This window comes from Streptomyces sp. NPDC048416, assembly GCF_043200435.1.
In the GTDB taxonomy this organism is placed as follows: domain Bacteria; phylum Actinomycetota; class Actinomycetes; order Streptomycetales; family Streptomycetaceae; genus Streptomyces.
The window spans coordinates 57,446-112,792 of the sequence record NZ_JBICXU010000002.1 but is presented as its reverse complement, the minus strand read 5'-3'; the positions used below and the strand labels follow the sequence as shown (position 1 = coordinate 112,792).

The following is a 55,347-nucleotide window of genomic DNA, read 5'->3' as shown; positions in this document are numbered from 1 at the left end:
GCGTACGACTTCATGCGCCAGGAGGACCTGGACGTGCGACTGCCGGGACCCGACCAGGATCTCCTCGATGTGCTCGCGGTGGTGCAGGGCACCCAGGACTTCAAGCCCGCCCAGCGCCTCCTCGCGGCGACGCCCAAGGAGGGCGAGCGCCGCTGGCAGCGTGTCCAGGCCTTCGCGGGCGCGGCCTCGCTCGAACTGGCCGGCCACCCCGGCGTCGGCGGGGCCTGGCTGCGCAAGTGGCGCTCGGAGGCACCCGAGGACGCGGGAGCGGCGCAGGTGCACGCCGAGTTCCTGGTCCAGCAGGCGTGGCGGTCCTCGTCGGTCGGCCAGGACGACTTCCGCATCATCCTGGAGGAGGCGCGGACGGTCTGCGCCGAGGCCGCCCTGCTCGCCCCCGGCGACCCCGTCCCGCACATCGTCGAGCTCGCCGTGGCACGTGGACTCGCCTACCCGCGCCCGGAGTTCGACCAGCTGTGGGCCAAGGTCATCGACCGCGCGCCGCACCACATGGGCGCGCACCTCGCGGCCCTGCACTACCACTGCGAGAAGTGGCACGGCTCGCGCTCCCAGGCCGACGAGTTCGCGACGACGGCGGCGGCCCGCGCCCCGCGCGGCTCCCTGCTCTCGGCGCTCCCGCTGTTCGCGGTGTACGAGCACGTGCCCGACCTCGTCATGGTGAGCGACTTCTTCCGCACGGCGGTGGTGAGCCGCGCCCTGGAGGGCGCCCTGCACGCCGTCCACCAGGCCCGCCACGACGACCCGGCCCTGCCCCAGGTCCGCCACCTCCTGGTCTTCTTCCTGGTGCGCGCCGAACGCTGGGCGGAGTCGATGGACCAGTTCGTCGCCCTCGACGGCCATGTGGGCGCCGTGCCCTGGACGGTCACCGAGGACCCGGCGGCGGAGTACGCCCTGTGCCGGGCGCTCGCGGTGGCGGGCTACGAGGCGAACGGCGGAAACCCGGCGACGCTGCGGAGGCCGTAGCGGGGTCCGGGACGGGGCGGGCCGGACGGGGTCCGGGACGGGGCGGGCCGGACGGGGTCCGGGACGGGGCGGGCCGGAATCTCCTGGCGCGGCCGTACGTTCCACTGGGCACCCGACCTCTTCGAGGAGCGCACGATGATCTTCGGCCGCCGCCCGCCCGAGCTGCCCACCCCTGAGCAGGCCCTGAAGGGCCGCCCCGAACCCGAATTCACCCTCCCCTCCCGGCACACGGTCCTCGGCAACCCGCTGGCCGGCCCCTACCCCCAGGACCTGGAGGTCGCGGACTTCGGGATGGGCTGTTTCTGGGGCGCCGAGCGCAAGTTCTGGCAGACGCCGGGCGTCTGGACGACGCTGGCCGGCTACCAGGGCGGCAGCACGGTGAACCCGGCGTACGACGAGGTCTGCTCGGGCCTGACCGGGCACACCGAGGCGGTCCGGGTGGTCTACGACCCCGCGCTCGTCTCGTACGAGCAGCTCCTGAAGGTGTTCTGGGAGAACCACGACCCGACGCAGGGCTTCCGCCAGGGCAACGACGTGGGCACCCAGTACCGCTCGGCGATCTACACCCACACCCCGGCCCAGGAGGCCACGGCCCGGTCCTCGCGCGAGGCCTACCAGAAGGTCCTCACGGCCTCGGGCCACGGCACGATCACAACGGAGCTGCTGCCGGCGCAGGGCCGCCCGTTCTACGCCGCGGAGCCGTATCACCAGCAGTACCTGGACAAGAACCCGGCGGGGTACTGCGGTATCGGCGGCACCGGGGTGTCCTGCCCGATCGGCGTGGCCCGGGCGGACGGCTGAGCGACGCGCGGGGCCGGCCCGGCCGAGCCCCGGTGGGGGTCGGGGTTCGGTGGGGGTCGGGGTTCGGGGGAATTCGGCGCCTTTCTGGACCGGCTCGACCGACCCGGCCCGGGTGGGCCCGGCCCCGGCTCCAACTTTCCGCACCTCCACAGCCGTAGCCGTAGCCGTAGCCGAATATTCGCTGGCCACCCTCACGCCGCCGGGCCACTCTTGCCCCCATGGAAGCCCCCACCACCGTGCCGCCACAGCCGCCCCGTCGGCAGATCCGCGCCCTGTACACCGAGTCGACGATCACCGTCCACCAGGCGTACGACCCGGAGCTCGGACTGCCCGCCGCGCGGGACGGGCGGTTTCCGGCGGCGTGGAAGCGGGAGCGGATGACCTGGGTCAAGCCGTCGTTCCTGTGGATAATGTACCGCTCGGGGTGGGGCACCAAGGAGGGACAGCGGACCGTGCTGGCCATCGAGATCCGGCGGGACGGCTTCGACTGGGCGCTCGCGCACGCCTGCCTCTCGCACTACGACCGCGAGCTGCACGGCGAACAGGCGGCGTGGAAACGGGAGTTGCGGCAGGCCCCGGCGCGGGTGCAGTGGGATCCGGAGCGGGATCTGCGGCTTCGGGCGCTGCCATACCGCTCCCTGCAGCTCGGGCTCGTCGGGGAGGCGGTGCGGCGGTACGCGGACGAGTGGATCGTCGGCGTCCGGGACGTGACCCCGCTTGCGCGTCGCGTCCACGCGCTCGTACGCGACGGGCACCTCGACGCGGCCCGCGCCGCGCTGCCCCTGGAGCGGCCCTACCCCGGCCCCGCCGACGCGCGCAGTTCCCCGCGGCCCCTGACTACTCGGCGCCGGTCCGCATACGCATCCTCAACCCGTCCGGCTGTTCGGTGCCGGGCCAGCTGCGCATCCTCAGCCCGTCCGGCGATTGAGGACGAGCGCCGTTCAGGCGCGGCGGGGTCTGGGGCGCAGCCCCAGGGGGCCGGCCTTCGCGTGCGGGCCGTGCGTGGCTGATCGCGCAGTTCCCCGCGCCCCTGACAGCACTGGCGCCGACCAGCACCGCATCCCCAGCCCACCCCGGCTGTTCGGTGCCGGACAGGCAGGCACATCCTCAGCCCGTCCGGCTGCTCGGTGCCGGGCGGCACGGGCCACCTCAGCCTGTCCGGCGATTGAGGACGAGCGCCGTTCAGGCGCGGCCGGGGTCTGGGGCGCAGCCCCAGAGGGCCGGCCTTCGCGTGCGGGCCGTGCGTGGCTGATCGCGCAGTTCCCCGCGCCCCCAACAGCACTGGCGCCGACCAGCACCGCATCCTCAGCCCGTCCGGCGATTGAGGACGGGCGGCGTTCAGGCGTGGGCAGGGGGCTGGGGCGGAGCGCCAGGTGGGCCGGGGTGTGTGGGCGTCCGGGTCAGATCGTGGACGTGTCGATCACGAAGCGGTAGCGCACATCACTGGCCAGCACCCGCTCGTACGCCTCATTGATCTGCTCCGCGCGGATCAGCTCGATCTCGGCGCCCAGGTTGTGCTCGGCGCAGAAGTCCAGCATCTCCTGGGTCTCGGCGATGGACCCGATCATCGAACCCGCGAGGATCTTGTTGCCGCCGATGAGGCCGAACATGTTGAGCGAGTTCGGCTCCTCGGGCGCGCCCACGTTGACGAACGCCCCGCCCGTCTTCAGGAGCGAGAGGTACGCCCCCAGGTCCAGCGGCGCGGACACGGTGGACACGATGAGGTCGAGGGAGCCGGCGAGCTCCTTGAAGGTGGCCTCGTCGCTCGTCGCGTAGTAGTGGTCCGCGCCCAGCTTGAGCCCGTCGTCCTTCTTGCGGAGCGACTGGCTGAGCACGGTCACCTCGGCGCCGAGCGCGTGCGCGATCTTCACGCCCATGTGGCCGAGGCCGCCGAGCCCGAGAATCGCGACCTTCTTGCCGGGGCCCGCCTGCCAGCGCTTGAGCGGCGAGTACAGGGTGATCCCGGCGCACAGCAGCGGGGCCGCGACGTCCAGCGGCATGCCGTCGGGGATGCGCAGGGTGTGGTCGGCGTCCACGACGATGTGCGTGGAGTAGCCGCCGTAGGCGGGCTTGCCGTCCCGGCCGGTCGCGTTGTACGTCGAGACACCGTCCGTGCAGAACTGGTTCTGCCCCGACCGGCAGGCCTCGCACTTTCCACAGGAGTCGACGAAGCAGCCGACGCCCGCGTGGTCGCCCACCTGGAACGCGGTGACGTCCGAGCCGACCTCGGTGATCACACCGGCGATCTCGTGGCCGGGCACCATCGGGAAGATGCCCTGGCCCCAGCCCTCGTTCACCTGGTGGATGTCGGAGTGGCAGATGCCGGCGTACTTGATCTCGATGAGCACGTCGTTCGCACCCACCGGACGGCGCTCGATGGTGGTGCGCTCAAGGGGGGCCTTGGGGGCGGGGGCGGCGTAGGCGGCGACGGTGGTCATGCCGTTCTCCTCAGATCTTTGGGGTACCTGACGAGCCTGCCCGAGTTCCCGCCTGGCACCCAGGCCTCTGTTCTGCCTACGTCCAGCGTGCGTACCACTGGCAGGGACAGGCTCCCGGTCGTACGTCCACACCCGCGACCACGGATACTGGGATGTCATGGACCAGCGTTCCGAACTCAGCGAATTCCTCCGCTCCCGCCGGGCCCGGCTGAAGCCCGAGGACGTGGGGCTGCCCGACTTCGGGCGCCACCGCAGGGTGCCGGGCCTGCGCCGGGAGGAGCTGGCACAGCTGGCCGGGGTCTCCGTCGCGTACTACACGCGCCTGGAGCAGGGCAACGCGCAGAACGTCTCCGTCGAGGTCCTGGACGCGATCGGGCGGGCCCTGCGCCTCAGCGACATCGAGCAGGACCACCTCACCCACCTCGCCAAGGGCAAGACGAAGAAGAAGCGCGCCTCGGCCTGCCGGCCCCAGCAGGTACGCCCGGCGCTCCAGCAGCTGATGGACTCGATGGACGTGCCCGCCCATCTGCTCGGCCGCCGCCTCGACATCCTCGGCTGGAACCGCATGGCGGCGGCGCTCCTCGGCGACCTGTCCCAAGTGCCCCCGCAGGAGCGGAACTTGGCGCGCCATGTCTTCCTCGATCCGGCGTCACGCTCGCTGTACGTGGACTGGCACGGCAAGGCGATCGACGTGGTGAGCATCCTGCGGCTGTGCGCGGGCTGCTATCCCAATGACCCGCAACTGACCGCGCTGGTAGGCGAGTTGTCGGTCAAGAGCGAGGAGTTCCGCACCATGTGGGCGGCCCACACCGTCGCCGACAAGGGCCATGGCGTCAGGCGGCTGCGCCATCCCGTGGTGGGCGAGCTGACGCTGGCGTACGAGACGCTGAAGCTGCCGGAGGAGCACGACCTGTCGCTGGTCACCTTCCACGCGGAGCCGGGCTCGGCGTCCGAGGAGTCGCTGCGGCTGCTCGGCAGCTGGAGCGCCGAGCAGCCGGTGCGGACGATCTGAGCACCACCCCAGCCCCAGCACCCCACCCCACCCCCTCAGCGCCCGCCCTGAGCGCACCCCCTGAGCACGCCGCTGCGTACGGCCCCTGAGCACAGCTCCTGCGTACGGCTCCTGAGGAGGACGGCATGACAACGGGGGCCCCGAAGGGCCCCCGGAGCGGATCGGGCGGGTCAGCCGGCGGAGCCGGCCTTCCACTGGTCCCAGCTCATGTTCCAGCCGTTGAGGCCGTTGTCGGGCTGCACCGTCTTGTCGTGCGAGTTCTTCACGATGACGACGTCGCCGGTGATCGAGTTGTCGTAGAACCAGGCGGCCTGCGTGCCGTCGTCACCCGCGCCCTTGGTGTCGGACAGGCCGACGCAGCCGTGGCTGGTGTTGGCGCTGCCGAAGACCGACTTCGCGCCCCAGTAGTTGCCGTGGATGAAGGTGCCGGACGCGGACAGGCGCATGGCGTGCGGCACGTCCTTGATGTCGTACTCGCCCTTGCCGTCGTCGTCCGTGAAGCCGACGGTCGCGCCGTTCATCCGGGTCTCCTTGTACTTCTCGGAGATCACCATCTGACCGTTGTAGGTCGGGTGCTCGGGCGAGCCCGCGGAGATCGGGATGGTCTTCACGGTCTTGCCGTCCTGGGTGACGGTCATCATGTGGGTGTTCGCGTCGACGGTGGAGACCTGGTTGCGGCCGATCTTGAAGGTGACCGTCTTCTCCTGGACGCCGGTGATCCCGTTGGAGCCCTGGACGCCGTCGAGGTCCATCTTCATGGTGACGGTCGAGTTCTCCTTCCAGTACTCCTGCGGGCGGAAGTCGAGGCGCTGCGCGCCGAACCAGTGCCCCACGACCTCCTGGCCGCTGCTGGAGGAGACCGTGATCTTGGCCTGGACGTCCTTCTTGTTGGTGATCGCCTTGTCGAAGTTGATCGACACCGGCATGCCGACACCGACGGTGGAGCCGTCCTCGGGCGTGAAGTTGCCTATGAAGCTGTTCTTCGGGGACACGGTAGTGAAGGAGGCGTTCTCGTGCGCCTGGCGCCCCTTGGCGTCCGCCGCGGTCGCGGTGATCTTGTACGTCGCCGAACGCTTCAGCGCCTTCTCGGGCGCCCAGCTCAGGCCGTCCGCGGATATCTTTCCGTCGACCTTGGCGCCGTCGCTGGAGGTCAGCGTCACGTCGGTCAGTTTGCCGTCGGCGACGGTGACCTTGGTGTCGCTGTTGATGCCGACGTTGTTCGCGCCGTTCTTCGGCGTGATGGTGATCTTGGCGTCCGAGGTGTCCTTCTCGGCGGCCTTGTCGGCCGCCGCCTGCGCCGATGACGAGCTGTCGGCCTTGGCACCCTTGTCGCCGCCGTCGTTGCAGGCAGAAAGGACCAGTACGCCGCCGAGCACCGCGCACGCCGCCGCGAGACCCTGCTTGCGCCGCTTACTCTCCGTCTTCACACGCTTCTCCATCGTTGCCAGTCACCCACGTCATCACGTCTAGAACATCAGACTGCGCGTTCCCGTTCCGCAGCGGGGGTGAATGTGGGGCACACCACGCGTCGGCGGACGGGACGGGGCGGGACGGGACGGGGCGGGACGGGGCGGTACAAGATCACCAAAAGGCGGCCGTGCCGTCCCGCCCCGCTCCCCGTCAGCCCCCGTCAGTCCTTGTCAGTCCTTGTCACTCCTTCTCGGCCCCCGCCGGTCCCGCCGGTCCCGCCGATCCCGTCAGTCCCATCAGTCCCCGTCAGTCCCCGTCAGTCCTCGTCATTGCTGTCCTCCTCGTCCACGTCCCACTCCTCGTCGTCAGGGTCGTATCCGACGCGTTCGCTGCTCCACGAGGCCTGGACCAGTTCCGCGCCGGGCAGCGCCTCCACGAGACCGACCGGGTCCACGAGGTAGGCAAGGGCCTCCGCTGCGTCTTCCCGTACCGCAGCCTCGGCATGCGCGCGTTCCTCGGGACGCATCGCCTCGTCCTCGGCGATGCGGGTGAGGGCCGCCGCCGCCAACTGGCCTGCGTCCTCGACCTCCAGGACCAAATCGACGCGGAGCCGCACATACCGTGATGTCTCTTCTTCGCTCATGCGAGGGAGCGTAGGGCTCAAGTCGGCCGCGACTTTCCCGCGACCCGCTGCTTTCACTAGCATCAGCGCATCCCGCCAATTCGACGTACTCGCAAGGGGATCGCTCACTTGTCCGTCGCTCGTCGTCCCCTGCTCACCGCCACCGCGGCGGGGACCCTGCTCTGCGCCCTGTGGTTCGTGCCGTCCGCCAACGCCACGGACGAACAGCACCCTTCGGCGGCCCCCACGCGCTCCGCGTACCGGGCCGCCCCCGCCCCCGACGAAGGCCCCCTGGCCCTCGCCGACACCGGCGGAGCGCACACCTCCCCCTACCTGGTCGGCGGCACGCTGTTCCTGGGTCTCGGGGCGGGGTTCGTGATGTATTCGGTCCGCCGCTCGCAGCCCTGCTGACCTCGTCCTACGAAGTCGCCCAGCCGTACGCGAAGGGCCGCCCGGATGTGACATCCCGGGCGGCCCTTCGCGTACGGCGGTGACGGATCAGGCGAGCGGTCCCGTGACCGGCTCCACCGCGGCCACCAGCTTGCCCTCGCGTACGAAGGCGTCGGCCGCGGCCAGGTCGGGGGCCAGGAAGCGGTCCGGGCCCGGGCCCTGGACACCGGCGGCGCGGGCCGCGGCGATGGCGGCCTGTGAGGCGGGCGCCGGGGTGAGGCCCTTGCGCAGTTCGATGCCGCGGGTCGCCGCGTACATCTCCACCGCGATGATGCGGGTCAGATTGTCGACGGCGGTACGCAGCTTGCGCGCGGCCGACCAGCCCATGGAGACGTGGTCCTCCTGCATCGCGGAGGACGGGATGGAGTCCGCGGAGGCCGGCACCGCGAGCCGCTTCATCTCGCTGACCAGGGCGGCCTGCGTGTACTGGGCGATCATCAGGCCCGAGTCGACACCGGCGTCGTCGGCGAGGAAGGGCGGCAGGCCGTGGCTGCGGTTCTTGTCGAGGAGGCGGTCGGTGCGGCGCTCGGCGATCGAGCCGAGGTCGGCGGCGGCGATCGCGAGGAAGTCCAGGACGTAGGCGACCGGGGCGCCGTGGAAGTTGCCGTTGGACTCGACGCGGCCGTCGGGCAGCACGACCGGATTGTCGACGGCGGCGGCGAGTTCACGCTCGGCGACGGTCAGGGCGTACGCGATGGTGTCACGTCCGGCGCCGTTGACCTGCGGGGCGCAGCGCACCGAGTACGCGTCCTGGACGCGCGGCGCCTCTTCCTCCTGGAAGTGGCCGGTGAGGCCCGAATCCTTCAGCACGGCCAGCATGTTGGCGGCGGAGGCGCCCTGGCCGGGGTGCGGGCGGATGGCGTGCAGCTCGGGCGCGAGCACCTTGTCGGTGCCGAGCAGCGCTTCGAGGGAGAGGGCCGCGGTGATGTCGGCGGAGGTGTAGAGCTTCTTCAGGTCGGCGATGGCCATGCACAGCATGCCGAGCATGCCGTCGGTGCCGTTGAGGAGGGCAAGGCCCTCCTTCTCGCGCAGCTCGACGGGTTCGATGCCGGCGGCGGCCAGCAGCTCGCCTGCGGGCTTCACGACGCCGTCGGGGCCCTCGGCGTCGCCCTCGCCCATCAGGGTCAGGGCGCAGTGCGAGAGCGGCGCGAGGTCGCCGGAGCAGCCGAGCGAGCCGTACTCGTGGACGACCGGGGTGATGCCCGCGTTGAGCACGTCGGCCATGGTCTGCGCGACGGAGGGGCGTACGCCGGTGTGGCCGGAGGCGACGGTCTTCAGGCGCAGGAACATCAGCGCGCGCACGACCTCGCGCTCCACGCGGGGGCCCATGCCGGCGGCGTGCGAACGCACGATGTTGCGCTGGAGCTGGGCGCGGAGCTCGGGGCTGATGTGCCGGGAGGCGAGGGCACCGAAGCCGGTGGAGACGCCGTACACCGGCTCCGGCTTCGCGGCCAGCGCGTCGACGATCTCGCGGGCGCGGGCCAGTGCGGCGAGCGCGTCGGCGGAGAGCTCGACCTTCGCGTTGGCGCGGGCCACGGCGATGACGTCCTCGGGGGTGGTCCCGGAGGTCCCCACCACGACAGTGTGCATATCCATATTCAGCACCCTACGGATTGAATCCCGTCATGTCACTAGGGGGGCGGGGCCGCCCACACGGCTTGGGCTCCGCCCCAGGTCCCGAGGGGGCCTTCCCACCCGCCCGCCCGTGACAGATGCCGATAGGTCCAGCCCCCTGGGGCTCCGCCCCAAACCCCGAGGCGACCTTCCCACCCACCCACCCGTGACAGATGCCGGAAGGTTCGGGTCCCCGGGGCTCCGCCCCAGACCCCGTTCGCGCCTGAACGGCGCTCGTCCTCAATCGCCGGACGGGCTGAAGATGCCCGTGCAGGCCCGCATCGAGTGGCCAGGGGCGCGAGGAACTGCGCGAGAAGCAGGCACGGCCCGCGGACGACCGAGGGTTTTGGGGGCGCGAGGAACTGCGCGAACAGCGACCACGGCCCGCGGTCGAAAGGGGGTTGAGGGGCGCGGGGAACTGCGCAAGCAACCACGCACGGTCCGCACCCGAAGGCGGGTTGGAGGGGCGCGGGGAACTGCGCGAAAGACGGGCGCGGTCCGCAGAGGCGCGCCGGGCTCCCTGCAAGGGCTAGGGGGTGTCTGGTGGATCAGGGTCGGTCAGGGTGCGACGCCTGGTGCGGTGCATCGCAAGGCGCCGGAACGTCGTGATAGCGGAGCTATCGGGGCGTTTCGGCAACGCCGCGAGGTGCCGTGCCAGGCGCCGCACCCCCGGCCATGATCCACCAGACACCCCCTAGCTCCGCCCCCTGAAGCGGCGGCGGTCGTGCGGCGGCGTCGGCGGGTTCTCGGCGAGGGCCAGCACCGCTCCGTCCCGCCCCGCCACCACCGGCTCCAGCGAGCGCGCCGCCTTCGCGCGGTACTGGGCCGCGTCCGCGAGACGGAACAGGCGCCGGGCCGACCGCACCTCGCCGATGGGGTCACCCGTCGAGGCCACCCCGCACGCGACCCCCTCCCCGAGCTCCAACTCCCCCGCCCGCAGGCACAGTTGCTCCCCCACCGTCACCACCTCGTCCGCCGATGGCCCCACCGACAGGAGGCAGAACTCGTCTCCGCCGAGCCGCGCCGCCAGGGCGCCCGGCAGCATCGCCCCGCACAGGGACAGCACCGAACCGAACCGTTCGAGCAGCCGGTCCCCCACGGCGTGACCCAGCGTGTCGTTGACCCGCTTGAGCCCGTTCAGGTCGCACACGACGAGGCTGACGACGGAGCCGTCGGCCCGGTGCCGCTCGATCGCCTCGTCGAGCCGCATGTCGACCGCGCGCCGGTTGGCGAGCCCGGTGAGGGGGTCGGTGAAGGCGAGCCGGCGTACCTCTTCGAGGCGTTCGGTCTGGGCGATCCCGGCGGCGACGACCGAGGCGAGGACGGTGGCGAAGTCGGCGTCGGCCGCGTCGAAGACGGGCGCCCCGACGGGCCGGGCCACGTACAGCTCGCCCCAGGCCCGCCCGTGCAGCACGATCGGCGCGATCACGCAGCAGCCCCGGCCGCGGCGGCGCAGGGCGGTCACGCGCTCGTGGCAGTAGCCCGCCTCGCCGCCGGGAGGTTCCGCGGCCGTCTCGACCCAGGCGTTGGGCTCACCACCGCCGGCCCACCGCTCGTGCAGGAACTCGGTGATCTCGGGGAACTGGTGCACCGGATACGTCTCGTCCTCGGGGAACTCCTGCTCCCCGTGGGCCCGTTCGCCCTCGTTGACCAGGACCCTGAGGAGCCCGAGATCGCGTTCCCACACCGAGAGCGCGGCGAAGTTGCCGCCGAGCGCGTCCCGCGCGCCGAGCGCCGCGGCGCGCCAGGACCCGCGCGACGTGTGTGCCGCGGCCATGCCCTGTGCCAGCGAAACCACGGCCCGCAGCCGGGCATCCTCTCCACCCATTCCTCCAGCTTAGGGAGGTTTTGGGTGTTTTGACCCGGGGGGCGCCGCGAAGGCCCGCCAGGGGCCCGCGACACGGCCGTGGCGCGTCCGCCGTCCGGGGTCACTCCCCGGGCCACACCGGCTTGCGCTTCTCGTTGAACGCGGCCACGCCCTCCGCCCTGTCCCCCGAGAACGCCACCGAGCGCCAGGCGGCGTCCTCGACCTCAAGCCCGGCCCGCAGGTCGAGGCCGTGCCCGAGCCGCATGGCCCGCTTCGCCGCGCGCAGTCCGACCGGCGAGTTGGCCGCCATACGGCCCGCGAGCGCGAGCGCTTCGGCACGGGCGTCCTCGGCCAGCACGTCGAGGAGCCCCAACTCCCTTGCCTCGGCGGCCTCGACGCGGCGCGCGGTGAAGACGAGCTCCGCGGCACGGGCGGCGCCGACGCGGCGCGGCAGGAGCTGCGTACCGCCGCCGCCGGGGATCACGCCGACCGACACCTCGGGCAGGCCGACCACGGTGCTCGCGTCGCCCACGATCACATCGCAGGCCAGCGCCAGCTCGAAGCCGCCGCCGAGCGCGAAGCCGTGCACGGCCGCGACGGTGGGCATGGGCAGGTCGAGCACGCCGGTGTACGCGGCGCGCGCGGTGGGCCGCTGACGTACGAGCTCGGCGTCGCTGAAGGAATTGCGCTCCTTGAGGTCCGCGCCGACGCAGAAGGCCCGCTCGTTGGTCGAGGTCACCACGGCGACCCGGGCATCGGGGTCGGCCCCCAGCGCGTCGCAGGCGGCGGCGATGGAGCGGGCCATCTCCGTCGACACGGCGTTCATGGCCTTGGGCCGGTCGAGCACCAGCTCGGCGACGTACCCCTCGCGCCGTACGACGACGAACTCCCCGAACCGCTGCTCAGCCATGAGCCAACCCCTCCGCGTTAACGAACGTTACGTCGGGAGGATCTTAGGCTCGCGCCGGTGCAGGAGCCAGGGCTCCACGACCCCGAGGCCGCGCACCGGGCGCTGCCACATGGGCTGGAGCGCGAAGCGGTACTTCGGGACCGGGCCCGGCTCCCCGCCCTCCTTCTCGGCGGCCAGCGCGTCCTGCGCGGCCTGCGCCTCGGAGACGGGCGCGTCGCCCGCGCGGGCCAGCTCCTCGGCGAACGCCCCGTCGACCAGGACGGCGTCCTTGGGGGCTATCGAGGTGAGCCGGCTCGCCAGGTTCACCGTGGTGCCGAACACGTCGCCCATGCGGGTCGTGACCGTGCCGAACGCGATGCCGACCCGCAGCGCGGGCATCGTCTCGTCGCCGGCCATCGTCTCGATGAGCCGCAGCGAGATCTCGGCGGCCGTGCCCGCGTCGTCGGCGGCGAACAGGACCTCGTCGCCCAGCGTCTTGATGAGCCGCCCGCCGTGCGCAGCGACCAGGTCGGCGGCGGTCGTCTCGAAGGCCTCGACGAGCTCGCCCAGCTCCTCCTCCTCAAGGCGCCGGGTGAGCCGGGTGAACCCGACGAGGTCGGCGAAGCCCACCGCGAGGCGGCGGTCCACCATCTCCTCGTCGTCGGCGGCCTGCACCACGCGCCCGGTCGCGGCGGCGAGCTGGCGCCGCCACACATAGACCAGGAACTCCTCCAGCTCGGGCAGCAGCAGCTCGACCAGGGGGTATGTGACTTCCGTACGGGTCATGCCGGGCTCGGGGGGCTCGGTCAGGCCCTCCAGGAAAGAATCGATCTGCCATTCGGCCAGCCGGGCGGTGGTCTGCCCGGTGGAGCGCGCGACCTGCACCGCCATCGGCTCGCTGAGCAGCCCCGCCTCCACGAGTCCGGCGAGCCGGCGAAGCGCCAGTACGTCCGCCTCGGTGAGCGCCTTGGCCTGCCCGATGTCGGCGAACCCCATGGCCCGCCAGAACCGGGACGCCAGCTCCATCGAGACGCCCGCGGTGCGCGCCGCCTGGAAGGGCGTATACCGCCGGTCGGCGCCGAGGATCAGCTGTTCGAGCCGGATGGCGAGCGGGTCGTCGGTGGGCTCGGCGGTGTGGTCGACGGCGTGGTGCGGGGTCGGGTACGCGGACGGTGCCGGTTCGGCCGGGGTGCGGGAGCTGCCCGGGGTGGCGCCCGAGCCGCTGCCGGTATCGCCACCGCCCTCCGCACCGGACCGTGTCTCGTCGACGGTCACCGGCCGCCTCCTGCCCGTTGCCTGCGCACTGCCCTGCCGATCTGTCGCTGGATCGGGCTCCACGATACGGCAGGTGTGCCGTAGCTCACGTCGCGGGAGCGTGTCCCGCGTCCCGCTACGGTGCGGCCGGCCGCAGGTGGACGATGTCTCCCGCCGCGACGGGACGCTGGACGCCCTCGTTCGTGGCCAGGACGAGCCGCCCGTCCCCGTCCACCGCCACGGCCTCGCCCTCGATCGCCTGCCCGCCGGGCAGCTCCGCCCGGACCGTGCGGCCCAGCGTCGCGCAGCCCGCCGCGTACGCCTCCTGGAGCCCGGACACCGAGGGGTCGCCCGCTGCGGCGCGCCAGGTCCCGTACCACTGCTCGATGGAGCGCAGCACGGCCCGCAGCAGGGTGTCGCGGTCCGTGGAGACGGCTCCGGCGAGCGCGAGGGAGCCCGCGCCGGGCACCGGGAGCTCGTCCGCGCGCAGCGTCACATTGAGGCCGATGCCGACGACGACGCCGTCCGCGCCGGCCCGCTCGGCGAGGATGCCGCCGGCCTTGCGCTCGCCCCCGTCCACCGTGACCAGCAGGTCGTTGGGCCATTTCAGGGCGGTGTCGACGCCCGCCGCCCGCGCGAGCCCGGTCGCCACCGCGACACCGGTGAGCAGCGGCAGCCACCCCCAGCGCTCCACCGGGACCCCCTCGCCCGGCTTGAGCAGGACGGAGAAGAAGAGCCCCGAGCGGGCCGGCGCCGACCAGCGGCGGTCCAGGCGCCCGCGCCCCGCGGTCTGTTCCTCGGCCACCAGGACCGCGCCCTCGGCGAGCGCGTCCGCCTTCGCCGCGAGGTCGGAGTTGGTGGAGCCGGTCGCCGTGACCACGTCGAGGGAGGTCCACAGGGCGTCCGGCCGCAGCAGGGCGCGGCGCAGCGCGGTGGCGTTCAGGGGCGGCCGGTCGAGGTCGGACCAGCGGCTGTCGGAAGCGTCCTGGGGTGTCATGCAGTCAGGTTAGGCCGCAATTGCAAGGCCATCCGGGTGTGGCCAACGCCGCACTGCCGAACCGTATCCGCGCCACTACCCTACGAGTCAGTAGCCAGCCTACGAGTCCGTAGCCACCCCGTGACCAGGCAGGGAGCCGCATCCCGATGTCCGAGCCGGAAAACGCCCAGAGCGACGCCACCGTCGACATCCACACCACCGCGGGAAAGCTCGCGGATCTTCAGCGTCGCATCGACGAGGCGACCCACGCCGGCTCCGCGCGCGCGATCGAGAAGCAGCACGCCAAGGGCAAGCTGACGGCCCGTGAACGGGTCGAACTGCTCCTGGACGAGGGCTCGTTCGTCGAACTCGACGAGTTCGCCCGGCACCGCTCGACCAACTTCGGGATCGAGAAGAACCGCCCGTACGGGGACGGCGTGGTGACCGGGTACGGAACAGTCGACGGCCGCCCGGTGTGCGTCTACTCGCAGGACTTCACGATCTTCGGCGGCTCGCTCGGCGAGGTGTACGGCGAGAAGATCGTCAAGGTCATGGACTTCGCGATGAAGACCGGCTGCCCGGTGATCGGCATCAACGACGGCGGCGGCGCGCGCATCCAGGAAGGTGTGGTCGCGCTCGGCCTGTTCGCCGAGATCTTCCGCCGCAATGTGCACGCCTCGGGCGTGGTCCCGCAGATCTCCCTGATCGTCGGCCCGTGCGCGGGCGGCGCGGTGTACTCCCCCGCGATCACCGACTTCACGGTGATGGTCGACCAGACCTCGCACATGTTCATCACCGGGCCCGACGTCATCAAGACGGTCACCGGCGAGGACGTCGGCTTCGAGGAGCTGGGCGGCGCGCGCACGCACAACACCACGTCGGGTGTGGCGCACCACATGGCGGGCGACGAGAAGGACGCGATCGAGTACGTCAAGTCCCTTCTCTCCTACCTGCCGTCGAACAACCTGAGCGAGCCGCCGGCCTTCCCCGAGGAGGCCGACCTGGAGACCTCGGACGAGGACCGCGAGCTCGACACCCTCATCCCGGACTCCGCGAACCAGCCGTACGACATGCACACGGCGATCGAGCACGTCCTGGACGACGGCGAGTTCCTGGAGACGCAGGCCCTGTTCGCGCCGAACATCATCACGGGCTTCGGCCGCGTGGAGGGCTTCCCGGTCGGCATCGTGGCCAACCAGCCGATGCAGTTCGCCGGTTGCCTCGACATCGACGCGTCCGAGAAGGCGGCACGCTTCGTGCGGACCTGCGACGCGTTCAACGTCCCGGTCCTGACCTTCGTCGACGTGCCGGGCTTCCTTCCCGGTGTCGACCAGGAGTACGGCGGCATCATCCGGCGCGGCGCGAAGCTGATCTACGCCTATGCCGAGGCGACGGTCCCGCTGATCACCGTCATCACCCGCAAGGCGTTCGGTGGCGCGTACGACGTCATGGGCTCCAAGCACCTGGGCGCCGACCTCAACCTGGCGTGGCCGACGGCGCAGATCGCGGTGATGGGCGCGCAGGGCGCGGTCAACATCCTGCACCGCCGCACGATCGCGGCGGCGGCCGTGGAGGAGCAGGAGGGGGTGCGGGCCGGACTGATCTCCGACTACGAGGACACGCTCCTCAACCCGTACATCGCGGCGGAGCGTGGCTATGTGGACGCGGTGATCATGCCGTCGGAGACGCGGGCGCACATCGTGAAGGGGTTGCGGCAGCTGCGTACGAAGCGGGAGTCGTTGCCTCCGAAGAAGCACGGCAACATCCCCCTCTAACCCCTAGGGGGTGTCTGGTGGATCAGGGTCGGTCAGGGTGCGGCGCCTGGTGCGGTGCATCGCAAGGCGCCGGAACGTCGTGATAGCGGAGCTATCGGGGCGTTTCGGCAACGCCGCGAGGTGCCGTGCCAGGCGCCGCACCCCCGGCCATGATCCACCAGACACCCCCTAGCCCCCTTCGCCCTCTAACCCTCTGCCCTCCAGTCGACGAGCTGAGCCAGGAGCCGCTGTGATCAAGGTAGTTCGGGGCAACCCGACCCCGGAGGAGCTGGCCGCCGCACTGGCGGTGGTCCAGGCACGCGCCGCGGCGACGGCTTCGGCCACGTCCGGCGCGCCGACGCCCCCCGAGGGCTGGTCCGACCCGTCCCGCATCACCGGCCGCGCCCTGCCGAGGCCGGGGGTACGCGCCTGGGCGCGGACGTACTGGCCTGCGTGAGCCGGCCTGTGGGGGCCGGGGGGCTGCGGTGCGTCGTTGCTCGCGCCGTTTCCCCGCGGCCCTGGGCGAGGCTCGCCCCGACCCGCGTCGGTGGCCTCAGCGTGCCCGGGCTGTTCGGTGCCGGGTGCCGCGAGCGTCCTCAGCGTGCCCGGGCTGTTCGGTGCCGGGTGACGCGAGCGTCGTCAGCGTGCCCGGGCTGTTCGGTGCCGGGGCGGCATGCGCATCCTCAGCCCGTCCGGCGATTGAGGACGAGCGCCGTTCAGGCGCGGCCGGGGTCTGGGGCGCAGCCCCAGAGGCCGGCTCTTGCGTGCGGGCCGTGCACGGCTGGTCGCGCAGTTCCCCGCGCCCCCAACAGCACTGGCGCCGACCAGCACGGCATCACCAGCCCGCCCGACTGCTCGGCGCCGGCCAGCGCGGCATCCCCACCCTGCCCGCCTGTTCGACTCCGGGGCGGCATGCGCATCCTCAGCCCGTCCGGCGATTGAGGACGAGCGCCGTTCAGGCGCGGCGGGGTCTGGGGCGCAGCCCCAGGGGCCGGCTCTTGCGTGCGGGCCGTGCACGGCTGGTCGCGCAGTTCCCCGCGCCCCCAACAGCACTGGCGCCGGCCAGCACGGCATCACCAGCCCGCCCGACTGCTCGGCGCCGGCCAGCGCGGCATCCCCACCCTGCCCGCCTGTTCGACGCCGGGGCGGCATGCGCATCCTCAGCCCGTCCGGCGATTGAGGACGAGCGCCGTTCAGGCGCGGCGGGGTCTGGGGCGCAGCCCCAGAGGCCCGGCCTTCACGTGCGGACCGTGCACGGCTGGTCGCGCAGTTCCCCGCGCCCCTAGGCGGGCTGGTGCCAGGCCCGCGTCGGGAACCTCCAGGCCGTCCGGCGCGCGCAAGGGGGCCGGGGCGGAGCCCCACAGCTTGAGTACCCGTACTCAGGCGCCGCGGCACGCCCTCGCCGCACTATCGGTTGCATGCTGTGGTCAGACCCGAAGAACGAGCCGCCCAAGGAACTGCGCGACGCCCAGGCGATGATGCGCCGAGCGGGCCTCTTCCTCGCCCTTGCCATGGTGGTGGCGATGCTCGTGGTCGGCCTCCGCTGAGGAACCTGCCCCGCGGGCGCACCCGACCCCGTGGGGGAGCCGCACCCGTGGCGCACCCGGCCCCCTGGGCGCATCAACCCCGTGGGGGACCCGCACCCGTGGCGCACCCGGCCCCGTGGGCGCACCAACTCCGTGGGGGACCCGCCCCGTGGGGGACCCGCACCCGTGGGGGACCCAACCCCATGGGCGCCCCGGGCCGGGGCGCCTACGATGGCGCCCATGACTGCTCAGCGCCGGCTCGTCCTCGCCTCCCAATCGCCCGCCCGGCTCGGGCTGCTCCGTCAGGCCGGGTTCGCGCCCGAGGTGATCGTCAGCGGCGTCGACGAGGACGCCCTGTCCGCGCCCAGCCCCGCCGAGCTCGCCCTCGTACTCGCCGAGGCGAAGGCCGACGCCGTGGCAGCCCGCCCCGAAGCCGCCGGCGCGCTGGTCATCGGCTGCGACTCGGTGCTCGAACTCGACGGCCGCGCGCTCGGCAAGCCCGCCGACGCCGAGGACGCGACGGCCCGCTGGAAGTCGATGCGCGGCCGCGCGGGCATCCTCCAGACCGGCCACTGCGTGATCGACACCGCGACGGGCGAGCGCGCCGCGCGCACCGCGTCGACGGTCGTACGGTTCGGCGAGCCCACCGACGCGGAGATCGCGGCGTACGTGGCCAGCGGTGAACCCCTGTACGTGGCAGGCGCGTTCACGCTCGACGGCCGCTCGGCCCCGTTCATCGACTCCATCGAGGGCGACCACGGAAACGTCATCGGGCTCTCGCTGCCGCTGCTGCGCACCCTGCTCGGGCGGCTCGGGATCTCGGTCACCGACCTCTGGGCGTAGGCCGCCGGGGCCGCCGGGCGAGGTACGGATTCCTCTCGGGGGTGCGGCGCGAAACCGACTCGCCACAGCGCGCGCCCCCCGAATCGGAGAGCCTCAGGCTGCCGCCGGCGCTCCGCCGGGCGTCTCGGGGGCCGCGTCCTGCGCCGGCTCGACCACCACCCGCTCCTTCGCATACGCAAGGAGTACGAAGACGAGCAGCGCGAGCACGACCATCAGGACGGCGAACGCGGACCACCCCACGAGCCCTACGAGGAACGCGCCGAGCACCGCGTGCACCACCGCGCAGGCGATCAGCGTGATCCGCGCGACGCGGCCGGGCGCACGGTCGCGGATGGCGATGACCAGCAGGAGGACCCCGCTCACCGCGAGGAAAAGACCGAACACGGCTCCCCCGACCCACGCCCCGGTGGAGATCGCGTGCGGATCGATCCCGGCGAGGGACATGTGCTGGTTGGCGGCGACCCTGCCCAGCACCCAGTTGACGAGGACGACGGCGCAGGCCTCGGCGAAGAGAGTGAGCGCGGCCACGATGGCGATCAGTCGTCGCAGCACGGCGCGACCCCCTGTTACCCCTAGTACGGCTGTGGCGCGCACGCTACTAACCAGTAATGCTCAGGACAAGGGTCCGAACAAAAACCGCCCTGTGCACGTGCCCCGGCACCCCGCCGCGCGGCGTTCCGGTCGCAAAGGATCACCCCCTGGTGCGCGGCCGTTCGTAGGGACCCGACAAAGAAACGCACGGACCTGCTGGGGCCCGAGACAGAGACCTTGACCACACCCCACCGCTACTGTGCGGTACGGGAGCCCGGCGTACCGTGGTGCGACAAGGGATTTCGCGACTCGAGCGTGCCTCGAATCACACTCCGTGTGGGCAAGCTCACCATTGGGGACGGGTCGTAAGCCAGTGTGCGGCTTCCCTAAACTCAGCTTGTTTCAAGGAGGGAGCCATCGTGCGCAAGGTGCTCATCGCCAACCGAGGCGAAATCGCTGTCCGTGTTGCCCGGGCCTGCCGGGATGCCGGAATCGCGAGCGTAGCCGTCTACGCCGATCCGGACCGGGACGCGTTGCACGTCCGGGCAGCGGACGAGGCATTCGCCCTGGGCGGTGACACCCCGGCGGCCAGCTATCTGGACATCGCCAAGGTGCTCGCGGCCGCGGCCGACTCGGGGGCGGACGCGGTCCACCCGGGTTACGGATTCCTTTCCGAGAACGCCGAGTTCGCCCAGGCGGTGCTCGACGCGGGTCTGACCTGGATCGGCCCGCCCCCGCAGGCCATCCGTGACCTCGGCGACAAGGTGGCGGCGCGTCACATCGCCCAGCGCGCGGGCGCCCCGCTCGTCGCGGGCACCCCGGACCCGGTCTCGGGCTCGGACGAGGTCGTCGCGTTCGCCCGGGAACACGGGCTGCCCATCGCGATCAAGGCCGCCTTCGGCGGTGGCGGTCGCGGTCTGAAGGTCGCCCGCACCCTCGAAGAGATCCCCGAGCTCTACGACTCGGCCGTACGTGAGGCCGTCGCGGCCTTCGGCCGTGGCGAGTGCTTCGTCGAGCGCTACCTCGACAAGCCGCGCCACGTCGAGACCCAGTGCCTCGCGGACTCCCACGGCAACGTGGTCGTGGTCTCCACCCGTGACTGCTCGCTCCAGCGCCGCCACCAGAAGCTGGTCGAGGAGGCCCCGGCGCCGTTCCTGTCGCAGGCCCAGAACGCGGAGCTGTACGCCGCGTCCAAGGCCATCCTCAAGGAGGCCGGCTACGTCGGCGCGGGCACCGTCGAATTCCTCGTCGGCGCCGACGGCACGATCTCCTTCCTGGAGGTCAACACCCGTCTCCAGGTCGAGCACCCGGTCACCGAAGAGGTCACCGGCATCGACCTGGTCCGCGAGATGTTCCGCATCGCCGACGGCGAGGAGCTGGGGTACGACGACCCGGTCATGCGGGGCCACTCCTTCGAGTTCCGCATCAACGGCGAGGACCCGGGCCGCGGCTTCCTGCCCGCTCCCGGCACCGTGACCGTCTTCGCGCCGCCGTCCGGTCCCGGCGTACGCCTCGACGCGGGCGTCGAGTCCGGCTCGGTCATCGGCCCCGCCTGGGACTCGCTGCTCGCCAAGCTCATCGTGACGGGCGCGACCCGCGAGCAGGCCCTCCAGCGGGCGGCGCGTGCGCTGGCGGAGTTCAACGTGGAGGGCATGGCCACGGCGATCCCCTTCCACCGCGCTGTCGTCGCCGACCCGGCGTTCACCTCCGACCCGTTCACCATCCACACCCGGTGGATCGAGACGGAGTTCGTGAACGAGATCCCGGCGTTCACGGCCACGGCCGACGCGGACACGGACGAGGAGCCGGGCCGCGAGACGGTCGTCGTCGAGGTGGGCGGCAAGCGTCTTGAGGTCTCCCTGCCGTCCTCGCTGGGCATGACGCTCGCGCGTACCGCCGCGGCCGGCGGGGCCAAGCCCAAGCGCCGCGCCGCCAAGAAGGCGGGCTCCGCCGCCTCCGGCGACACCCTCGCATCGCCCATGCAGGGCACGATCGTGAAGGTGGCGGTCGAGGAGGGCCAGGAGGTCAAGGAGGGCGACCTCGTGGTGGTCCTTGAGGCCATGAAGATGGAACAGCCGCTGAACGCGCATCGCGCGGGCACGGTGAAGGGGCTTGCGGCGGAGGTCGGCGCGTCGGTGTCGTCCGGCGCGATGATCTGCGAGATCAAGGACTGACCCGCCACCCCTGAGCCCCGGCCACGAAAGCAGGCCGGGGCTCCGCCCCAGACCCCGCTCCAGGGCCGACCCGCACCATGCCGCCAAGGGGCGCAGGGAACTGCGCGACCAGCCACCCACAGCCCGCACGCCAAAGCCCAGCCCCTGGGGCTCCGCCCCAGACCCCGGTCGCGCCTAAAGGGCGCTCGTCCTCAAACGCCGGACGGGCTGAGGACGCCCGTGCGGGCCGGCACGGCCCCTGCACCAGTGCTGTTTGTTAGGGGCGCGGGACTGTGTCATTGCGCGGCTCCGCCGCGGTGGCCGCGAGAAGCGATTCCGGGTGCCCTACAGGGGCGCGGGGAACTGCGCGACCAGCCGCCCACGGCCCGCACGCCGAAAACCGAACCCCTGGGGCTCCACCCCAAACCCCGATCGCGCCTAAAGGACGCTCGTCCTCAAACGCCGGACGGGCTGAAGATGCCCATGCCGACCCGCACCACGCCGCCAGGGGGCGCGGGGAACTGCGACCAGCCACCCACGGCCCGCACCCGCGAACATCCGCCCACCCCCCGCACCCCCCGGCAGGGCGCCGCACCCGCGAACAACCTCCCACCCCCCACACCCCCGGCAGGGCGGGGTGGCATGCTGGAGGGATGGACCGCACATCGGGGACGGGGGCGCGGCCCCTGCGGGCCGACGCGCGGCGCAACCACGACCGTCTCCTGGACACCGCCCGCACCGCCTTCGCGGAACGCGGCACGGACACCTCCCTGGAGGACGTGGCCCGCAGGGCCGGCGTGGGCATCGGCACGCTGTACCGGCACTTCCCCACCCGGCACGCCCTGCTGAGCGCGGTCTTCCAGAGCGAGGTGGACGTACTCCTCGCCCGGTCGAGGGAGTTGCTGGCCGCCGAGCAGCCCTGCACCGCGCTCATCGAGTGGCTGCGCGCGATCATCACGCACGCGGGGGTGTACCGGGGCCTGGCCCGCGCCCTCATGTCGGCGTCGGGCGACGCGAGTTCGGCCCTTGCCCGGTGCAGCGAGCCGATGCGGGAGGCGGGTGACGCCCTGCTCGTGCGGGCCCGTGAAGCCGGTTCCGTACGTGCCGACGTCACCATCGCCGACCTCATGCAGCTGACCAACGCCATCGCGCTGGCGGCCGAACAGTCCCCGGACGACCCGGAGCTGGCCGACCGGCTGCTGGCCCTGACCTACCGGGGCCTGAAGGGCTGAGCGGACCGGCAGGCTCAGCGCCTGCGCAGGTCCGCCACACGTGCCCGGTCGCCGGGCGCCTGCGGCTCGCCCATCGCGGCGGCGCTGCGCAACTGCGGCCCCGTACCGGGCGCGTGGGTGCGGCGCTGGCCGGGCAGCGGCATGTCGCGGCGGGGCGGCCGGCCTGGCGGTGCCTCGCCGGCCACCGCCCCCGAGGCCCCGGCCACCGCGATCTGCACCCCTTGGTCGGCAAGCGCCTGCAACTCCGTGGCGGCCCGGTCGTCGTGGCCCGGCGGTTCGTCGGTGACGAGACGGGTGATCACATCGGTCGGCACCGTCTGGAACATGGTGTCGGTGCCCAGCTTGGTGTGATCGGCCAGCACCACGACCTCGGCCGCCGCCTGGACCAGCGCGCGGTCCACGCTCGCGGAGAGCATGTTGGACGTGGACAGGCCGCGCTCGGCGGTCAGGCCGCTCCCGGACAGGAAGGCGCGCGAGACCCTGAGGCCCTGGAGGGACTGCTCGGCTCCGCTGCCCACCAGGGCGTAGTTGGAGCCGCGCAGGGTGCCTCCGGTCATGACGACCTCGACCCGGTTGGCGTGTGCCAACGCCTGGGCCACCAACAGGGAGTTGGTGACGACGGTCAGGCCGGGGACGCGCGCGAGCCGGCGGGCCAGCTCCTGCGTGGTGGTCCCCGCGCCGACCACGATGGCCTCGCCCTCTTCGACGAGACCGGCGGCGAGGTCGGCGATGGCCGTCTTCTCCGCGGTCGCTAGATGGGATTTCTGCGGGAAGCCGGATTCGCGGGTGAAACCGCCCGGCAGCACCGCACCGCCGTGCCGGCGGTCGAGGAGTCCTTCGGCCTCCAGCGCCCGCACGTCCCGCCGTACGGTCACTTCGGAGGTCTGGACGACGCGGGCGAGCTCACGGAGGGAAACGGCCCCGTTGGCGCGCACCATTTCGAGGATCAATTGGCGACGTTCTGCAGCGAACACGAAACTGACAGTAACCTGGGCGGCCGAATGTTCTCAGCAGTTTGCGCCGAATAACGGAAGATGCACTCAAAGGGGGCTGCCGAGTGGTATATGCCCCGCAGCGCCCCCGAGGGGGTGTCCGGTGGACCATCGGGCCGGGGGCGGCCCTGGTCCACCGGGCGCCCCATCGGGCCCCGCGCCCCGCTCGCCAACCCCCCGCCCCATCAGCGCGGTTACGCCTCTCCGGCCTTCTTCCGGCTGTGCAGCTGCCGTGCCACTTCGGCGATCGATCCCGAAAGCGAGGGGTACACGGTGAACGCCTTCGCGATCTGCTCCACCGTCAGGTTGTTGTCGACCGCGATCGAGATGGGGTGGATCAGCTCGCTGGCGCGCGGCGCGACGACACAGCCGCCGACGATGATGCCGGTGCCGGGACGGCAGAAGATCTTCACGAAGCCGTCCCTGATGCCCTGCATCTTGGCGCGCGGGTTGCGAAGCAGCGGGAGCTTGACGACCCGGGCGTCGATCTTGCCCGCGTCCACGTCGGCCTGGGTGTAGCCGACGGTGGCGATCTCGGGGTCGGTGAAGACGTTGGAGGAGACGGTCTTCAGGTTCAGCGGGGCCACCGCGTCGCCGAGGAAGTGGTACATCGCGATGCGGCCCTGCATGGCGGCGACCGAGGCCAGCGCGAAGATGCCGGTCACGTCGCCGGCCGCGTACACGCCGGGGGCCGAGGTGCGCGAGACCTTGTCGGTCCAGATGTGGCCGGACTCCTTCAGGCGTACGCCCGACTCCACCAGACCCATGTTCGCGGTGTTGGGGATGGCGCCGACCGCCATGAGGCAGTGCGTGCCGCTGATGACGCGGCCGTCGGAGAGCGTGACCTCGACGCGGTCGCCGACGCGCTTGGCGGACTCGGCGCGCGAGCGGGCCATGACGTTCATGCCGCGGCGGCGGAACACGTCCTCAAGGACGGCGGCCGCGTCCGGGTCCTCGCCGGGCAGCACCCGGTCGCGGGAGGAGACGAGGGTGACCTTGGAGCCGAGCGCCTGGTAGGCGCCGGCGAACTCGGCGCCGGTGACGCCGGAGCCGACCACGATGAGCTCCTGGGGCAGCTCGTCCAGGTCGTACACCTGCGTCCAGTTGAGGATGCGCTCGCCGTCGGGCTGCGCGTCGGGCAGCTCGCGGGGGCTGCCGCCGGTGGCGATCAGGACCGCCTCGCAGGTCAGCATCTCCTCGGTGCCGTCGGCGGCCGTGACGATCACGTCGCGGGTGCCGTCGATGCCCTGGGGTCCGGCGAGCCGGCCGCGGCCGCGCATGACGCGGGCGCCCGCACGCGTCACGGAGGCGGTGATGTCGTGGGACTGGGCGAGCGCGAGGCGCTTGACCCGTCGGTTGACCTTGCCGAGGTCCACGCCGACGACCCGGGCCGACTGCTCATCGGGAGGCGTGTCGTCGGCGACGAGGATGCCCAACTCCTCGTACGAAGAGTCGAAGGTGGTCATCACCTCGGCCGTCGCGATCAGGGTCTTGGACGGCACGCAGTCGGTGAGCACCGACGCCCCGCCCAGACCGTCGCAGTCCACGACGGTCACCTCCGCGCCGAGCTGGGCGCCCACCAGGGCCGCCTCGTATCCGCCCGGTCCGCCACCGATGATCACGATCCGCGTCACGAAAAAGTCCGCCTCGTAGTGTCGATCCCGGCCTGCCTGCCCGCCCGGCCGGGGGTCCGGGGCGGGGCCCCGGGGGAACGCAGTACGTACCTCATTGTCCCGCACGCTTCAAGTGCCTTCGCCCCGGGGGCGCCATTCGGCCGTCGTGGCGGATTCCCCCGGGGCCCCGGCACGGACGGCCCGCGCGAAGTGCCCCCGCGGGCCACTGTCGTACCCTCGACACCATGTCGCTCTACGCCGCGTACGCCGGCAACCTGGATCCGCGGCTGATGACCCGCCGCGCCCCGCACTCTCCGCTGCGCGGCACCGGCTGGCTCAACGGCTGGCGCCTGACGTTCGGCGGGGAGCAGATGGGCTGGGAGGGCGCCCTCGCGACGATCGTCGAGGCCCCCCGCTCGCAGGTCTTCGTCGCCCTGTACGACATCGCGCCGCTCGACGAGGAGTCGATGGACCGGTGGGAGGGTGTCGGGCTCGACATCTACCGCCGGATGCGGGTGCGCGTGCACACGCTCGACGGCGAGGACGCGGCCTGGCTGTACGTCCTGAACGGGTACGAGGGCGGACTGCCCTCGGCGCGCTACCTGGGCGAGCTGGCCGACGCGGCCGAGTCCGCGGGCGCGCCGCACGACTACGTGATGGAGCTGCGCAAGCGCCCCTGCTGAGCCCGGCCCCAGGTCAGGGGCGCCCGGCGGCGCCGGGTGAGCCGGCTTTCGTACGAAACCACAAACGGAATCGGCAGGTCCGTTATCCTGCACATCTACGCGCGTAGGACTTCAGCGGTTACGCTCGTGCGCGTACTTCTTCTTTACCGGGGGAAAACCCCTCGGACCCGGCCGGACAGACACCGGGCGGGACGACGTTCCTTCGCGAGGCGAGAGACCCAGTGAACGCATCTGCCACCCCGGACCTGCTCCAGGACGACCCCCACTCCGCGGCCGACGCCGCCGCCGCGCGCCTGCGCGAGCTCACCGGCGCCGAGACCCACGACGTCGCCCTGGTGATGGGCTCCGGCTGGGCCCCGGCCGTCGACGCCCTCGGCGCCCCCGAGGCCGAGTTCCCCGTGACCGAGCTGCCCGGCTTCCCGGCGCCGGCCGTCGAGGGCCACGGCGGCAAGATCCGCTCGTACAAGATCGGCGCCAAGCGCGTCCTGGTCTTCCTCGGCCGTACGCACTTCTACGAGGGCCGCGGCGTCGCCTCCGTCGCGCACGGCGTGCGCACCGCCGTCGCCGCCGGCTGCAAGACCGTCGTCCTGACCAACGGCTGCGGCGGTCTGCGCGACGGCATGCGCCCCGGCCAGCCGGTCCTCATCAGCGACCACATCAACCTGACGGCCACCTCGCCGATCATCGGCGCCAACTTCGTGGACCTCACCGACCTGTACTCGCCGCGCCTGCGCGCGCTGTGCAAGGAGGTCGACGAGACGCTTGAAGAGGGCGTCTACGTGCAGTTCCCCGGCCCGCACTACGAGACCCCTGCCGAGATCAACATGGTCCGCGTGCTCGGCGGCGACCTCGTCGGCATGTCCACCGTGCTCGAAGCCATCGCCGCCCGTGAGGCCGGCGCGGAGGTCCTCGGGATCTCGCTGGTCACCAACCTCGCCGCCGGTCTGACCGGCGAGCCGCTCAACCACGAAGAGGTGCTTCAGGCGGGCCGCGACTCGGCGGCGCGCATGGGCGAGCTGCTCACCCGGGTACTCGACCGCATCTGATCGCTTCGCACGCCCTCCCCGAAAGCCCCTCCCCGAAAGGCTGACAACGTGACGCAGGACCTGATCGCGCGGGCCCAGGCCTGGCTGGCCGAGGACCCCGACAGCGAGACGCGCGAGGAGCTGGCCAAGCTCATCGAGAGCGCGGACGCCGCGGAACTGGCCGTGCGCTTCGCCGGCACGCTCCAGTTCGGCACCGCCGGGCTCCGCGGCGAGCTGGGGGCGGGCCCGATGCGGATGAACCGCTCGGTGGTCATCCGCGCCGCCGCCGGACTCGCCGCGTACCTGAAGGCCCAGGGGCAGGGCGACGGGCTCGTCGTCATCGGCTACGACGCCCGCTACAAGTCCGCGGACTTCGCCCGGGACACCGCGGCCGTCATGGTCGGCGCCGGTCTGCGCGCGGCCCTGCTCCCGCGGCCGCTGCCGACGCCCGTACTGGCCTACGCCATAAGGCACTTGGGCGCCGTCGCCGGCGTCGAGGTGACGGCGAGCCACAACCCGCCGCGCGACAACGGCTACAAGGTGTACCTCGGCGACGGCTCGCAGATCGTGCCGCCGGCCGACGCGGAGATCGCCGCCGCGATCGACGCCGTCGCCTCGCTGCACGACGTACCGCGCCCCGAGAGCGGCTGGGAGGTGCTGGGCGACGAGGTCCTTGACGCCTATCTGGCGCGTACGGACACGGTGTTGACCCCCGGGTCGCCGCGCACCGCGAACGTCGTCTACACGGCGATGCACGGCGTCGGCAAGGACGTGCTGCTCGCCGCGTTCGCGCGGGCCGGCTTCCCCGAGCCGGTGCTGGTGGCCGAACAGGCCGAGCCCGACCCGGCGTTCCCGACGGTGGCCTTCCCCAACCCGGAGGAGCCGGGCGCGATGGACCTGGCGTTCGCCACGGCCCGCCGCGCGAACCCGGACATCATCATCGCCAACGACCCGGACGCCGACCGCTGCGCGGCCGCCGTCAAGGACCGCGACGGCCAGTGGCGGATGCTGCGCGGCGACGAGGTCGGCGCGCTGCTCGCCGCCCACCTCGTCACCAAGGGCGTGACCGGCGTGTTCGCCGAGTCGATCGTGTCGTCCTCGCTGCTCGGCCGCATCGCCGCGGCCGCGGGGCTCGGCTACGAGGAGACGCTGACCGGATTCAAGTGGATCGCCCGCGTGGACGGGCTGCGCTACGGCTACGAGGAGGCGCTGGGTTACTGCGTCGACCCCGAGGGCGTGCGCGACAAGGACGGCATCACCGCCGCCCTGGTGGTCGCCGAGCTGGCCTCCGTCCTCAAGGAGCAGGGCCGCACGGTCCTGGACCTGCTGGACGACCTGGCCCTCGCGCACGGCCTGCACGCCACCGACCAGCTGTCGGTCCGCGTGGAGGACCTGACGATCATCTCGGACGCGATGGCGCGCCTGCGCGAGCAGCCGCCGGTCTCGCTCGCCGGGCTCGCGGTGACGAAGGCCGAGGACCTGACGGAGGGCACCGAGCACCTGCCGCCCACCGACGGTCTGCGCTACTACCTGGAGGGCGCCCGGGTGATCGTGCGCCCGAGCGGCACCGAGCCCAAGCTCAAGTGCTACCTGGAGGTCGTCGTGCCGGTCGCGTCGGCCGCCGGGCTGGACGCCGCGCGCGCCAGGGGCGCCGAGCTCCTGGCCGGCATCAAGAAGGACCTCGCGGCGGCCGCCGGCATCTGACGGGCGGCGTACCCAAGCGGCGTACACGGGCGGGACAACCGGAACGACAGCCGGGGCGGTGGTCAAGCGACCACCGCCCCGGTCCTGCTTTCGGGTGATTACGTACGGCAGTTGACGCAGCGGTCCGCATGCGGCGGGGACTTGCGAGAAAGGGTGACCCGTACTCTTTCCCGCCGCGCCCGAGCCAAGGAGCCGTCGCAGTGCCCCCGACCGCGCCGCCCCCAGCGACCGCCACGGGCCGCCGCCGCCCCGTCCCCGCCGCCCGCCGCGACCCGGCCCCGCGCGGCGCGGGACGCCGGCCGCCGGTCCGGGAGCGGGCCCGCACCGCCCTTCGTCACGCGGGACCCGCGCTGCTCGGCTACCTGGCGGTGCGCCTGTTCGGCGTGCTCGTCCTGGCGAAGTGGGCGCACGTCCGCCACCACGGCCTGTGGCCGGTGCTCGCCACGTCCTGGGACTCCAACTGGTACCTCGGCATCGCGAACCACGGCTATGTGCTCCCGCCGGACCCCGACGAGCCGAGCAACCTCGCCTTCTTCCCGCTGTACCCGGCCCTGGTGAAGGCGGTCGCCGCCGTCACGCCGGGCTCTCGGGCCGGCGTCGGGCTGCTGCTCGCCGTCGGGTGCTCGCTGATCGCCGCGTGCGGGGTGTTCGCGGTCGGCGACCGCCTCCACGGCCGCCGTACGGGCACCGTCCTGACGGTGCTGTGGGGCGCGCTGCCGGTCGGGGCGGTCCAGTGGATGGGCTACACCGAGTCGCTGTTCACCGCGCTGACGGCGTGGGCGCTGTACTGCGTGCTGACCCGGCGCTGGGTCGTGGCGGGCTCGCTCGCGGCGCTCGCGGGTCTGACCCGGCCCACCGGCGTCGCGCTGGCGGCCGCGGTCTCGCTGGCCGCGCTCGTCGCCCTCGTACGCGTCCGGAAGCCGGCGTGGCGCCCGGTGCTCGGCGCCCTGCTCGCACCGCTCGGCTGGTGCGCCTATGTGGCCTGGGTGGGGCTGCGGGTCGGGCGCTGGGACGGCTACTTCGCGGTGCAGAAGCGCTGGGACAACCAGTGGGACGGCGGCGTCGGCACCCTGCGCGACATGCGCGGGATCCTCGTGTACGCCACGCGGCCGCCGCTCTTCCTGGTCCTGGTCACCCTGGTCCTGATCGCGTCCGGCGCGCTGTACCTGCTCTGCCTCGCCGACCGCCAGCCGCTGGTGCTGCTGGTGTTCACGGGCGCCCTGCTCCTGGTCGTGCTCGGCAGCGGCGGCGTCTACTTCCCGCGGGCCCGCTTTTTGGTTCCCGGCTTCCCGCTGCTGCTTCCGCTCGCGCTCGCGCTGGCCCGGGCCCGGCGCACGACGGCGCTCCTCGTGCTGGGCGCGGCCACGCTGTCGTCGGCGTGGCTGGGCTCCTACATGCTGCTGGTGTGGCCAGGACCGCCGTGAGCGCGGTCAGCCGATGGCGAGCAGGACGAAGAACAGGAGCGCCCCGACGAGCGCGGGCGCGATGACCTCGTACGCCCAGCGGATGCTCACGGCGCCCTGCGCGCTCTCCCGCGTCGCGCCCTGTTCCGCGAGGTCGCGCAGATCCCGGACGGACTGGTCGGCCGGCGCGATTCGCGCCTTGTCGTCGGTCACGTCGGCGGTCACCGAAAGGCCGGAGCGTCCGCCCACCGCCGCGTCCCGGGCCTGGACCCGGGCGGCCCGCTTGCGCCGGCGCAGCGACACCGGGATCGCCCACAGCTGGTACTTGTGGTTCGACCGGTCGATGGCCTCGCTCGAATACCCGGCCCGTACGTCGGCGACGCAGGCCCAGGGCAGCGTGATCGTGCGGAACGGATTGCGCACCAGGAGCCGGTCGGCGCTCGCGAACACCGCGGGGCGCAGGCTGAAGGCCACGATCAGCGGCACCACGCACAGCAGCATGGCGAGCGCGAGCCAGGGCGCGTTGCCGTGGCCCTGGAACACCGCGTCGATGCCGAGCCAGAGGGTCAGTGCGAGCAGCAGCGCGCCGCCTGCGATACCGGCGGACGAACGGTAGGTCCGGTCGGCGTAGGCCGGCTCTGCGGACGGCGTGGGGCTGGTCATGGCCCGATTCTGCCTCACACCCCCCTGGCCGGTCCTCCTCAGCCCACCAGATCCGCGTACACGATGATGTTGTCGGGCCGGTGGCCGCCGACCAGATCGCCGCCGCAGGTGATGATCCGCAGCTCGGGACGGTCGGTGTCGCCGTACACCTTCTGCGTCGGGAACGTCTTCTTGTCGACCTGTTCGAGCGCGCGGACCCTGAACTCGGCGGTCCTGCCGTCGGCGCGGACGACCGAGATGCTGTCGCCCACCTTGACCTTGGAGACGTTCTTCAGGACGGCGGGTCCCTCGACCGTGTCGAAGTGCCCGATGAGGACGGCGGGCCCCTTCTGGCCCGGCGTGACCCCCTTGTCGTACCAGCCGATCCGGCCGGCGTCGGCGACGGAGGGCACCTCGACGGTGCCGTCGGCCGCGAGCCCGAGGTCGAGGACCGGGCTCGCGTCGACCCCGGCCGCCGGGATCCGTACCCGCACCGGCTTGGAGGCGGGCAGCGCGGCCACGGCCCCGGGTGTGGCGGGGGCGCTGGGCGCGGCGCTGGAGGAGACGATGTTCGGGGGCGGGGTGGCGGCCTTGGGCGCGCTCGAACCGCAGCCGGTGGCCGAGGCGCCGACGGCGATGACGAAGAGAGCGACGGCCGCCGAACGGGCCACGCGGGTACGGGACATGAGGACTCCGGGAACGGGAGAAGGGCGGGCCCCCACCGGCGGCCCGCCCAGGATGATCAGCTGCGGGCGGCAGCGCGGCGGCGCAGCACCACGAACCCGGCCCCGCCGGCAGCGGCGAGGGCCGCCCCGCCCGCGAGCAGCATGCCGTGGTCGCTGCCGCCCTGCTCGATCTCGGCTCCGGCCGCGACGGCGCCCTTGGGCACCACGGTGGTCTGACCGCCGTTCTGGACAGGGGAGTTGACCGGGGTCTTCGCCGAGGCCTGGGTCGAGGTCTGGGTCGAAGTCCCGTTCGGGGTCTGCGTCGAGGTCTGCGTCGACGTCTTGGCGGCGGCCCCGCTCGCGCAGCCGGCCGGGAGCTTCGGGAAGTCGGTGTAGGCGTACGCGGTCCCGCCGCCCTGGGTGGCCTGGCCGAGCCTGGGGGTCGCGGTGTTCACACCGTCGAGGCGCATGCCGCCCTCGCCGCTGACGGGGTGGGCGCGGTCCACGGTGGCGATCACCTTGAGGGCGCTGTTGCGCAGGGCCGCCTTCGCGCCTTCGGGACTGTTGGTGAGCTTCACCGAGAGCCCGTCGCGAAAGACGCTGGGCACGACCTCGGTGACGGTGCAGCCGAAGCGCCCGTCGACGTACTCCGAGTCGACCACGCCCGTCTTGGCGTCGAGGGTCACGTGCACGCCGTGCAGGTAGGCGTCGACGTCGACGCCGTCGCCCTGCGTTTCCATGACCTTGACGATCGTGCCGCCGGCGAGCGAGTCGGCGCGGTAGTGACCCTGCGCGGACTTGGTCACGGTGAGCGTTTCGCCGTTGACCAGCTTGTACGGGGTGGCGCTCGGGTCGGTGCAGGTCGCGGGCAGCGCCGGGAAGGGGTGCGGCTGCCAGGCGGTGTCGCCGCCCTGGCTCCGCTGGAAGAAGACGGCCTTGCCGTCCTTGGACTCCTCGATCTTGATGCCGTCGGCCAGGTCGGTGGGGTGGGCCCGGTCCACGGTGGCGACGGCGCCGCCCTTGGCGTCCCTCAGCACCGCGATCGGGCCGGTCGCCGGGTCGCTGGTGAGCGAGACGGACATGCCGCCCAGCACGGAGGGGACCTGCTCGGTGACCTGGCACGGGCCGGAGGCGGCGAAGGCGGCGGCCGGTACGAGAAGGGCGCCGGCGAGGACGGCGGTGGCGGTCGCGGCGCGCAGGGCGATGCGGCTGTAGGTCGACATGAACGACTCCGTGAAGCAGGCGGCCGAGCGGCCGGAGGAAGAGAGGAGGTCGCATGCCGCCTCCTCTGCCGGGTGGGGCCGTCGAGGCTGGGCGGGGCTGCGAGAAGAAATCTATGGATCACGTGTCCGAGAAGGGTCCGCTCCGTGTCACAGGCATGTGACGGAGCCCGTGACCGAGCTCACCCCCACCCACCTGCACCTCGGGGGCTGTACAGGAAGCTACGCGCGTAGATATGCTCATCTGGTGACCATGCCCACCAATGCACCTTCTGCTGCCCTCGCCGACGCGACCGCGTCCGACGGCGCGCTGCGTCGCTTCCTCCACGGGCTCCCCGGCATCGACCCGGTGGGCCTGGAAGCGCGTGCCGCGTCCCTCGGCACCCGCTCGATCAAGACCTCGGCCAAGGCGTACGCCATCGACCTGGCCATTTCGATGATCGACCTGACGACGCTGGAAGGCGCGGACACCCCGGGCAAGGTCCGGGCGCTCGCCGCCAAGGCCGTCAACCCCGACCCGACCGACCGCTCCGCCCCGCACACCGCCGCCGTCTGTGTGTATCCGGACATGGTGGCGACCGCCAAGGAGGTGCTGAAGGGCTCGGACGTCAAGGTCGCGTCCGTCGCCACCGCCTTCCCGGCGGGCCGCGCCGCACTGGCGGTCAAGCTCGCCGACGTACGGGACGCGATCGCGGCCGGCGCCGACGAGATCGACATGGTGATCGACCGGGGCGCGTTCCTCGCCGGTCACTACCTCAAGGTCTACGAGGAGATCGCGGCCGTCCGCGCCGAGTGCGCCGACAAGGCCCGCCTCAAGGTCATCTTCGAGACCGGCGAGCTGTCGACGTACGACAACATCCGCCGCGCCAGCTGGCTCGGCATGATGGCCGGCGCCGACTTCATCAAGACGTCGACGGGCAAGGTCGCGGTCAACGCCACCCCCGCCAACACCCTCGTCCTGCTCGAAGCCGTACGCGACTTCCGCGCCCAGATTGGGACGCAGGTCGGCGTGAAGCCGGCCGGTGGCATCCGCAACACCAAGGAAGCCATCAAGTTCCTGGTCCTGGTCAACGAGACGGTGGGCGGTGACTGGCTGGACAACCGCTGGTTCCGCTTCGGCGCCTCCTCGCTGCTCAACGACCTCCTGATGCAGCGTCAGAAGCTGGCGACCGGCCGTTACTCCGGCCCCGACTACGTGACGGTGGACTGATCACCATGACCATGGAAAACAAGGCGGCCGCGTTCGCGTACGCGCCCGCTCCCGAGTCCCGCTCGGTCGTCGACATCGCGCCGTCCTACGGCCTGTTCATCGACGGCGAGTTCACCGAGGCCGCCGACGGCCAGGTCTTCAAGACCGTCTCGCCGTCCACCGAGGAGGTCCTGTCCGAGGTCGCCCGCGCCGGCGCCGAGGACGTGGACCGCGCGGTGAAGGCCGCGCGCAGGGCGTTCGTGACGTGGTCGGCGCTGCCCGGCTCGGAGCGCGCCAAGTACCTGTTCCGCATCGCCCGGATCATCCAGGAGCGCAGCCGCGAGCTGGCCGTCCTTGAGACCCTGGACAACGGCAAGCCGATCAAGGAGACCCGCGACGCGGACCTCCCCCTGGTCGCCGCGCACTTCTTCTACTACGCGGGCTGGGCCGACAAGCTGGACCACGCCGGGTTCGGTGCCAACCCGCGCCCGCTGGGCGTGGCCGGCCAGGTCATCCCGTGGAACTTCCCGCTCCTGATGCTGGCCTGGAAGATCGCCCCGGCGCTCGCCACCGGCAACACGGTCGTCCTGAAGCCCGCCGAGACCACCCCGCTCTCCGCGCTGTTCTTCGCGGACATCTGCCGCCAGGCGGGCCTGCCCAAGGGCGTCGTCAACATCCTGACCGGATACGGCGACGCGGGCGCGGCCCTGGTCGAGCACCCGGACGTGAACAAGGTCGCCTTCACCGGCTCGACCAACGTCGGCAAGGCCATCGCCCGCTCGGTGGCCGGCACCTCCAAGAAGGTCACCCTTGAGCTGGGCGGCAAGGGCGCCAACATCGTCTTCGACGACGCCCCCATCGACCAGGCCGTCGAGGGCATCGTCACCGGCATCTTCTTCAACCAGGGCCAGGTCTGCTGCGCGGGCTCGCGCCTGCTCGTCCAGGAGTCGATCCAGGACGAGCTGCTCGACTCGCTCAAGCGCCGCCTGACCACGCTGCGCCTCGGCGACCCGCTGGACAAGAACACCGACATCGGCGCCATCAACTCCGCCGAGCAGCTGGCCCGGATCACCGCGCTCACCGAGACCGGCGAGGCGGAGGGCGCCGAGCGCTGGACCGCGCCGTGCGAACTGCCGTCGGCCGGCTACTGGTTCGCCCCGACGCTGTTCACCAACGTCACCCAGGCGCACACCATCGCCCGCGACGAGATCTTCGGCCCGGTCCTTTCGGTGCTGAGCTTCCGCACCCCGGACGAGGCCGTCGCCAAGGCCAACAACACCCAGTACGGGCTCTCGGCCGGCATCTGGACGGAGAAGGGCTCGCGCATCCTCGCGGTCGCGGGCAAGCTCCGGGCCGGTGTGGTGTGGGCCAACACGTTCAACAAGTTCGACCCGACCTCGCCGTTCGGCGGCTACAAGGAGTCGGGCTTCGGCCGCGAGGGCGGCCGGCACGGCCTGGAGGGCTACCTCGATGTCTGAGTCTGCGACGCGGCTGAGCGTCTTCAAGACCTACAAGCTGTACGTGGGCGGGAAGTTCCCGCGTTCCGAGAGCGGCCGGGTGTACGAAGTGGTCGACAGCAAGGGCAAGTGGCTGGCCAACGCGCCGCTCTCCTCCCGCAAGGACGCGCGGGACGCGGTCGTCGCGGCCCGCAAGGCGTTCGGCGGCTGGTCCGGCGCGACCGCGTACAACCGGGGCCAGATCCTCTACCGCATCGCCGAGATGCTGGAGGGCCGCAGGGGCCAGTTCGTGCACGAGGTCGCCGACGCCGAGGGACTGTCCAAGTCCAAGGCCGCCGCGATCGTGGACGCGGCCATCGACCGCTGGGTCTGGTACGCGGGCTGGACCGACAAGATCGCCCAGGTCGTGGGCGGGGCCAACCCGGTCGCGGGCCCGTTCTTCAACCTCTCCACGCCCGAGCCGACCGGTGTCGTGACGGTCCTGGCCCCCCAGGACTCGTCGTTCCTCGGCCTGGTCTCGGTGATCGCGCCGGTCATCGCGACCGGCAACACCGCGGTCGTCATCGCCTCCGAGAAGGCGCCGCTCCCGGCGCTCTCGCTGGGCGAGGTGCTGGCCACCTCCGACCTGCCGGGCGGTGTCGTCAACATCCTGTCCGGGAGGACCGCCGAGATCGCGGCGCCGCTCGCCGCGCACCAGGACGTCAACGCGATCGACCTGACGGGCGCGGGCGCCGAGTTGGCGCGCGACCTGGAGATCGCGGCGGCCGACAACCTCAAGCGGGTGCTGCGCCCCCGGTCGGTGGACTTCCTTGCCGACCCCGGCACGGACCGCCTCACCGCGTTCCTCGAAACCAAGACGGTCTGGCACCCGACGGGTTCGCTGGGCGCGTCGGGCTCCGCGTACTGAGCCACGCGCCGCGTACGTACGGGGCCACGCGCCGCGTACGTACGGGGCCACGCGCCGAGCACGTACGGGGCCACGCGCCGAGCACGTACGGGCAGGCGCCGAGCACGCGCTGAGCGCACACGAGGACCACGCGCACCGGGGCCCCGCCGTCCACCTTCCGTGACGGCGGGGCCCCGGCGTGTGCGTCAGCTCGACAGCGCGCCGGTGGCCTCGCCCACGACCGGGAGGTCCTTGAGGGCGGCGCCGCTGGTCAGCACGCCCGTCGCGGCGGTCGTCGACACCGGCTTGAAGTCGGCGACCTGGGTGCCCACCCCGTTGGTCAGCGGGTCGACGCCGGTGTTGGCCAGCGGGTCGAGCCGCAGCCCCGCCACGGGCCCGACAGCGTGACCGACCGACCCGGTCAGCCCCTGTGCGGCCGCCGTGAGGTCGTTCGCCATCGCGCTCCGTCCCGCGGCGGGCGTGGGAGCCGTTGCGGCCTGGGCGGCCTGACCCGCCCCTGCGAGGGCCGCGCCCGCGGCGGTGACGGTGAGCCCGGCGCGCAGCAGCGCCCGGCGCCGCCGGGCCCTGGCGGGGCTGGGGGCCTCGTGATGTCCCATGGGGTTCCCACTCACTCTCGTACGTAATGGCGTGTAATGGCGCGATCGCGAAGCGTAGTTGAGATGTGATGCTCGATACCAACGCCCTCCCCGAGGGGTCCCACTCCCGGGTGCATGGCCCACACTGGTGTCCCGTGAGCTCTTCTGCCGTGGCGACGCGCGTCGTCCTTCTCTCGGGGCCCTCCGGCTCCGGCAAGTCGTCCCTCGCCGCCCGCACGGACCTTCCGGTACTGCGCCTCGACGACTTCTACAAAGAAGCGGACGACCCGACGCTGCCGCTGGTGGCGGGCAGTTCGGACATCGACTGGGACTCGCCGCTGTCGTGGGACGCCGACGCCGCGGTGAATGCCATCACCGAGCTGTGCCGCACCGGACGCACGGCGGTGCCCGTCTACTCGATCGCGACGAGCTCGATCACCGGCACGACCACGCTGGCCGTCGACCGCACCCCGCTGTTCATCGCGGAGGGCATCTTCGCCGCCGACATCGTGGCGCGCTGTCAGGAACTCGGCGTGCTCGCGGACGCGATCTGCCTGCGCGGCCGGCCCTCCACGACCTTCCGCCGGCGGCTGCTGCGCGATCTGCGCGAGGGCCGCAAGTCGGTGGCGTTCCTGCTGCGCCGGGGCTGGCGGCTGATGCGGGCCGAACGCGCGATCGTGGCGCGCCAGACGGCGCTCGGCGCGCACCCCTGCGCCGGCCAGGAGGCGCTCGGCCGCATCGCGGGCGCTGCGGCGGGCCGCTCCCGCACCGCCGCCGCCGCGTAACCGACCGACCGCACCCCGCGGGAACTTCCGCGCACAACGAAGCGGCGGGGCCAATGGCCCCGCCGCTCCCCCCGTGGGTCCCGTGTCCCCCCGTGGACCCCCGTTTCCCCTCCCCCAGACCTTCAGGCCACCAGCTCGCCGAAGGACTCCTCCTCGTCACGGCCGAAGCTGAGGACGTCGTCCTCACGCAGCCGGCGCAACGAGCGCCAGATGCTGGACTTCACCGTGCCGACACTGATGTTGAGTATGTCCGCGATCTCCGGGTCCGTACGGCCCTCGTAGTAGCGCAGGACCAGCATCGTGCGCTGCGGTTCGGGCAGGCGGGCCAGCGCCTGCCAGAGCACCGCGCGCAGTTCGGTGCCGCGCATCGCGTCCGTGTCACCGGCCGTCTCGGGCAGTTCCTCGGTCGGGTACTCGTTGAGCTTGCGCCGCCGCCAGGCGCTGATGTGCAGATTGGTCATGGTCCGGCGCAGATAGCCGCCGACCGCCGCCTTGTCGCTGATGCGGTCCCACGCCCGGTAGGTGGAGAACAACGCGCTCTGGAGCAGGTCCTCCGCCTCGAAGCGGTCGCCGGTCAGGTGGTAGGCGGTGGCGTACAGGGAGGCGCGGCGTTCCTGTACGTAGGCGGTGAACTCCGCCTCCGACAGGTTCGTCCGCTCCCCCGCGGCCTCCCGGTACGCCGCCTCCCCGCTCCCCTGCGGATTGTTTCCCGCGGCCGGAACCGCGGGGCCGTCCACCACCGTCATGTAGGGCGACAGACCCTGCTGTGCGGATGACGGGTGAGGACGTCCGGTGCCGCGAGCGCACCCCCGCATGCTCGCGGCGCCGGACTTCTCGGTGCTCCGTACGACGTCGTGGAGACGCGTCACAACTGCGCTGGAGTTGGTGCTGTGCAGTGCTTTCATCTCGCGCCCCCCGTCGGGTGGAGTCTGTTTCATCGGCGTGCTTGGTTACGAGGAAGAGCCTGCCCGGGCAGTTTCATGGGGTTGTCCGCCAAGTGTCACGGGCCTGTCACAGCGGCCCTGTCGCACACCGGTGCGCTCCCGAGGCCGGACGGGGGTCGTGCTCCTGTCCCCCATGAGCCAGAATGACCTCCGTGCCTTTCCTGTTGCTGATCGAGGACGACGACGCCATCCGTACGGCCCTTGAGCTCTCCCTGTCCCGTCAGGGCCACCGTGTGGCCACCGCGGCGACGGGAGAAGACGGTCTGAAACTGCTGCGCGAGCAGCGGCCGGACCTGATCGTGCTGGACGTCATGCTGCCCGGGATCGACGGTTTCGAGGTGTGCCGCCGTATCCGGCGCACCGACCAGCTGCCGATCATCCTGCTGACCGCGCGCAACGACGACATCGACGTGGTGGTCGGCCTGGAGTCGGGCGCCGACGACTATGTCGTCAAGCCGGTCCAGGGGCGGGTGCTCGACGCCCGGATCCGGGCGGTGCTGCGCCGCGGCGAACGTGAGGCGACGGACTCGGCGGCGTTCGGCAGCGTGGTGATCGACCGGGCCGCGATGACCGTCACCAAGAACGGCGAGGACCTTCAACTCACGCCCACCGAGCTGCGGTTGCTGCTCGAACTGAGCCGCCGCCCCGGGCAGGCACTCTCCCGTCAGCAGCTGCTCAGGCTGGTGTGGGAGCACGACTACCTCGGTGACTCCCGGCTGGTCGACGCCTGTGTGCAGCGGCTGCGGGCCAAGGTCGAGGACGTGCCGTCCTCGCCGACGCTGATCCGTACGGTCCGCGGTGTGGGCTACCGCCTGGACACCCCGTCGTGAACCTGTCGCACCCTCCCCGTACCCCCGAGAAGCAGGGCAAGTGAAGCGAGCTGTACTCGCCGGTCTGCGCTGGACCAGTCTGCGTCTGCGGCTCGTCGTCGTGTTCGCGCTCGTCGCGCTGACCGCCGCCGTCTCCGCGTCCGGCATCGCCTACTGGCTCAACCGCGAGGCCGTACTGGTCCGTACGCAGGACTCGGCGCTCAACGACTTCCGCCAGGGCATGCAGAACCGGGCCGCCTCGCTGCCGTTGCAGCCCTCCGAGCGCGACCTCCAGGTGGCCGCCCAGCAGATGGCGGACGGCTCCAACTCCCGTTACAACGTGCTGCTCATGGCCGAGCGCGCCCCCGGCAAGCCGATCGTGGGCGCGTCCGACCTGGACGACTTCACGCTCGACGACGTGCCCGTCTCGCTCCAGGAGGCGGTCGCCAAGAAGCAGAAGGTCACCCAGACCAACGCCTACGCCTACCACCTGTTCTGGCAGCGGATCACCCTGCACGGCCGTCCCTTCCTGGTGGGCGGCACGAAGGTCATCGGCGCCGGGCCGACGGGCTACATGCTGGCCCCGCTCGACCAGGAGCGGCGCGACCTCAACTCGCTCGCCTGGTCGCTCGGCATCGCCACCTTCCTCGCGCTGCTCGCGTCGGCGCTGCTGGCGCAGGCGGCCGCCACCACCGTGCTGCGGCCGGTGCAGCGGCTCGGGGACGCGGCGCGCAGGCTCGGCGAGGGCAAGCTGGACACCCGGCTGCGGGTGTCCGGCACGGACGAACTGGCCGAACTGTCACGGACGTTCAACCGGACGGCCGAGTCGTTGGAGAAGAAGGTCACCGACATGAGCGCGCGCGAGGAGGCGAGCCGCCGCTTCGTCGCCGACATGTCGCACGAGCTGCGTACGCCGCTGACCGCGCTGACCGCCGTCGCCGAGGTCCTTGAGGACGAGGAGGACACACTCGACCCGATGATCGCGCCCGCCGTGCGGCTGGTGGTCTCCGAGACCCGGCGCCTGAACATCCTGGTCGAGAACCTGATGGAGGTCACCCGCTTCGACGCGGGCACCGCACGCCTGGTCCTTGACGACGTGGACATCGCCGACCAGATCACCGCCTGCATCGACACCAGGGCCTGGCTGGACGCCGTCGAACTGGACGCCGAGCGCGGCATCATGGCCCGCCTCGACCCGCGCCGCCTGGACGTCGTGCTCGCCAACCTGATCGGCAACGCCCTCAAGCACGGCGGCTCCCCGGTGCGGGTCTCGGTCCGCGTCGAGGGCGAGGAGCTGGTGATCGCGGTGCGCGACCACGGGCCCGGCATCCCCGAGGACGTACTGCCGCACGTCTTCGACCGGTTCTACAAGGCCAGCGCCTCACGGCCGCGCTCGGAAGGCAGCGGGCTCGGGCTGTCCATCGCGATGGAGAACGCCCACATCCACGGCGGCGACATCAGCGTCGCCAACTCGCCCGATGGCGGCGCCGTGTTCGTGCTGCGGCTGCCCCGGGACGCCACACCGCCCGCCGACCCCGAGACGCCGGAAGGAGACGCGGCGCAGTGAGAGGACTTCGTCGCCGGACAGCCGTCGCGCTGGCCGGGCTGCTCGCGCTGGGCGCCGCCGCCACCGGCTGCGGCATCCGTCCCACGTCCGTTCCCGTCGACGGGGGGCCGGCCCCGTCCCGGGTGGCGTGCACGGTGCCGCAGAACGCGGTGACTCCGCAGTTCGAGGGCGTCACCGTCCAGGTCTATCTGGTGTGCGGCGCCCAGCTCGTCACGGCCGAGCGTTCGGTACGCATCCCGGAGAGCAAGGGCGCCACCGACCGGATCCGGTTCGCGCAGGCGCTGCTCGACGAGCTCGTCGTCCAGCCGTCGGGCGCCGAGAAGGACGCCGGGTACGCCACGGAGGTCAAGGGCCCGCTCACCGTCACGGCGGCCCGCGCGCACGATCCCGCGGGCGCCCTGCGGCTGAGCCGCGAGCCGGAGGACCTGTCGGCCCTCGCGCTGTCGCAGGTGGTGTGCACGTTCGCGGAGAACACCCCGGCGGCGCCCGGCACCCAGCAGGTGCTGCTCGGCGGGCCCGGCGAGGCCCCGGCCCGGGGCTACACCTGCACCTCCGAGATGAAGTCGCGCCCGGACACCGCGGCCACGCTCGGCGAGATCCCCCGGCCCAGCCGGTCCGCGTAGGTCCGGGCCGGGCCGCCCCGCGCACCGGGCCCGCGGACAGGCCCTGTCCGGGTCCGCTGTCCGGGTCCGCTGTCCGGGTCCGCCGGGCTCGGGGGCCCGTCCGGCTCGGGGGCGGGGCGGCTCGGCGGCGGTCGGCGGAATCACCTGGGTACGGCGGAACCGTTCCCGCCGCGGCCCGCGTCTTGGGGAGCGTGCAGCAGCGTCATGGTCAGGACGGCAGCGCCGTCATCCGGTTCCGCGTGGTGGGCGGCGTGCTCCTCCTCGCGCATCTGCTGCTCGTGGCGTGGGTCTCGCTGCGGCCGCGCGACGTGATGTGGGTGACCGCGACCAATCTGACGCCGCTCGCCGGCATCAAGGCCGACCTCGCGCTCGGCCCCCTGGAGGCCGCCCACCAGATCGGCGCCGGTCTGCTGCTGCTCGCCCCGCTGGGGATACTGCTTCCCCTGGCCGGGGGCCGGCTCCGGGTCTCCCCGTTCGCCTCCCTGGTGCGCACCGTCCTCGCCGGGGCGCTGATCTCGCTCGGCATAGCCCTGCTCCAGACGTCCGTGCCCGGGCGGGTGCCCGATGTGGACTCGCTGCTCCTGAACACCGCGGGCGTCGCGCTCGCCCACCTCGCGGTGGTGCCTGCGGGCCGCCGCACCATCCGTCGCAGGAACCAGCGCGAGAGCCACCCGCCCGTCCTTCGGGAGGACTCCCCTCAGGGACGTACCCCGACGATTCCCAGGGTCGGGATCGCCCCGTAGCCCGACGTCGCGCGCGGCGTCCGGCGGGACCATGGATACATCGCGGGGAGCCCATGAAGAAGCGGCTCCCCTCCAGCTCCCGAAGGAGCCTTTCATGAGCGCCCCTCTTGTCCGCCCCACCGAGGGCCGCAGGATCGGCGGGGTGTGCGCAGCGCTCGCACGGCGCTTCGGCACCTCCGCCACGACGATGCGGGTGATCTTCCTCGTGTCGTGTCTGCTGCCCGGACCGCAGTTCGTGCTCTACCTGGCCATGTGGGCCCTGATTCCCGGCGAGAAGTCGCCGCGCGCCGCCTGGTAGTCAGCCCGGCGCGGTCCTGGCCAGCTTGGCGAGCTGGGCGTCGGCGACCGCGTGCGGCACGTTCGCCGTCGAGGGCGCGCGCCCGGACAGGTTGATCGCCATGAACCGCACGACGGTGGCCCCCTGGCGCACCACGACGACGTGCACCGGGGCCGGCGCCCCCTGGGCGGTCGCGGTCGCCGTCCAGCTGACCGATTCCGCGCCCGTGATCTCGTACGGGGTGGCCCGTACGTCCGTGTAGGTGGCCGCCTGCCCGTCGAGGACCGTGCCGAAGCCCGCGCCGCAGTGGGCCAGGGCGGTGCGAAGCCCGTCGACGAGGTGCCGGGCGTCGGCCGCCGAGTAGGCGGACAGCGAGGCCGTCACGGCGAGCCCCGGGGTGTCGCGCGAGCCGAGTCCCCGGCTCACCGTCGCACGGGCGCGGTCGTCGGGCCGCTCGCCCATCACCTCGGCGAGCGGCGCGCAGGCGGCCCGGTCGGCGCGTGGGGCGGCGCCCCGGCTGTCGTCGGGCGAGGGATCGGCGAAGACCTGGTAGCCGGGCACGTCACCCGGCGCGAGTGCGGCCCGCAGCAGGGTGGCCGGCGTCCGGGACGGGCCGTTCACGGACTCGACCGGCCCGTCGGGCGGGCCGGTGCAGGCGGCGGCCGCGAGCAGCGCGGTGAGGATGAGCGCCGCCGCTCGGGCGGACGCCTTCGGACGCATGATCCGGACCCTACTCACACCCCCGAGGGGCGCGCACCCGGCTCACGGGTGTGCGCCCCTCGGGGGTTCGGCACGTGCGGTCAGCCGGAGAGGCCGGGCAGTCCGCCGCCGGCGAGGTTGCTCGCCACCGGGCCGGTGGGCAGTCCGCCGAGCAGTCCGGCGACGGGGTCGGAGCTCTGGCCCTTCGGACCGGTCAGCGACTCGGGGGCGACCGCGGGCAGCGCCTTGCTGACGAGACCGAGCGGGGTGCCGGCGGCCACGGTCGACACCGCTCCCATGGGAAGCGCGGGAGCGGCGGACGCCGTACCGGCGGCAGCGGCGGCGAAGGCGGCACCGAGGGCAACGACACCGAGCGTCTTGGCAGACTGCTTCATCAGAGATTCGTCCTTGCGGAGGGAAACGTGAGCGGCTGGCCAAAGTAGCCATTCGACGACCCCCGCCGCAAACACCGGAAAACGGCCGGGTGTTCACACTCCCGGCCGCTTTCCGCTACCTCATATCAGCCGCCCGCGACCGCGGAACCGCTGGTCGTAGCCGTCTGCTGGAACAGCCATTCGGACTTCAACTCGGCATAACCGGGCTTGATCACGTCATTGATCATGGCCAGTCGTTCATCGAAAGGAATGAATGCTGATTTCATCGCATTGACCGTGAACCACTGCATGTCTTCGAGCGTGTAACCGAACGCGTTCGTCAGGTGCTCGAATTCCTGGCTCATGCTGGTGCCCGACATCAGCCGGTTGTCGGTGTTCACGGTGGCCCGGAAGTGCAGCTTGCGCAGCAGCCCGATCGGGTGGTCGGCGTACGAGCTCGCGGCGCCGGTCTGGAGGTTGGAGGTGGGGCACATCTCCAGCGGGATCCGCTTGTCCCGCACGTACGAGGCGAGCCGGCCGAGCTTGACGCTGCCGTCATCGGCGACCTCGATGTCGTCGATGATGCGCACCCCGTGGCCGAGCCGGTCGGCGCCGCACCACTGGAGCGCCTGCCAGATCGACGGCAGGCCGAAGGCCTCACCCGCGTGGATGGTGAAGTGGTTGTTCTCGCGCTTGAGGTATTCGAAGGCGTCGAGGTGGCGGGTGGGCGGGAACCCGGCCTCGGCTCCCGCGATGTCGAAGCCGACGACGCCCGAGTCCCGGTAGGAGTTGGCGAGTTCGGCGATCTCCAGGGCGCGGGCGGCGTGCCGCATCGCGGTGAGCAGCGCGCCCACCCGGATGCGGTGGCCGTTCGCGCGCGCCCGCTTCTCGCCTTCGCGGAAGCCCGCGTTGACGGCCTCGACGACCTCTTCGAGGGTGAGGCCCTGCTCCAGGTGCTGCTCGGGCGCGTAGCGCACCTCGGCGTAGACGACGCCGTCCTCGGCCAGGTCCTCGGCGCACTCGGCGGCGACGCGGAACAGCGCGTCCCGGGTCTGCATGACGGCGCAGGTGTGCGCGAAGGTCTCCAAGTACCGTTCCAGGGAGCCCGAGTCGGCCGCCTCGCGGAACCAGATGCCGAGCTTGTCGGCCTCGGTCTCGGGCAGTGAGTCGTACCCGACTTCGCGGGCGATGTCGATGATGGTCCCGGGACGCAGACCGCCGTCGAGGTGGTCGTGGAGCAGCACCTTCGGGGCACGGCTGATCTGATCCGGGGTGGGTGCGGATGCGGTCTGGCTCGTCATCTGCGCACTCTAGCCCCTACGCGCGTAGATCATCCGGCGTCCGAGCGCCGTCGATACGTAACAGTGACCGTGCGGACGGGTGGCGTACACCCGGGCTTCTGAGACTGTTCTGCCATGGCACAGCAAGCGATTCCCCTGCCTGCTGCCCGGCTGGGACGGGCCGTCGGTGCGACCGGCACCGGCGCGACGGTCAGCGGTGTGGTCCTCGTGCTCCCGGACGGCGATCCCGTCTCGGCACGCCGGCCCTCCCCCTTCGCGTACGCCGCCGCGCTGCCACTGGCGCGCAGACTGGCCAGGGACGGGCGGGCGGAGGGCCTGGTGGCGCACGGCGTGCACTACCGCGGCCACGGCTGGAACGGCGGCGACGCCCGGCTCGCCCTGGACGCCGAGTGGGCGGCCGACGAGGTCGTACGCCGCTACGGCGACGTGCAGGTGTGCCTGGCCGGACACGGCATGGGCGGCCGGGCCGCGCTGCGGGCGGCGGGCCACCCGGCGGTCAACTCCGTTCTGGCGCTGGCCCCTTGGGTGCCGCCGGAGGATCTGGCGACCGACGCGGAGCCCGTGAAGCAGCTCGTGGGGCGGCGCGTGATGATCGTGCACGGCACCGACGACGGGCGCAGCGACCCGGAGTTGTCCTACCGTCTCGCCGAGCGCGCCAAGAAGGCCAACCGGGACACCTGCCGCTTCGAGGTCCACTCGGACGGCCACTCGATGCGCCAGCACCGCTCCGAAGTCCACGCGCTGGCCGTGGACTTCGTCCTGGGCACCCTGTTCTCCCGCCCCTACGCCCGCCCGGTCACGGATGCCTTCGCCGCTCCCCCGCCGCTGGGACTGCGCATGCCACTGGCCTCCGGATTCGGCGATTCCCTTCACCCGTAGGCCCGTTGGCCCGTTGGCCCGTAGGCCCGTAGGCGCCCGGCGCCCGGCGCCCGGCGGCCGGACCGGCGGGCGAGCGGGCGCCCGGCTACCCGGGGATGAGCTTGCCGCGCCGGGACAGCAGGAAGGCCTTGAAGGCGGCCACCGGCGGGGTGTCCGGGTGGCCGTCGAGCCAGGCGACGCCGATCTCGCGCACCGCGCGCGGCGCTGTGACGGTCAGCTCGACGACGCCCGGCCTCGCCACCGCGGGCGGCGGCAGCAACGCCACACCGAGCCCGGCCGCGACCAGGCCCCGCAGCGTCTCGGCCTCCTCGCCCTCGAAGGCGACGCGCGGCGCGAACCCGGCCTCCGCGCACAGGGCATCGGCGATCCGGCGCAGTCCGTAGCCCTGTTCCAGTGTCACGAAGGTCTCGTCGGCGGCCTCCGCGAGCCGCACGCGCTTGCGCCGCGCCAGCCGGTGGTCGTCGGGCACCACCAGACACAGTCGCTGCTCGTCGAGGCGCCGGGCCGCCAGGTCGGGCGCGTCGGGCACGGGCGAGGTCAGACACAGGTCGAGCTCGCCGGCGCGCAGCCGCTCGATCATCGCCTCGCCGTAGTTCTGTACGAGGGTGAAGCGGATGCGGGGGTGGTCGGCCCGGAAGGCGCGGATGAGGCCCGGCACGGTTTCGAAGCCCAGGGTGTGCAGGAAGCCGAAGGCGATCCTGCCGGTGCCCGGGTCGGCGTCCGCCCGGACCGACTCGGCGGCCCGCCCGACCTCGGCGAGGGCCCGTTCCGCGGAGCCGAGGAAGGTGCGGCCGGCGGCGGTCAGCGCGATGGTGCGGCCGTTGCGCGCGAACAGGGCGACGCCCAGGTCCTGTTCGAGGCGGACCATGGCGCGCGAGAGGGTCGGCTGGGGCACGCCCAGCTCCTGCGCGGCGCGGGTGACGTGCTCGTGGCGGGCGACCCCGACGAAGTAGGCGAGGCGCGGCGCGAGTGCCATCGCGGCGTCTTCCATGGATTCTTCGTAACTGTTCAATGACACGCCCGCCCCTGACCTCGCCTTATACGGTGCTGCATTGATTCTGGCGCATCCACGCATTGGACGCATAAATGCAGGCAGGCCTACGGTCGTGTCATGCCTCCCGCCAGTACCGGGGCGTCCACCACCGTGGACGCCTCCACCTCGCCGTCCCCGCTCCAGCTCACCCCGGGCGCCGCCGGTTACCGCCGGATGAGCTTCGCGCTCTTCGCCGCCGGTGTCGCCACCTTCGCCCTCCTCTACTCCACCCAGGCACTGCTGCCGTTGATCTCCGCGGACCTCGGGGCCACGGCGAGCGCGGCGAGCTGGACGGTGTCGGCCGCCACGGGCGCGCTCGCGCTGTTCGTCCTGCCGCTGAGCGCCCTGTCCGAGCGGTTCGGCAGGACCCGGATGATGACGGTGTCCCTCGCCGTCGCGGTGGCGGTGGGCCTGCTCGTCCCGTTCGCGCCCAGCATCGGCTGGCTGGTGGCGCTGCGCGCGGTCCAGGGCGCCGCGGTCGCGGGGATCCCCGCGTCGGCGATGGCGTACCTGGCGGAGGAAGTGAAGCCGAAGGCGCTGATCGGGGCGATCGGCCTGTTCGTCGCGGGCAACTCGATCGGCGGCATGAGCGGCCGCATCGTGACCGGGTGGGTGGCGCAGGCCTGGGGCTGGCGCGCGGCACTGCTCTCGGTGGGCGCGCTGGCCGCGGTGTGCGCGGTGGTGTTCCGGCTGCTCCTCCCCAAGGCCCGCAACTTCACGCCGGGTTCGCTGAACCCGCGCGCCCTGGCCCGCACGGTGCGCGGCCACCTCACCGACCCGCTCCTGGTGCGTCTGTATGCGATCGGCGCGCTGTTCATGACGGTGTTCGGCGCGGTCTACACGGTGATCGGCTACCGCCTCACCGCGGCCCCCTTCCACCTGCCGCAGGGCCTGATCGGCTCGATCTTCCTGGTGTACCTGGTCGGTACGGTCGCCTCGGCGACGGCCGGCAAGCTGGTGGCCCGGGTCGGCCGCCGCGGCGCTTTGTACCTCCGGGTGTCCACGACCGCGGCCGGGCTGCTGCTCTCGCTCGCCTCCTCGCTGCCGGCGATCCTGGCGGGGCTCGTCCTGATCACCGCGGGCTTCTTCATGGGCCACTCGGTCGCGTCGTCCGCGGTCAGCCACACCGCCAAGCAGGGCCGCGCCCAGGCGTCCGCGCTCTACCAGTCCGCCTACTACCTGGGATCGAGCGCGGGCGGCACGCTCGGCGCGGTCGCCTTCCACGCGGCGGGCTGGCCCGCCACGGTGCTGCTGGGCATCCTCGCGGTCCTCGGCGTCGTCTCGGTCACCCTGTACGGCTCGCACGCGGCCCGCGCCGAGCGCCGCACCCAGCGCCTGCACCTGGCGCACGCCCGCCACTGACCTGCGCTTTCACCGGTTCGCGCGCGATTGTCAGTGGGGTCGGGTAGCTTCCGAAGTGCTGGTATTGCGCGGCACGACACGGGGTGGACCGATGAGTGAGCTGGCAGCGGCGGACCTGGACGTACGCCTCGAAGAGCACCGCAGGGAGCTGACGGGGTACTGCTACCGGATGCTGGGCTCCGCCTTCGAGGCGGAGGACGCGGTGCAGGACACGCTGGTGCGGGCGTGGCGCAGCATCGACAAGTTCGAGGGCCGCTCCTCGCTGCGCTCCTGGCTGTACCGCATCGCGACCAACGTGTGCCTCGACATGCTGACCGCGGGCAACAAGCGGGCCCGCCCGATGGATCTGACGGCGCCCACGCCGGTGGCCAACGCCCAGCTCAACTCCCGCCCCGAGGTGACCTGGCTCGAACCGGTGCCGGACGGGCGGGTGCTGCCGAGCATCGAGGATCCGGCGGAGGCGGCGCTGGCCCGCGAGTCGGTGCGGCTCGCCTTCGTCGCCGCGCTCCAGCACCTGCCGCCCAAGCAGCGCGCGGTGCTGATCCTGCGGGAGGTCCTGGCGTGGAAGGCGGCGGAGGTCGCCGAGCTCCTGGACACGACGGTCGCCTCGGTCAACTCCGCGCTCCAGCGCGCCCGTTCGACCCTGGCCGACTCCGACCCGAAGCAGACGGACCCGGCCGACCCCCTCGACGAGGAGCAGCAGAAGCTCCTGGACCGCTATGTGGCGGCCTTCGAGGGCTACGACATGACGGCGCTCACCGCCCTGCTCCACGAGGACGCGACGCTGTCCATGCCGCCGTACGACCTGTGGCTGCGGGGCCACGACGACATCGTGGGCTGGATGCTGGGGGTGGGCGAGGTCTGCCGGGGCTCCCGCCTGCTCCCGACGGTGGCCAACGGCACGCCGGCCTTCGCGCACTACCACCCCGATCCCGAGGGCGGGTTCACTCCGTGGGCGCTGATGGTGATCGAGACGTCGGGGGGCAAGGTGTCGGGCATCTGCTCGTTCCTGGACACGGACCGCTGGTTCCCCCTCTTCAACCTCCCGGCCCGCCTGGACAAGGACGGTGACCCGGTCCGGGTGGGCTGAGGACCCGCTCCCGGCACGGGGTGCGCCGACACCGGACAACCCCGGCCCACCGAGCGGGGCGGGCCGGCGCCGGGTGCCTCGCCACTTCGAGAGGGTGCAGCGGCGGGCTGCCCCTCACCCCTGGATCTCGCGCATGAGCATGCGCAGGGTGAGGCTGTGCTTTTCGGGTGGCAGTGCGTCCATGGCCGCCTGTGCGTAAGCGGCGCCTCCCTCCTCATCACCGGCACGCGCCAGCATCAGGCCTCGATGGAGTTCCAGGTGCGTGGCGAACCGCGGCAGTTCGGCGGGGAGTTCAGCGCGGGCCGCGTCCTGTGCCGCGACCGCTCCCCGCTCATCCCCGAGCCTGGCCAACAGCAACGAACGGAACACGTTCAGCCGCCAATGAGGGACCGCGTAGTCCGAGGTCTGCGCATGCGACCCGGCTGCGTCGAAGATGCGTCGTCCCTGCGTGTCAAACCGGAGGGCCGTTCCGCGATCACCCCGGAGCGCCGCCGCGTGCGCCCTGCCGTAGATCGCGTTCAGGAGTCCCAGCGAGGGCTTGTCGCTGATCTCCAGGGCCTGTTGCGCGACCACATCCGCGACGCCCAGCGAAGCCCCTTCGTACCCGAGGGCGATGGCTGCACGACCTCGCACCCACACGCGGGTCGCCACGTCCCCCGAGCGGTCGGCGGCCCTCGCGGCCATGCGGTACCAGTGCACGGCCTTGGACCCGTCCGCTCCTGGGAAGGTCTTCGCGTAGAGCGTCATGAGCCGCGAGGCCACCGACCAGAGGTGCGGTGTGTCGAGTTGCTGCTGCACCACCACCAGCTCGCCGGAGATCCGGCGTTGGATGTCCGCGGCGCCGAGCGACATGTACTCGGTGCCGTACGTGGCCAGCTTGCTCTCCCAGGCGTCCGCCGAAGGCCCCCCTGCGAGACGGGCGGCGAACCCCGCGGTGAGAAGGTCGGAGGCGATGACAGGCGCTATGGCAGCCCCCGCGGCATCCGTCAGGAACGTGCGTCGATTCACTTCACCCTCAAGGACGGCTAGGGGCACGTCGAGAACGACCGACAGCTTGGCAAGGTAGAACCCCCTGGGCGTGACTTTGCCCCGCCACCATTTGCTGACGTACTCACGGGTCAGGTTCGTGCCATACCGCTCATTGATCTCGTCGGCCAGGCGGGCCTGGCTCCACCCTCGCGCCTGGCACAGCTCCCTGATCACGTCACCGATGGCCATGCGTCCTCTGGTCCTTCTCCGAACAAACAAGAGCGCTACGACGCCGGCGGATCGGGTGGCTACGAAGGCCCGAGTCCTCACGCCTTGAGCCGGGCAACCTCATTGATCCGTGGCGCGAGCTGCCGGACGGCTCGCGCACTCTTGTGCGGCTTCAGGCGGAGCCGCATCGTGTCGAAGTGCTCGTCCCCCCGGGCGGACGACACATGCTCGTAGTCCTCCAGGAAGCGTGTCCACGAGTCGCACGCCGCGTCGAGATGACCGTACTCAAGCTGACGCTGGGCCAGCACGCCGTGGAAGTGGACACTCCCCTGACGCTCGTTGGCGGGTTGCACCTTGAGCGCTTGGTGCAGTGCGCTGATGGAGCCCGGCAGATCCCTCCCCTCGTACAGCACGTGTGCGACATGGAAGGCGTACGCGGACTGGTCGTACCCGCCGATCGACTCCCGCCGGTTGTCCGCCTGCATCAAGGCGGATTCAGTCGCGGCGAGGAGGTTACGCGCGCGGCGGTGATCCCCCACCATCGCGGTGGCGTGTGCCTGTTGCCCGGTGAGAAACGCCTTGAGGCGCGGCCCGGCCTTGGGTGCCGCTTCGGCCGCGGAGGCGGCCAACGTGAGTGCCGGCGGCCCGTACCCGAGGTTGGACGCCTGGAGGCTCATGCCGCGCAGCGTCCGACAGTACGTGACATGGTCTTCCGCGCGGTTCGCCAGCTTCAGCGCCTTGAGGTAGTACGTCTGGGCCGTTCCGTGGTCCCGTTCGTACATGGCCATCCACCCCGTCAGATAGACCAGGTCCGAGGCGGCCGCCCACATGTCCCTCCGGACGGCGTCGGTCGCTTCGGCGCGCAGCCACGGAACCACGGTGTTGACGAGGAAGGCGGCAGCCATCGGCCGCGCGTGCGCTCCGCCGAACTCGTCAAGGATGTCCGCGATCCTGTCGGTCATCTTGCGGACTGATTCGACCTGTCCGGCTCCGATCCGTACCGTCTGCTTGCCGGGCAGTACGGGGTTGGCCTCTGCGGCATAGGCGTCCGCGGCAAACACCGGTACGGCCAAGGCGGCGGAGAACAGCCCGGCCGCAGCGATGACGCCCCGCCGCGACGGGTCCATGTCGCTCTCATTCGGGATGCGCGTCCGGTTGGCCATGCCCTCAACTCCCCACAGTACGCGTGGCGTTCATGGCTTTCATGTTCTGACCGTCCTCACACGGTACCGCCGTGCATGGTCGTGCGGTTGCGTAGCGTAGCGGCAGGAGAGGCCGCCCGGCCTGCTAGGCCCTCAGCGTGGATGGCGCAACGAGTGTCGCCCGTTCGTACAGACTCCGTGCCGCCTGGTTCTTCGTGAAGGGATGGAGCCGTTGGAGGAGCGTTGAGATGCGCTGGTCGCACTGGCCGGATTCGACATGCGGATAGATGTCCACCACCTGCCCCCACGTGTCGCAGGCCGCCTCCAGGTGCCCAAGTTCCAACTGGCGTTCGGCCATCATGGACAGGTACCGCACCCGGTTCCGACGGAATGTGTGGTGCCGGAGTCTGTCCGACTCGGCGAGGGCCGTGATGGAACCCTTCACGTCACCGAGTTCGTAGCGCACCTGTCCCACGTGGTAGCTGAGCGATGACGGGTTGTACGAAGCGAACGTCGTAGCGCGTGACTCCGCCTTTTCCAAGGCCACTTCCGCTTCACGCAAGTACGACAACGCGGTGTGACGGTCGCCGGCCCGTGCTGCCGCGTGGGCCTGTTGGCCGGCCAGAAACGCGCGCATCCGTGGTCCCGCTTCGGGTGAAGCGGCGGCCGCAGAATCCGCCAGTCGCACAGCCGCCTGTCCGTGGCCCAGGTCAACGGCCTGCACGCTCATCCCACGCAGGGTGGTGCAGTAGGTGAGGTGATCGTTTGCGGCGCCGGCCAGCTCAAGGGCTTTGAGGTAGTACCCCTGGGCCAAGCCGTGGAACCCTTCGTCCACGGCCATGTACCCCGTGAGGTAACACAAGTCCGAGGCGGCGGAACACATGGCGTTCTTGACTTCTGCGGGGCCGTCGACGCGCAGTGCGGGCGCCACCGTGTTGACCAGGAACGCCGCGGCCATCGGGCGCGCATAGCGTCCGCCGAACTCGTCATCGAGGTCGGACACCCGCTCGGTCATGGCGATGACCATGTCCACGTCCGTCATGCCGATGCGCTTGGTCCGCCCCGTTTGAACTGCCTCGGCGCGACTCACCACGTCGGGCCAGCCAGGAATGGTCAGTGCCACCGAGAAGAGACCAGCGCCGAGCACGCTTCGGCGTGATGGGTCCATGTCGCCCCTCCCCAGCTCAATCAGCCCTTCCACCGTATCCGGCTCATGGGCCGATGGATCGGGGAGGCTGCGGAACCCTGCCTCGGCATGGGTCACGGGGCGCTCAAGCCGCCGCGACAACGCTTCGACGATGAATCGCCGTACCCGTTCCCGGGGCGTCGTACCGCCCAGCCAGTGATGAGCGGCGGACGCGTTGTATTGCAGTGGCGTGCCGTGTTCGCTCCCCACCAGGTTCACGGCCCGCGCCCACTGGCTGAGCGTCCAGCCGCTCTCCGCGAACAGCCGTCGCAGTTGATCGTTCGGCGTGTGCGCCATGGTCGCCCAACTCCCCGCGCGCGTAGGCGATTTAAACGCTATAAATCTGCCGCGCTGCACCAACGGTACCGCTGTGCGTGGTCGTGCGGTTGCGTAGAGACAGGAGAGGCCGCCGAGAAAGGAACCGCGCCGTGGACGTGGACAGCACTATTGACCGGACCGAGGAGTTCGCCGAAGGGACCGCCGAGTACGCGGTGGACACGGCGAACGGGGACAGAATCGGCGTCGTGCAGGCGCGCTTCGAGGGGAGTGTGTACCTCCGGCCGCCGGGCGGCGGAGCCGAATGGACCACGGCGCCCGAGGCCCTGCGCCACCCGTCGGCCGCCGAACTCGTTCAGGCGCGCGTCTTCGACACCCCCATCGAGGGGCGGCGGCGCCGGTGAGCACCAGGAGCACCGCGCGGTTCGTGCGCTACCGGGTCATGGCCCACCCGGACGGCGCCTTCCGCGTCTCGGCCACCTGCATGAACGGGGCCTGCCCCTACGTGGTCTCGCCGACCGAGAAGGCCGACACGGTGAGCCGGGCCATGCAGGAGCACACGGCGAGCACCGGTCACGCGGTCTTCTCGCGCACGATCGAGGACACGGCGGTCGTGGTCCTGGCGGACCGGGCCGAACAGGAACGGCGGGCCGAGGCCAACGCCCTGGAGTACTGGCACCTCGGCGGAGCCGCCGAGGACGCGCGGGCCAACGTGTGAGTGCCCACTACCCGCTTCGACGTAAAGGCATCACGAAAGCCCCGGCGGTACGCGCCTGACCCAGACTCCGCCCCTCCCGGGCCGGCTGAACCCCGGTTCCCCCGCCGCGTGTTCACTCGTCGGCATCGGTCGGGGCGGGATGGACCCCGCTCATCCACACGGGCGGGTACAACGATCACGTGGTGAAGGAGAACACCCCATGAGCATCGCACCAGCCCCCGGCGGCGACACATTGCCGGGGCAGCCCTACCCCGGACCGCACCAGCCGCCGACTCCCGACGGCGGCCCCGGAGTCCCCAACCCGCCGAAGGCCGCCTAGCCGGTGACCGCCGATGCGTACCAGGAACGCCCCAGCCGCACCGCGCTGGGGCGTGCCCTCATGTCCGGGGGCGCGCTCACCCCGGACTGGGCACCCGCTTTCGCCGCCGTCCCGCGCTCCCGCTTCCTCCCCGACCTCATCTGGCCGTGGGACATGGAGACGGGGCGGAGCGTTCCCGTGTCGCGGGCGGCCGATCCGGAGAGGTGGTTCGGATACGCGGACTCCGACGTCCCCGTCGTGACGCAGTGGGACGACGGCACGCACACCGGCACCGACCCCGGCAGCGTGTCCACCTCGTCGGCGTCCATGCCGTCCGTCGTGTTCCGGATGCTCGCCGACCTGGACGTGCGTCCCGGCCAACGCGTCCTGGAAATCGGCACCGGCACCGGGTGGAACGCCGCGCTGCTCGCCCACCGGCTCGGGACCGAGCACGTGGTCAGTGTCGAGCTCGACTCCAGCGTCGCGGCAGCGGCCCGTACCGTACTCGACCGGTTCGGACTTCCCGTACGCGTGGAGACGGGCGATGGACTCCGGGGCTACAGCGAGGGGGCGCCGTACGACCGGATCATCGCGACCTGCGGTCTGCGGTCCATCCCCCGCACGTGGATCGCGCAGGCCCGGCCCGGCGCGATCATCGTGGCTCCGTGGGGGACCCACTACAGCAACGCGGACGCCGTGGCCCGGTTGGTCGTCGCCGATGACGGCGGGAGCGCGTCGGGGCGGTTCACCGGGCCCGTGGAGTTCATGAAGGCGCGGGCCCAGCGTCAACCACGCGTGACACACGCCGCATACGTGGTGGGCAGCGTTGCCGATGGCGACGCATCGTCCAGCACCGTCACGGAGGAACAACTCCTGGGCGGCCCCTTCAGCGCGCAGGACTTCGTGCTGGGCCTGTGCGTCCGGGACTGCGTGCGCGTCATCGCCGCAAGGGAGGGAGGTACGCGTGCTGTCTGGTTCTACGGACTGACCGACCGCTCCTGGGCCTGCGCGCAGTTCCGGGACCACGCCACCACCCGCGTGTGGCAGTCGGGGCCGCGCCGGCTGTGGGATGCCGTGCGGTCCGGGATCGTGTGGTGGGTCGCGCAAGGGCGGCCCGCCATCGAGGAGTTCGGGCTGACTGTGGGTACGACGGGTGAGCATGTCTGGCTGGGCGATCCGAGCAACCCCGTACCGGAGGGGCCGGCCGCGTAGGGATCCGCGCACCGGGGCTTCGGACGGCGGCCGGGCTCTACGGGGAGTCCAGCCCCAGCCCCGTCAGCTCAAGCAGCGCGACAAGCCCAGCGCCCGCGTTACGCAGCAGCACGCGGCCCCCGGCCCGCCGCGCCGTGAGCCGGAGCCGGGCCACCGCCTCGACCACGGCCAGGTCGGCCCGGGTCACCGCGCCGAGGTCGCACACGACCTCCCGCGCCCCGGCCCGGTACAGCCCGCGCAGCCGCTCGCACAGGAGCGGGACGTCGGCGAAGGTGAGGGCGGCGGGGACGACGAGGACAGGGTGCTGCCCCGGAGAGCCGGTGGTTTCCACACCTGGCAGACCCCGCGAACCTGCGGAACTCATCGGTGGCCGACCCAGCCCCCAGGGGCCTAGGGGGTGTCTGGCGGCCCCGGCCATGATCCCCCAGACACCCCCTAACGCCCCGGGAAGTCGCTCGTCTCGA

At 72.0% G+C, this 55,347-nt stretch carries 54 protein-coding genes and 1 pseudogene (2 of these 55 only partly in view); 30 read left to right on the top strand and 25 right to left on the bottom strand.

Annotated elements, in window-relative coordinates; translation table 11 throughout:
* The 3 genes and pseudogenes from ACGFW5_RS03310 to ACGFW5_RS03300 all read left to right on the top strand — a co-directional run.
* Positions 1-981, top strand: the 3' portion of a protein-coding gene (locus ACGFW5_RS03310; RefSeq protein ID WP_393832449.1) for a hypothetical protein. 126 nt of this gene lie to the left of the window's left edge; only the last 981 of its 1,107 coding nucleotides appear in the window; its start codon lies off the left edge, out of view; it ends in the stop codon at positions 979-981.
* Between the two features lie 135 nt (positions 982-1,116).
* The gene (gene msrA / locus ACGFW5_RS03305; RefSeq protein WP_393832448.1) at positions 1,117-1,782 is read left to right on the top strand and encodes a peptide-methionine (S)-S-oxide reductase MsrA; all 666 of its coding nucleotides are present in this window, start codon (positions 1,117-1,119) and stop codon (positions 1,780-1,782) included.
* A gap of 218 nt (positions 1,783-2,000) precedes the next feature.
* Positions 2,001-2,591, top strand: a pseudogene (locus ACGFW5_RS03300) (DUF4291 domain-containing protein); the annotation flags it as partial.
* A gap of 591 nt (positions 2,592-3,182) precedes the next feature.
* Here the strand turns inward: ACGFW5_RS03300 and ACGFW5_RS03295 are convergent.
* The gene (locus ACGFW5_RS03295) at positions 3,183-4,220 is read right to left on the bottom strand and encodes an NAD(P)-dependent alcohol dehydrogenase (RefSeq protein ID WP_393832447.1); all 1,038 of its coding nucleotides are present in this window, start codon (positions 4,218-4,220) and stop codon (positions 3,183-3,185) included.
* 157 nt (positions 4,221-4,377) lie between these two features.
* Here ACGFW5_RS03295 and ACGFW5_RS03290 point away from each other — a divergent pair, with 157 nt between their 5' ends.
* Positions 4,378-5,232, top strand: coding sequence for a helix-turn-helix transcriptional regulator (locus ACGFW5_RS03290; RefSeq protein WP_393832446.1), 855 nt, complete (start codon positions 4,378-4,380; stop codon positions 5,230-5,232).
* Positions 5,233-5,402: 170 nt separating this feature from the next.
* Here the strand turns inward: ACGFW5_RS03290 and ACGFW5_RS03285 are convergent, their stop codons facing one another.
* Positions 5,403-6,671 carry an Ig-like domain-containing protein gene (locus ACGFW5_RS03285; protein WP_393832445.1) on the bottom strand — a complete coding sequence of 423 codons (1,269 nt, stop codon included), beginning with the start codon at positions 6,669-6,671 and terminating at the stop codon, positions 5,403-5,405.
* A 287-nt stretch (positions 6,672-6,958) separates the two neighbouring features.
* Positions 6,959-7,285, bottom strand: a complete 327-nt coding sequence (locus ACGFW5_RS03280; RefSeq protein ID WP_393832444.1) for a hypothetical protein — start codon at positions 7,283-7,285, stop codon at positions 6,959-6,961.
* Positions 7,286-7,393: 108 nt separating this feature from the next.
* On the opposite strand from ACGFW5_RS03280, the gene ACGFW5_RS03275 reads away from it, so the two are divergent.
* On the top strand, positions 7,394-7,675 hold the full coding sequence (locus ACGFW5_RS03275; RefSeq protein ID WP_393832443.1) for an LPXTG cell wall anchor domain-containing protein: 282 nt from the start codon (positions 7,394-7,396) through the stop codon (positions 7,673-7,675).
* Positions 7,676-7,762: 87 nt separating this feature from the next.
* Here the strand turns inward: ACGFW5_RS03275 and hutH are convergent, their stop codons facing one another.
* The 5 genes from hutH to ACGFW5_RS03250 all read right to left on the bottom strand — a co-directional run bounded on the left by hutH (position 7,763) and on the right by ACGFW5_RS03250 (position 14,275).
* Positions 7,763-9,304: a histidine ammonia-lyase gene (gene hutH, locus ACGFW5_RS03270; protein WP_393832723.1), complete on the bottom strand. Its 1,542-nt coding sequence runs from the start codon at positions 9,302-9,304 to the stop codon at positions 7,763-7,765.
* Between the two features lie 718 nt (positions 9,305-10,022).
* Positions 10,023-11,156, bottom strand: coding sequence for a diguanylate cyclase domain-containing protein (locus ACGFW5_RS03265; RefSeq protein WP_393832442.1), 1,134 nt, complete (start codon positions 11,154-11,156; stop codon positions 10,023-10,025).
* A gap of 100 nt (positions 11,157-11,256) precedes the next feature.
* On the bottom strand, positions 11,257-12,045 hold the full coding sequence (locus ACGFW5_RS03260; protein WP_393832441.1) for an enoyl-CoA hydratase/isomerase family protein: 789 nt from the start codon (positions 12,043-12,045) through the stop codon (positions 11,257-11,259).
* A gap of 27 nt (positions 12,046-12,072) precedes the next feature.
* Entirely contained in the window at positions 12,073-13,299 is a 1,227-nt protein-coding gene (locus ACGFW5_RS03255) for an adenylate/guanylate cyclase domain-containing protein (RefSeq protein ID WP_393832440.1), read from the bottom strand.
* A 115-nt stretch (positions 13,300-13,414) separates the two neighbouring features.
* Positions 13,415-14,275, bottom strand: a complete 861-nt coding sequence (locus tag ACGFW5_RS03250) for a biotin--[acetyl-CoA-carboxylase] ligase (protein WP_393832439.1) — start codon at positions 14,273-14,275, stop codon at positions 13,415-13,417.
* A 146-nt stretch (positions 14,276-14,421) separates the two neighbouring features.
* On the opposite strand from ACGFW5_RS03250, the gene ACGFW5_RS03245 reads away from it, so the two are divergent.
* From ACGFW5_RS03245 to ACGFW5_RS03230, 4 genes are all read left to right on the top strand, one after another.
* On the top strand, positions 14,422-16,029 hold the full coding sequence (locus ACGFW5_RS03245; RefSeq protein WP_393832438.1) for an acyl-CoA carboxylase subunit beta: 1,608 nt from the start codon (positions 14,422-14,424) through the stop codon (positions 16,027-16,029).
* 229 nt (positions 16,030-16,258) lie between these two features.
* Positions 16,259-16,465 (top strand): acyl-CoA carboxylase epsilon subunit, encoded by a 207-nt coding sequence (locus ACGFW5_RS03240; protein WP_393832437.1) that lies wholly within the window; start codon positions 16,259-16,261, stop codon positions 16,463-16,465.
* Between the two features lie 961 nt (positions 16,466-17,426).
* On the top strand, positions 17,427-17,555 hold the full coding sequence (gene mmpB, locus ACGFW5_RS03235) for a morphogenic membrane protein MmpB (RefSeq protein WP_393832436.1): 129 nt from the start codon (positions 17,427-17,429) through the stop codon (positions 17,553-17,555).
* Between the two features lie 210 nt (positions 17,556-17,765).
* Positions 17,766-18,377, top strand: coding sequence for a Maf family protein (locus tag ACGFW5_RS03230; RefSeq protein ID WP_393832435.1), 612 nt, complete (start codon positions 17,766-17,768; stop codon positions 18,375-18,377).
* A gap of 93 nt (positions 18,378-18,470) precedes the next feature.
* On the opposite strand, the gene ACGFW5_RS03225 is transcribed toward ACGFW5_RS03230, so the two are convergent.
* The gene (locus tag ACGFW5_RS03225; RefSeq protein ID WP_393832434.1) at positions 18,471-18,929 is read right to left on the bottom strand and encodes a hypothetical protein; all 459 of its coding nucleotides are present in this window, start codon (positions 18,927-18,929) and stop codon (positions 18,471-18,473) included.
* A 398-nt stretch (positions 18,930-19,327) separates the two neighbouring features.
* On the opposite strand from ACGFW5_RS03225, the gene ACGFW5_RS03220 reads away from it, so the two are divergent.
* Both ACGFW5_RS03220 and ACGFW5_RS03215 read left to right on the top strand, forming a co-directional pair.
* Positions 19,328-21,082 carry an acetyl/propionyl/methylcrotonyl-CoA carboxylase subunit alpha gene (locus ACGFW5_RS03220; protein WP_393832433.1) on the top strand — a complete coding sequence of 585 codons (1,755 nt, stop codon included), beginning with the start codon at positions 19,328-19,330 and terminating at the stop codon, positions 21,080-21,082.
* 632 nt (positions 21,083-21,714) lie between these two features.
* The gene (locus tag ACGFW5_RS03215; RefSeq protein WP_393832432.1) at positions 21,715-22,293 is read left to right on the top strand and encodes a TetR/AcrR family transcriptional regulator; all 579 of its coding nucleotides are present in this window, start codon (positions 21,715-21,717) and stop codon (positions 22,291-22,293) included.
* A 14-nt stretch (positions 22,294-22,307) separates the two neighbouring features.
* On the opposite strand, the gene ACGFW5_RS03210 is transcribed toward ACGFW5_RS03215, so the two are convergent.
* Both ACGFW5_RS03210 and ACGFW5_RS03205 read right to left on the bottom strand, forming a co-directional pair.
* Positions 22,308-23,267, bottom strand: a complete 960-nt coding sequence (locus ACGFW5_RS03210) for a DeoR/GlpR family DNA-binding transcription regulator (protein WP_393832431.1) — start codon at positions 23,265-23,267, stop codon at positions 22,308-22,310.
* A 212-nt stretch (positions 23,268-23,479) separates the two neighbouring features.
* Positions 23,480-24,919, bottom strand: coding sequence for an NAD(P)H-quinone dehydrogenase (locus ACGFW5_RS03205; protein WP_393832430.1), 1,440 nt, complete (start codon positions 24,917-24,919; stop codon positions 23,480-23,482).
* A gap of 224 nt (positions 24,920-25,143) precedes the next feature.
* Here ACGFW5_RS03205 and ACGFW5_RS03200 point away from each other — a divergent pair, with 224 nt between their 5' ends.
* The 4 genes from ACGFW5_RS03200 to ACGFW5_RS03185 all read left to right on the top strand — a co-directional run bounded on the left by ACGFW5_RS03200 (position 25,144) and on the right by ACGFW5_RS03185 (position 29,734).
* Positions 25,144-25,581, top strand: coding sequence for a gamma-glutamylcyclotransferase (locus tag ACGFW5_RS03200; RefSeq protein WP_053728283.1), 438 nt, complete (start codon positions 25,144-25,146; stop codon positions 25,579-25,581).
* A 221-nt stretch (positions 25,582-25,802) separates the two neighbouring features.
* Positions 25,803-26,627, top strand: a complete 825-nt coding sequence (locus tag ACGFW5_RS03195; RefSeq protein ID WP_393832429.1) for a purine-nucleoside phosphorylase — start codon at positions 25,803-25,805, stop codon at positions 26,625-26,627.
* Between the two features lie 48 nt (positions 26,628-26,675).
* Positions 26,676-28,310 (top strand): phospho-sugar mutase, encoded by a 1,635-nt coding sequence (locus ACGFW5_RS03190; protein WP_393832428.1) that lies wholly within the window; start codon positions 26,676-26,678, stop codon positions 28,308-28,310.
* 200 nt (positions 28,311-28,510) lie between these two features.
* Entirely contained in the window at positions 28,511-29,734 is a 1,224-nt protein-coding gene (locus ACGFW5_RS03185) for a hypothetical protein (RefSeq protein WP_393832427.1), read from the top strand.
* Between the two features lie 6 nt (positions 29,735-29,740).
* Here the strand turns inward: ACGFW5_RS03185 and ACGFW5_RS03180 are convergent, their stop codons facing one another.
* From ACGFW5_RS03180 to ACGFW5_RS03170, 3 genes are read right to left on the bottom strand one after another with little or no spacing between them, the layout of a single operon-like run.
* The gene (locus ACGFW5_RS03180; protein ID WP_393832426.1) at positions 29,741-30,376 is read right to left on the bottom strand and encodes a PH domain-containing protein; all 636 of its coding nucleotides are present in this window, start codon (positions 30,374-30,376) and stop codon (positions 29,741-29,743) included.
* A gap of 38 nt (positions 30,377-30,414) precedes the next feature.
* A complete protein-coding gene (locus tag ACGFW5_RS03175) occupies positions 30,415-31,041 on the bottom strand; it encodes a class F sortase (RefSeq protein ID WP_393832425.1) in 627 nt (208 codons plus the stop codon).
* A 56-nt stretch (positions 31,042-31,097) separates the two neighbouring features.
* Positions 31,098-32,243, bottom strand: coding sequence for a hypothetical protein (locus ACGFW5_RS03170; RefSeq protein ID WP_393832424.1), 1,146 nt, complete (start codon positions 32,241-32,243; stop codon positions 31,098-31,100).
* Positions 32,244-32,493: 250 nt separating this feature from the next.
* On the opposite strand from ACGFW5_RS03170, the gene deoC reads away from it, so the two are divergent.
* Genes deoC through ACGFW5_RS03155 form a run of 3 tightly spaced genes read left to right on the top strand, consistent with a single transcriptional unit; the run spans position 32,494 to position 35,793 of the window.
* Entirely contained in the window at positions 32,494-33,450 is a 957-nt protein-coding gene (gene deoC / locus ACGFW5_RS03165; RefSeq protein WP_393832722.1) for a deoxyribose-phosphate aldolase, read from the top strand.
* Between the two features lie 5 nt (positions 33,451-33,455).
* On the top strand, positions 33,456-34,907 hold the full coding sequence (locus tag ACGFW5_RS03160) for an aldehyde dehydrogenase family protein (RefSeq protein WP_393832423.1): 1,452 nt from the start codon (positions 33,456-33,458) through the stop codon (positions 34,905-34,907).
* Positions 34,900-35,793, top strand: a complete 894-nt coding sequence (locus ACGFW5_RS03155; protein ID WP_393832422.1) for an aldehyde dehydrogenase family protein — start codon at positions 34,900-34,902, stop codon at positions 35,791-35,793. Before ACGFW5_RS03160 ends, ACGFW5_RS03155 begins: the two co-directional genes overlap by 8 nt.
* Before the next feature lie 185 nt (positions 35,794-35,978).
* Here ACGFW5_RS03155 and ACGFW5_RS03150 read toward each other — a convergent pair whose 3' ends face one another.
* Positions 35,979-36,389, bottom strand: a complete 411-nt coding sequence (locus ACGFW5_RS03150; protein WP_393832421.1) for a hypothetical protein — start codon at positions 36,387-36,389, stop codon at positions 35,979-35,981.
* Between the two features lie 68 nt (positions 36,390-36,457).
* On the opposite strand from ACGFW5_RS03150, the gene ACGFW5_RS03145 reads away from it, so the two are divergent.
* The gene (locus tag ACGFW5_RS03145) at positions 36,458-37,153 is read left to right on the top strand and encodes a uridine kinase (RefSeq protein WP_393832420.1); all 696 of its coding nucleotides are present in this window, start codon (positions 36,458-36,460) and stop codon (positions 37,151-37,153) included.
* Between the two features lie 122 nt (positions 37,154-37,275).
* Here ACGFW5_RS03145 and ACGFW5_RS03140 read toward each other — a convergent pair whose 3' ends face one another.
* On the bottom strand, positions 37,276-38,058 hold the full coding sequence (locus ACGFW5_RS03140; RefSeq protein WP_393832419.1) for a SigE family RNA polymerase sigma factor: 783 nt from the start codon (positions 38,056-38,058) through the stop codon (positions 37,276-37,278).
* Between the two features lie 191 nt (positions 38,059-38,249).
* On the opposite strand from ACGFW5_RS03140, the gene afsQ1 reads away from it, so the two are divergent.
* The 5 genes from afsQ1 (at position 38,250) to ACGFW5_RS03115 (ending at position 42,137) form a co-directional block, all read left to right on the top strand.
* Positions 38,250-38,927 (top strand): two-component system response regulator AfsQ1, encoded by a 678-nt coding sequence (gene afsQ1 / locus ACGFW5_RS03135; RefSeq protein WP_189762146.1) that lies wholly within the window; start codon positions 38,250-38,252, stop codon positions 38,925-38,927.
* 40 nt (positions 38,928-38,967) lie between these two features.
* On the top strand, positions 38,968-40,473 hold the full coding sequence (locus tag ACGFW5_RS03130) for an ATP-binding protein (protein WP_393832418.1): 1,506 nt from the start codon (positions 38,968-38,970) through the stop codon (positions 40,471-40,473).
* The gene (locus tag ACGFW5_RS03125) at positions 40,470-41,096 is read left to right on the top strand and encodes a hypothetical protein (protein WP_393832417.1); all 627 of its coding nucleotides are present in this window, start codon (positions 40,470-40,472) and stop codon (positions 41,094-41,096) included. The genes ACGFW5_RS03130 and ACGFW5_RS03125 overlap by 4 nt, the downstream gene beginning before the upstream one ends.
* Positions 41,097-41,287: 191 nt before the next feature.
* Positions 41,288-41,839 (top strand): VanZ family protein, encoded by a 552-nt coding sequence (locus tag ACGFW5_RS03120; RefSeq protein ID WP_393832416.1) that lies wholly within the window; start codon positions 41,288-41,290, stop codon positions 41,837-41,839.
* A 94-nt stretch (positions 41,840-41,933) separates the two neighbouring features.
* On the top strand, positions 41,934-42,137 hold the full coding sequence (locus ACGFW5_RS03115; protein ID WP_393832415.1) for a PspC domain-containing protein: 204 nt from the start codon (positions 41,934-41,936) through the stop codon (positions 42,135-42,137).
* On the opposite strand, the gene ACGFW5_RS03110 is transcribed toward ACGFW5_RS03115, so the two are convergent.
* From ACGFW5_RS03110 to ACGFW5_RS03100, 3 genes are all read right to left on the bottom strand, one after another.
* The gene (locus ACGFW5_RS03110; RefSeq protein ID WP_393832414.1) at positions 42,138-42,836 is read right to left on the bottom strand and encodes a hypothetical protein; all 699 of its coding nucleotides are present in this window, start codon (positions 42,834-42,836) and stop codon (positions 42,138-42,140) included.
* An 80-nt stretch (positions 42,837-42,916) separates the two neighbouring features.
* Positions 42,917-43,210, bottom strand: a complete 294-nt coding sequence (locus ACGFW5_RS03105) for a hypothetical protein (RefSeq protein ID WP_393832413.1) — start codon at positions 43,208-43,210, stop codon at positions 42,917-42,919.
* Between the two features lie 125 nt (positions 43,211-43,335).
* A complete protein-coding gene (locus ACGFW5_RS03100) occupies positions 43,336-44,490 on the bottom strand; it encodes an adenosine deaminase (protein ID WP_393832412.1) in 1,155 nt (384 codons plus the stop codon).
* A gap of 114 nt (positions 44,491-44,604) precedes the next feature.
* On the opposite strand from ACGFW5_RS03100, the gene ACGFW5_RS03095 reads away from it, so the two are divergent.
* Entirely contained in the window at positions 44,605-45,369 is a 765-nt protein-coding gene (locus tag ACGFW5_RS03095) for an alpha/beta hydrolase family protein (RefSeq protein WP_393832411.1), read from the top strand.
* An 85-nt stretch (positions 45,370-45,454) separates the two neighbouring features.
* Here the strand turns inward: ACGFW5_RS03095 and ACGFW5_RS03090 are convergent, their stop codons facing one another.
* A complete protein-coding gene (locus ACGFW5_RS03090; protein ID WP_393832410.1) occupies positions 45,455-46,360 on the bottom strand; it encodes a LysR family transcriptional regulator in 906 nt (301 codons plus the stop codon).
* Positions 46,361-46,480: 120 nt separating this feature from the next.
* Between ACGFW5_RS03090 and ACGFW5_RS03085 the strand changes: the two genes are divergently transcribed.
* On the top strand, positions 46,481-47,764 hold the full coding sequence (locus ACGFW5_RS03085) for an MFS transporter (protein ID WP_393832409.1): 1,284 nt from the start codon (positions 46,481-46,483) through the stop codon (positions 47,762-47,764).
* 91 nt (positions 47,765-47,855) lie between these two features.
* Complete coding sequence (locus ACGFW5_RS03080) at positions 47,856-48,854, top strand: sigma-70 family RNA polymerase sigma factor (RefSeq protein ID WP_393832408.1); 999 nt, start codon at positions 47,856-47,858, stop codon at positions 48,852-48,854.
* 114 nt (positions 48,855-48,968) lie between these two features.
* On the opposite strand, the gene ACGFW5_RS03075 is transcribed toward ACGFW5_RS03080, so the two are convergent.
* The 3 genes from ACGFW5_RS03075 to ACGFW5_RS03065 all read right to left on the bottom strand — a co-directional run bounded on the left by ACGFW5_RS03075 (position 48,969) and on the right by ACGFW5_RS03065 (position 52,676).
* Positions 48,969-50,072: a helix-turn-helix domain-containing protein gene (locus ACGFW5_RS03075; protein ID WP_393832407.1), complete on the bottom strand. Its 1,104-nt coding sequence runs from the start codon at positions 50,070-50,072 to the stop codon at positions 48,969-48,971.
* Between the two features lie 77 nt (positions 50,073-50,149).
* Complete coding sequence (locus ACGFW5_RS03070) at positions 50,150-51,214, bottom strand: hypothetical protein (RefSeq protein WP_393832406.1); 1,065 nt, start codon at positions 51,212-51,214, stop codon at positions 50,150-50,152.
* Between the two features lie 124 nt (positions 51,215-51,338).
* Positions 51,339-52,676, bottom strand: coding sequence for a tol-pal system YbgF family protein (locus ACGFW5_RS03065; RefSeq protein WP_393832405.1), 1,338 nt, complete (start codon positions 52,674-52,676; stop codon positions 51,339-51,341).
* A gap of 131 nt (positions 52,677-52,807) precedes the next feature.
* On the opposite strand from ACGFW5_RS03065, the gene ACGFW5_RS03060 reads away from it, so the two are divergent.
* The 3 genes from ACGFW5_RS03060 to ACGFW5_RS03050 all read left to right on the top strand — a co-directional run bounded on the left by ACGFW5_RS03060 (position 52,808) and on the right by ACGFW5_RS03050 (position 54,883).
* On the top strand, positions 52,808-53,059 hold the full coding sequence (locus tag ACGFW5_RS03060) for a hypothetical protein (RefSeq protein ID WP_393832404.1): 252 nt from the start codon (positions 52,808-52,810) through the stop codon (positions 53,057-53,059).
* Complete coding sequence (locus tag ACGFW5_RS03055; RefSeq protein ID WP_393832403.1) at positions 53,056-53,373, top strand: hypothetical protein; 318 nt, start codon at positions 53,056-53,058, stop codon at positions 53,371-53,373. Before ACGFW5_RS03060 ends, ACGFW5_RS03055 begins: the two co-directional genes overlap by 4 nt.
* A gap of 322 nt (positions 53,374-53,695) precedes the next feature.
* Positions 53,696-54,883, top strand: a complete 1,188-nt coding sequence (locus ACGFW5_RS03050; protein WP_393832402.1) for a methyltransferase domain-containing protein — start codon at positions 53,696-53,698, stop codon at positions 54,881-54,883.
* 37 nt (positions 54,884-54,920) lie between these two features.
* Here ACGFW5_RS03050 and ACGFW5_RS03045 read toward each other — a convergent pair whose 3' ends face one another.
* Entirely contained in the window at positions 54,921-55,214 is a 294-nt protein-coding gene (locus ACGFW5_RS03045; RefSeq protein ID WP_393832401.1) for an STAS domain-containing protein, read from the bottom strand.
* Between the two features lie 104 nt (positions 55,215-55,318).
* Positions 55,319-55,347: the 3' end of a Uma2 family endonuclease gene (locus ACGFW5_RS03040; protein ID WP_393832400.1), read on the bottom strand. 556 nt of this gene lie beyond the right edge of the window; 29 of the gene's 585 nt are visible here — the last part of the coding sequence; its start codon lies beyond the right edge, outside the window; the stop codon is at positions 55,319-55,321.

Coding starts and splice junctions, on each gene's coding strand:
- ACGFW5_RS03110 (WP_393832414.1), bottom strand. CDS start 42,836: ATGCGTCCGAAGGCGTCCGCCCGAGCGGCGGCGCTCATCCTCACCGCG.
- ACGFW5_RS03160 (WP_393832423.1), top strand. CDS start 33,456: ATGACCATGGAAAACAAGGCGGCCGCGTTCGCGTACGCGCCCGCTCCC.
- ACGFW5_RS03245 (WP_393832438.1), top strand. CDS start 14,422: ATGTCCGAGCCGGAAAACGCCCAGAGCGACGCCACCGTCGACATCCAC.
- ACGFW5_RS03115 (WP_393832415.1), top strand. CDS start 41,934: ATGAGCGCCCCTCTTGTCCGCCCCACCGAGGGCCGCAGGATCGGCGGG.
- ACGFW5_RS03100 (WP_393832412.1), bottom strand. CDS start 44,490: ATGACGAGCCAGACCGCATCCGCACCCACCCCGGATCAGATCAGCCGT.
- deoC (WP_393832722.1), top strand. CDS start 32,494: ATGCCCACCAATGCACCTTCTGCTGCCCTCGCCGACGCGACCGCGTCC.
- ACGFW5_RS03215 (WP_393832432.1), top strand. CDS start 21,715: ATGGACCGCACATCGGGGACGGGGGCGCGGCCCCTGCGGGCCGACGCG.
- ACGFW5_RS03290 (WP_393832446.1), top strand. CDS start 4,378: ATGGACCAGCGTTCCGAACTCAGCGAATTCCTCCGCTCCCGCCGGGCC.
- ACGFW5_RS03095 (WP_393832411.1), top strand. CDS start 44,605: ATGGCACAGCAAGCGATTCCCCTGCCTGCTGCCCGGCTGGGACGGGCC.
- ACGFW5_RS03065 (WP_393832405.1), bottom strand. CDS start 52,676: ATGGCGCACACGCCGAACGATCAACTGCGACGGCTGTTCGCGGAGAGC.
- ACGFW5_RS03090 (WP_393832410.1), bottom strand. CDS start 46,360: ATGGAAGACGCCGCGATGGCACTCGCGCCGCGCCTCGCCTACTTCGTC.
- ACGFW5_RS03200 (WP_053728283.1), top strand. CDS start 25,144: ATGTCGCTCTACGCCGCGTACGCCGGCAACCTGGATCCGCGGCTGATG.
- ACGFW5_RS03145 (WP_393832420.1), top strand. CDS start 36,458: ATGCTCGATACCAACGCCCTCCCCGAGGGGTCCCACTCCCGGGTGCAT.
- hutH (WP_393832723.1), bottom strand. CDS start 9,304: ATGCACACTGTCGTGGTGGGGACCTCCGGGACCACCCCCGAGGACGTC.
- ACGFW5_RS03150 (WP_393832421.1), bottom strand. CDS start 36,389: ATGGGACATCACGAGGCCCCCAGCCCCGCCAGGGCCCGGCGGCGCCGG.
- ACGFW5_RS03080 (WP_393832408.1), top strand. CDS start 47,856: ATGAGTGAGCTGGCAGCGGCGGACCTGGACGTACGCCTCGAAGAGCAC.
- ACGFW5_RS03250 (WP_393832439.1), bottom strand. CDS start 14,275: ATGACACCCCAGGACGCTTCCGACAGCCGCTGGTCCGACCTCGACCGG.
- ACGFW5_RS03140 (WP_393832419.1), bottom strand. CDS start 38,058: ATGAAAGCACTGCACAGCACCAACTCCAGCGCAGTTGTGACGCGTCTC.
- ACGFW5_RS03070 (WP_393832406.1), bottom strand. CDS start 51,214: ATGGCCAACCGGACGCGCATCCCGAATGAGAGCGACATGGACCCGTCG.
- mmpB (WP_393832436.1), top strand. CDS start 17,427: ATGCTGTGGTCAGACCCGAAGAACGAGCCGCCCAAGGAACTGCGCGAC.
- ACGFW5_RS03155 (WP_393832422.1), top strand. CDS start 34,900: ATGTCTGAGTCTGCGACGCGGCTGAGCGTCTTCAAGACCTACAAGCTG.
- ACGFW5_RS03280 (WP_393832444.1), bottom strand. CDS start 7,285: ATGAGCGAAGAAGAGACATCACGGTATGTGCGGCTCCGCGTCGATTTG.
- msrA (WP_393832448.1), top strand. CDS start 1,117: ATGATCTTCGGCCGCCGCCCGCCCGAGCTGCCCACCCCTGAGCAGGCC.
- ACGFW5_RS03175 (WP_393832425.1), bottom strand. CDS start 31,041: ATGTCCCGTACCCGCGTGGCCCGTTCGGCGGCCGTCGCTCTCTTCGTC.
- ACGFW5_RS03265 (WP_393832442.1), bottom strand. CDS start 11,156: ATGGGTGGAGAGGATGCCCGGCTGCGGGCCGTGGTTTCGCTGGCACAG.
- ACGFW5_RS03295 (WP_393832447.1), bottom strand. CDS start 4,220: ATGACCACCGTCGCCGCCTACGCCGCCCCCGCCCCCAAGGCCCCCCTT.
- ACGFW5_RS03075 (WP_393832407.1), bottom strand. CDS start 50,072: ATGGCCATCGGTGACGTGATCAGGGAGCTGTGCCAGGCGCGAGGGTGG.
- ACGFW5_RS03085 (WP_393832409.1), top strand. CDS start 46,481: ATGCCTCCCGCCAGTACCGGGGCGTCCACCACCGTGGACGCCTCCACC.
- ACGFW5_RS03260 (WP_393832441.1), bottom strand. CDS start 12,045: ATGGCTGAGCAGCGGTTCGGGGAGTTCGTCGTCGTACGGCGCGAGGGG.
- ACGFW5_RS03230 (WP_393832435.1), top strand. CDS start 17,766: ATGGCGCCCATGACTGCTCAGCGCCGGCTCGTCCTCGCCTCCCAATCG.
- ACGFW5_RS03180 (WP_393832426.1), bottom strand. CDS start 30,376: ATGACCAGCCCCACGCCGTCCGCAGAGCCGGCCTACGCCGACCGGACC.
- ACGFW5_RS03285 (WP_393832445.1), bottom strand. CDS start 6,671: ATGGAGAAGCGTGTGAAGACGGAGAGTAAGCGGCGCAAGCAGGGTCTC.
- ACGFW5_RS03170 (WP_393832424.1), bottom strand. CDS start 32,243: ATGTCGACCTACAGCCGCATCGCCCTGCGCGCCGCGACCGCCACCGCC.
- ACGFW5_RS03105 (WP_393832413.1), bottom strand. CDS start 43,210: ATGAAGCAGTCTGCCAAGACGCTCGGTGTCGTTGCCCTCGGTGCCGCC.